Origin of the sequence: Ralstonia pickettii (assembly GCF_001699815.1) — a bacterium.
In the GTDB taxonomy this organism is placed as follows: Bacteria; Pseudomonadota; Gammaproteobacteria; order Burkholderiales; family Burkholderiaceae; genus Ralstonia; species Ralstonia thomasii.
Genome location: NZ_MCGB01000001.1, coordinates 1 through 43181, shown reverse-complemented (window position 1 = coordinate 43181; position 43181 = coordinate 1). Strand labels below are relative to the sequence as shown.

General features: G+C 64.2%; 46 protein-coding genes and 1 pseudogene. 21 read left to right on the top strand and 26 right to left on the bottom strand.

Going from position 1 to position 43181, the window contains the following annotated elements; genetic code table 11:
* Positions 1-284 precede the first annotated feature (284 nt).
* From flhC to BEK68_RS00190, 9 genes are all read right to left on the bottom strand, one after another.
* The gene (gene flhC / locus BEK68_RS00230; protein WP_004627781.1) at positions 285-845 is read right to left on the bottom strand and encodes a flagellar transcriptional regulator FlhC; all 561 of its coding nucleotides are present in this window, start codon (positions 843-845) and stop codon (positions 285-287) included.
* A 77-nt stretch (positions 846-922) separates the two neighbouring features.
* The gene (flhD, locus tag BEK68_RS00225; RefSeq protein WP_004627783.1) at positions 923-1240 is read right to left on the bottom strand and encodes a flagellar transcriptional regulator FlhD; all 318 of its coding nucleotides are present in this window, start codon (positions 1238-1240) and stop codon (positions 923-925) included.
* 860 nt (positions 1241-2100) lie between these two features.
* The gene (locus BEK68_RS00220; protein ID WP_012430144.1) at positions 2101-2997 is read right to left on the bottom strand and encodes an SMP-30/gluconolactonase/LRE family protein; all 897 of its coding nucleotides are present in this window, start codon (positions 2995-2997) and stop codon (positions 2101-2103) included.
* The gene (locus BEK68_RS00215) at positions 2994-3848 is read right to left on the bottom strand and encodes a citryl-CoA lyase (RefSeq protein ID WP_012430143.1); all 855 of its coding nucleotides are present in this window, start codon (positions 3846-3848) and stop codon (positions 2994-2996) included. The genes BEK68_RS00220 and BEK68_RS00215 overlap by 4 nt, the downstream gene beginning before the upstream one ends.
* A gap of 2 nt (positions 3849-3850) precedes the next feature.
* Positions 3851-5038, bottom strand: coding sequence for a CaiB/BaiF CoA transferase family protein (locus BEK68_RS00210; protein WP_004627789.1), 1188 nt, complete (start codon positions 5036-5038; stop codon positions 3851-3853).
* 71 nt (positions 5039-5109) lie between these two features.
* On the bottom strand, positions 5110-5904 hold the full coding sequence (locus BEK68_RS00205; protein WP_012430142.1) for an IclR family transcriptional regulator: 795 nt from the start codon (positions 5902-5904) through the stop codon (positions 5110-5112).
* Between the two features lie 20 nt (positions 5905-5924).
* Positions 5925-6929 carry an ABC transporter substrate-binding protein gene (locus BEK68_RS00200; protein ID WP_012430141.1) on the bottom strand — a complete coding sequence of 335 codons (1005 nt, stop codon included), beginning with the start codon at positions 6927-6929 and terminating at the stop codon, positions 5925-5927.
* Between the two features lie 33 nt (positions 6930-6962).
* A complete protein-coding gene (locus BEK68_RS00195; protein ID WP_012430140.1) occupies positions 6963-7793 on the bottom strand; it encodes an ABC transporter permease in 831 nt (276 codons plus the stop codon).
* Complete coding sequence (locus tag BEK68_RS00190) at positions 7777-8598, bottom strand: ABC transporter ATP-binding protein (RefSeq protein ID WP_004627795.1); 822 nt, start codon at positions 8596-8598, stop codon at positions 7777-7779. The genes BEK68_RS00195 and BEK68_RS00190 overlap by 17 nt, the downstream gene beginning before the upstream one ends.
* 258 nt (positions 8599-8856) lie before the next feature.
* Between BEK68_RS00190 and BEK68_RS00185 the strand changes: the two genes are divergently transcribed.
* The gene (locus tag BEK68_RS00185; RefSeq protein WP_009240450.1) at positions 8857-9369 is read left to right on the top strand and encodes a FlxA-like family protein; all 513 of its coding nucleotides are present in this window, start codon (positions 8857-8859) and stop codon (positions 9367-9369) included.
* A gap of 158 nt (positions 9370-9527) precedes the next feature.
* On the top strand, positions 9528-11141 hold the full coding sequence (locus tag BEK68_RS00180; RefSeq protein WP_004627797.1) for a membrane protein: 1614 nt from the start codon (positions 9528-9530) through the stop codon (positions 11139-11141).
* Between the two features lie 9 nt (positions 11142-11150).
* Here the strand turns inward: BEK68_RS00180 and BEK68_RS00175 are convergent, their stop codons facing one another.
* The gene (locus BEK68_RS00175) at positions 11151-11858 is read right to left on the bottom strand and encodes a GNAT family N-acetyltransferase (protein WP_004627798.1); all 708 of its coding nucleotides are present in this window, start codon (positions 11856-11858) and stop codon (positions 11151-11153) included.
* 376 nt (positions 11859-12234) lie between these two features.
* Between BEK68_RS00175 and BEK68_RS00170 the strand changes: the two genes are divergently transcribed.
* Positions 12235-12831 (top strand): hypothetical protein, encoded by a 597-nt coding sequence (locus tag BEK68_RS00170; RefSeq protein ID WP_235202090.1) that lies wholly within the window; start codon positions 12235-12237, stop codon positions 12829-12831.
* 411 nt (positions 12832-13242) lie between these two features.
* Here the strand turns inward: BEK68_RS00170 and BEK68_RS00165 are convergent, their stop codons facing one another.
* On the bottom strand, positions 13243-13797 hold the full coding sequence (locus BEK68_RS00165; RefSeq protein WP_012430138.1) for an NADPH-dependent FMN reductase: 555 nt from the start codon (positions 13795-13797) through the stop codon (positions 13243-13245).
* A gap of 43 nt (positions 13798-13840) precedes the next feature.
* Positions 13841-15058, bottom strand: coding sequence for a cation:proton antiporter (locus BEK68_RS00160; RefSeq protein WP_012430137.1), 1218 nt, complete (start codon positions 15056-15058; stop codon positions 13841-13843).
* Between the two features lie 238 nt (positions 15059-15296).
* Here BEK68_RS00160 and BEK68_RS00155 point away from each other — a divergent pair, with 238 nt between their 5' ends.
* From BEK68_RS00155 to BEK68_RS25650, 5 genes are all read left to right on the top strand, one after another.
* Positions 15297-16061: a CoA transferase subunit A gene (locus BEK68_RS00155; RefSeq protein WP_012430136.1), complete on the top strand. Its 765-nt coding sequence runs from the start codon at positions 15297-15299 to the stop codon at positions 16059-16061.
* A 28-nt stretch (positions 16062-16089) separates the two neighbouring features.
* Positions 16090-16764: a 3-oxoacid CoA-transferase subunit B gene (locus tag BEK68_RS26000; RefSeq protein WP_012430135.1), complete on the top strand. Its 675-nt coding sequence runs from the start codon at positions 16090-16092 to the stop codon at positions 16762-16764.
* A gap of 9 nt (positions 16765-16773) precedes the next feature.
* Positions 16774-17409 (top strand): 2-hydroxychromene-2-carboxylate isomerase, encoded by a 636-nt coding sequence (locus BEK68_RS25995; protein ID WP_012430134.1) that lies wholly within the window; start codon positions 16774-16776, stop codon positions 17407-17409.
* The gene (locus BEK68_RS00140; protein WP_012430133.1) at positions 17402-18106 is read left to right on the top strand and encodes a Crp/Fnr family transcriptional regulator; all 705 of its coding nucleotides are present in this window, start codon (positions 17402-17404) and stop codon (positions 18104-18106) included. Before BEK68_RS25995 ends, BEK68_RS00140 begins: the two co-directional genes overlap by 8 nt.
* A gap of 93 nt (positions 18107-18199) precedes the next feature.
* Positions 18200-18367 carry a hypothetical protein gene (locus BEK68_RS25650; protein ID WP_004627807.1) on the top strand — a complete coding sequence of 56 codons (168 nt, stop codon included), beginning with the start codon at positions 18200-18202 and terminating at the stop codon, positions 18365-18367.
* A gap of 414 nt (positions 18368-18781) precedes the next feature.
* Here BEK68_RS25650 and BEK68_RS00135 read toward each other — a convergent pair whose 3' ends face one another.
* The 4 genes from BEK68_RS00135 to BEK68_RS00120 form a co-directional block, all read right to left on the bottom strand.
* Positions 18782-19519, bottom strand: a complete 738-nt coding sequence (locus tag BEK68_RS00135; protein ID WP_012430132.1) for an aspartate/glutamate racemase family protein — start codon at positions 19517-19519, stop codon at positions 18782-18784.
* A 30-nt stretch (positions 19520-19549) separates the two neighbouring features.
* On the bottom strand, positions 19550-20965 hold the full coding sequence (hydA, locus tag BEK68_RS00130; protein WP_012430131.1) for a dihydropyrimidinase: 1416 nt from the start codon (positions 20963-20965) through the stop codon (positions 19550-19552).
* A 21-nt stretch (positions 20966-20986) separates the two neighbouring features.
* Positions 20987-21715, bottom strand: coding sequence for a maleate cis-trans isomerase family protein (locus tag BEK68_RS00125; RefSeq protein WP_004627812.1), 729 nt, complete (start codon positions 21713-21715; stop codon positions 20987-20989).
* Positions 21716-21877: 162 nt separating this feature from the next.
* Positions 21878-23185: an MFS transporter gene (locus BEK68_RS00120; RefSeq protein WP_004627814.1), complete on the bottom strand. Its 1308-nt coding sequence runs from the start codon at positions 23183-23185 to the stop codon at positions 21878-21880.
* A 230-nt stretch (positions 23186-23415) separates the two neighbouring features.
* Here BEK68_RS00120 and BEK68_RS00115 point away from each other — a divergent pair, with 230 nt between their 5' ends.
* Both BEK68_RS00115 and BEK68_RS00110 read left to right on the top strand, forming a co-directional pair.
* A complete protein-coding gene (locus tag BEK68_RS00115; RefSeq protein ID WP_012430130.1) occupies positions 23416-24183 on the top strand; it encodes a GntR family transcriptional regulator in 768 nt (255 codons plus the stop codon).
* Positions 24180-25028, top strand: coding sequence for a fumarylacetoacetate hydrolase family protein (locus tag BEK68_RS00110; RefSeq protein WP_004627818.1), 849 nt, complete (start codon positions 24180-24182; stop codon positions 25026-25028). The genes BEK68_RS00115 and BEK68_RS00110 overlap by 4 nt, the downstream gene beginning before the upstream one ends.
* Positions 25029-25046: 18 nt before the next feature.
* Here the strand turns inward: BEK68_RS00110 and BEK68_RS00105 are convergent, their stop codons facing one another.
* From BEK68_RS00105 to nirK, 3 genes are read right to left on the bottom strand one after another with little or no spacing between them, the layout of a single operon-like run.
* A complete protein-coding gene (locus tag BEK68_RS00105) occupies positions 25047-25631 on the bottom strand; it encodes an SCO family protein (protein ID WP_012430129.1) in 585 nt (194 codons plus the stop codon).
* Entirely contained in the window at positions 25628-26419 is a 792-nt protein-coding gene (locus tag BEK68_RS00100) for a formylglycine-generating enzyme family protein (protein WP_004627824.1), read from the bottom strand. The genes BEK68_RS00105 and BEK68_RS00100 overlap by 4 nt, the downstream gene beginning before the upstream one ends.
* Before the next feature lie 16 nt (positions 26420-26435).
* Positions 26436-27935 (bottom strand): copper-containing nitrite reductase, encoded by a 1500-nt coding sequence (gene nirK, locus BEK68_RS00095; RefSeq protein WP_012430128.1) that lies wholly within the window; start codon positions 27933-27935, stop codon positions 26436-26438.
* 273 nt (positions 27936-28208) lie between these two features.
* Here nirK and BEK68_RS00090 point away from each other — a divergent pair, with 273 nt between their 5' ends.
* From BEK68_RS00090 to BEK68_RS00050, 9 genes and pseudogenes are all read left to right on the top strand, one after another.
* Positions 28209-28499 carry a DUF2249 domain-containing protein gene (locus BEK68_RS00090; RefSeq protein ID WP_004627827.1) on the top strand — a complete coding sequence of 97 codons (291 nt, stop codon included), beginning with the start codon at positions 28209-28211 and terminating at the stop codon, positions 28497-28499.
* A 32-nt stretch (positions 28500-28531) separates the two neighbouring features.
* Positions 28532-30808: a nitric-oxide reductase large subunit gene (locus tag BEK68_RS00085; RefSeq protein ID WP_004627828.1), complete on the top strand. Its 2277-nt coding sequence runs from the start codon at positions 28532-28534 to the stop codon at positions 30806-30808.
* A gap of 146 nt (positions 30809-30954) precedes the next feature.
* On the top strand, positions 30955-31677 hold the full coding sequence (locus tag BEK68_RS00080; RefSeq protein ID WP_012430127.1) for a GntR family transcriptional regulator: 723 nt from the start codon (positions 30955-30957) through the stop codon (positions 31675-31677).
* A gap of 56 nt (positions 31678-31733) precedes the next feature.
* The gene (locus BEK68_RS00075) at positions 31734-32528 is read left to right on the top strand and encodes an ABC transporter ATP-binding protein (RefSeq protein ID WP_012430126.1); all 795 of its coding nucleotides are present in this window, start codon (positions 31734-31736) and stop codon (positions 32526-32528) included.
* Complete coding sequence (locus BEK68_RS00070; RefSeq protein WP_012430125.1) at positions 32518-33414, top strand: ABC transporter permease; 897 nt, start codon at positions 32518-32520, stop codon at positions 33412-33414. The genes BEK68_RS00075 and BEK68_RS00070 overlap by 11 nt, the downstream gene beginning before the upstream one ends.
* A gap of 303 nt (positions 33415-33717) precedes the next feature.
* Positions 33718-34746 (top strand): ABC transporter substrate-binding protein, encoded by a 1029-nt coding sequence (locus tag BEK68_RS00065; protein WP_012430124.1) that lies wholly within the window; start codon positions 33718-33720, stop codon positions 34744-34746.
* Between the two features lie 35 nt (positions 34747-34781).
* Positions 34782-35180 (top strand): DUF488 domain-containing protein, encoded by a 399-nt coding sequence (locus BEK68_RS00060; RefSeq protein ID WP_004627833.1) that lies wholly within the window; start codon positions 34782-34784, stop codon positions 35178-35180.
* A 29-nt stretch (positions 35181-35209) separates the two neighbouring features.
* A pseudogene (locus BEK68_RS00055) lies at positions 35210-35739 on the top strand (DUF3455 domain-containing protein).
* A gap of 135 nt (positions 35740-35874) precedes the next feature.
* Positions 35875-36093 carry a DUF1059 domain-containing protein gene (locus tag BEK68_RS00050; RefSeq protein WP_004627835.1) on the top strand — a complete coding sequence of 73 codons (219 nt, stop codon included), beginning with the start codon at positions 35875-35877 and terminating at the stop codon, positions 36091-36093.
* Positions 36094-36110: 17 nt separating this feature from the next.
* Here BEK68_RS00050 and BEK68_RS00045 read toward each other — a convergent pair whose 3' ends face one another.
* Positions 36111-36752: a helix-turn-helix transcriptional regulator gene (locus BEK68_RS00045; RefSeq protein ID WP_012430123.1), complete on the bottom strand. Its 642-nt coding sequence runs from the start codon at positions 36750-36752 to the stop codon at positions 36111-36113.
* 114 nt (positions 36753-36866) lie between these two features.
* Entirely contained in the window at positions 36867-37304 is a 438-nt protein-coding gene (locus BEK68_RS00040) for a multidrug/biocide efflux PACE transporter (protein WP_012430122.1), read from the bottom strand.
* A 115-nt stretch (positions 37305-37419) separates the two neighbouring features.
* Between BEK68_RS00040 and BEK68_RS00035 the strand changes: the two genes are divergently transcribed.
* Positions 37420-38304, top strand: coding sequence for a LysR family transcriptional regulator (locus BEK68_RS00035; protein WP_004627841.1), 885 nt, complete (start codon positions 37420-37422; stop codon positions 38302-38304).
* 4 nt (positions 38305-38308) lie between these two features.
* On the opposite strand, the gene BEK68_RS00030 is transcribed toward BEK68_RS00035, so the two are convergent.
* The 5 genes from BEK68_RS00030 to BEK68_RS00010 form a co-directional block, all read right to left on the bottom strand.
* A complete protein-coding gene (locus tag BEK68_RS00030; protein ID WP_004627843.1) occupies positions 38309-39190 on the bottom strand; it encodes a flagellar brake protein in 882 nt (293 codons plus the stop codon).
* A 151-nt stretch (positions 39191-39341) separates the two neighbouring features.
* A complete protein-coding gene (locus BEK68_RS00025; RefSeq protein WP_004627844.1) occupies positions 39342-39731 on the bottom strand; it encodes a RidA family protein in 390 nt (129 codons plus the stop codon).
* Positions 39728-40705: a threo-3-hydroxy-L-aspartate ammonia-lyase gene (locus tag BEK68_RS00020; protein ID WP_012430121.1), complete on the bottom strand. Its 978-nt coding sequence runs from the start codon at positions 40703-40705 to the stop codon at positions 39728-39730. Before BEK68_RS00020 ends, BEK68_RS00025 begins: the two co-directional genes overlap by 4 nt.
* Positions 40702-41343: a helix-turn-helix transcriptional regulator gene (locus tag BEK68_RS00015; protein ID WP_004627849.1), complete on the bottom strand. Its 642-nt coding sequence runs from the start codon at positions 41341-41343 to the stop codon at positions 40702-40704. Before BEK68_RS00015 ends, BEK68_RS00020 begins: the two co-directional genes overlap by 4 nt.
* Positions 41344-41639: 296 nt before the next feature.
* Positions 41640-42401, bottom strand: coding sequence for an SDR family oxidoreductase (locus tag BEK68_RS00010; RefSeq protein ID WP_004627865.1), 762 nt, complete (start codon positions 42399-42401; stop codon positions 41640-41642).
* 112 nt (positions 42402-42513) lie between these two features.
* Here BEK68_RS00010 and BEK68_RS00005 point away from each other — a divergent pair.
* The coding region (locus tag BEK68_RS00005) for a LysR substrate-binding domain-containing protein (RefSeq protein ID WP_065851511.1) at positions 42514-43181 on the top strand (668 nt) is incomplete at its 3' end.

Genomic DNA, 43181 nt, shown 5'->3' with positions numbered 1-43181 from the left:
TTCTTCCTTCTTCTCTCTACGCGCGGCGGCAAAAAAATGCCGGTCCGCAGTTTCCCGTGACCGGCCTACCCCCTTCCCCTTTTGTCCTGCCTGAGCCCCTGTGCTTTTCCTGCTCTGTGTTCCTTGCTCTTTTGTTCTTTGTATTGTTATTTGCCGGTCTGGCCGGCTATTCCCGCAATTCCCTTACTGCTACGCGTATTTCCCGTCCGCCCTTTTTTGTCCATCCCCCGGCGGTTTTGCACGTCCCGTGTTCCCGACTTCCCGTATTCCTGCAAATGCCGTTATCAGGCGTCGATCGTCTTTTCTGCGATCGCATCAACCGGAGCAGCGACGCGCTTTTTCTTTCCTGCGCGTGACGGCGGCTGGCACACACCGCACACGAAATCATGGTGCAGGTCGTCTGCGTGGGCCACGAAATGGCCGGTGCAGCGCTTGCACTTCACGGTGTGCAGCATCTTCCCCTCGAAGAATTTCAGCATCATCCACGCGCGGGTGATCGAGAGCACCTCTTCCTGTTCGTGGACGTGAATATGTTCCTGGTACAGCTTGTAGGCCGAGATCAGGCGGCGCACACCGGTGCTGCGGCTGTTCTCGCCCAGAAAACGGTAGATGTTCAGGAAGATCGACGAATGGATGTTCGGCGACCACGTCAGGAACCAGTCTGCCGAAAAGGGCAGCATGCCCTTGGGCGGCGATTCCCCACGGATTTCCTTGTACAGCTTGACCAGCCGCTCACGGCTGAGCGTGGTTTCCTGTTCCAGCAGTTGCAGGCGCGCACCGAGCGAAATCAATTCCGCTGCCAGGTGGATCTGCTCAACTTCGTTCATGACGCTGGTGTGACGCATGGCACTGCTCCCGCTTTCGCTTGCTGCTCATCCAAAGTGCAATCTCTGAACCCGGCGGAACACCCGCCGCAAACGGTTCAGCTGATCTGCTCAACCGCCTGACGTGCCAGCAGGATCGACATTTGCGATTGCTGCAGACCCTTGTCACGGTGCGGCTGGGTCACCAGACCCAGGATGGCGTGATCGTCAAAGCGGAAGCGGCACAGCATCATGTTCGTGCTGGCCAGCTTGACGATCTGCGCGGGCGACATCGTCAGCAGGATGTCAGCCAGTTCTTCAGAGATGCCAAGGCGAAAAAGTGCGGCATCGCGATCCTTGGCCAGCATCTGCTGAGCAAGCATCAAGTAGGTGAGATTCAGTTCGCTGATCTCGGAAACAATGTCTTGCGTGTCCATGTATGTCCCGTCGTGTGCAGTAAAAGTACAACCTGCATCCGATCTCGCATGGTGAAGTCCGGTTGGCGCTATTTTCTGCGCCTACCCTCGCCGGGCTGTTCACCAATCCCCACGGATCGGATGTTCCTGCAGTTGGCGCCGTTGCCGGCACTTCCTGCTCCTTCTTACTCACGTCGCTAAAGACATGGCGAAGTTGTTTTCTGTTGAACACATTGTGGGTTGACGTCCGGGGTAAGTAAAGAAGGGGGGACCCCTACGTCGGAGGGGTGATGTAGTCCATTTTCTTGTAGGCAATTTTCCTACAAATCTGTTAATAAACGTGGCAGATGAAGCCTTTGCCGACGCGACGGACCAGGGTGGACGATGCGCTAAAGCGGGCGTTTGACACGTATTTACCCCAATGAATGCCGAAAGAAAGCAATTAAATTGCCTAAAGTCTCCAAAAATCGACAGCGAAGGCGTCGCACTTCTGCGACTCTGAGCATCGGATGCTGGGTTAACCGCTTGTAGGACACTTCTGACCCACTCCTACACGCCGTGTAGGACAGTTCTGGTCGGTTTCTGGTCAGTTTTGTAGGAACGCTCCTACAGTCCAAGGAGGATTTTGTAGGAGATATCCTACCTTTCTGTTTACTTAAAGCAGACACGTCTATCTAAACGATACGAAAATCACCTAGGAAGAGAGCGCCCACGGATGGGGAAGGCCGGGCACATCACTTTTTCTGGTGCAGTGCGGCAAAAAGTGCCGCATAGGCCTCTGCGGAAAGGAAAAAGGCGGGAATTTTGACGATCCGACGGCCGACCCTCTTGTAGGACAGCTGTAGGACAACGTGAGCTGCAGCAACAGCCCACGTGTGCCGTCAGTCGTGGGGCGGCGGGGTCCAGCGGGCGCGCAATATGGTGCCCGTAGCGGATTCAGTGATGACGAGCGAGTGCCCGTCTGGCGTGAGTGCAACGTTGGTGGTAGTGCGCCCTCGGCACGACGCGATGCGGGCCAGCGGTTCGCCGTGCGGCGAGACGACGAACACCGCGCCTAGCGACGCATGCGCGACGAACAGGTGGCCGGCTGCGTCCATCGCCATGCCGTCGGGGCCGCTGGTGCCGTAGAACTGCGCGAAGCGGCCCACCTTGCTTGTGCTGCCATCGGCAAGCAGGGGCAAACGCCAGACGGCGTTGTCGCGCGTCATGGCAACGAACAGCGCGGATTCGTCAGGAGTGAGCACCAGACCGTTGGGGCTCGGGCCATTGGCGAGCAGGCAATCGAGCCGGCCATCCGTGCGCAGGCGATATACGCGGCCGGTGGGGTCGTGCAGGCCAGTCTGGCCTTGGTCGGTGAAATAGACATCGCCGTTACGAGCGACGATCAGATCGTTGGGGCCCTTGAAGCGTTCGCTGTTGCGGCGGGTCAGGAACGGCGTGACCGCGCCCGTCGCGGGATCCAGCGACAGCAACCCATTCTTATAGTCCGCGATCAGCAGCGTGCCGTCGTGGCGCAGCGCCAGGCCATTCGGTTCGCCGTCGTATTCCGCCACCACATCCCAATCGCCCTGCGAAGAGACGCGCAGGATGCGGCCATGCGGAATGTCGACCAGCCAGAGATTGCCGTGCGCGTCCCAGCACGGGCCTTCCAGAAAGCAATCGACCGGCGCGCCGCCTTTATTGGCGCGGGACCATTCGGTCGGCACCGGGCGACGCAACGCGACCGGCATCTCCGCAAAGACGGTGGTTTCGATGACGGGCCAGTTGAAATACGTCATGGCGCGGGGGCGGGCTCGGCTTGCGCCAGATGCCGCGTGGCATGCCCGGTATAGCGGTACGGTAGCTGGCGCGGCATCGGGCCTTTGTTGCGCTCGCCGCGGCCGCTTTGCTCCCAGGCGTGCGCCAGGATGCCAACGGCACGCGAGAGACAGAACACACCGCGCGCAAGCGGCGCCGCAAAACCCAGTTCCGCATAGATCACGGCCGTGGCGCCGTCGATGTTCATCGGAATCGGCTTGCCCTTGCGGCTGGAGAGCAGTGCTTCGATGGCGCGGCCGATGGCGGCATACCGCCCGCCGACCACACCGTCCTGCGCAGCCTCGTCCACCAGCGCAAGCAGGCGCCCCGCTCGCGGGTCGACCGGGTGGAAGCGATGTCCGAAGCCCGGCAAGTATTTGCCATGCGCAGCGATAAACGCGTCGACACCCGCCGCCGTTGCCGCCTCCAGCGAGGCGCCGTCGAACATGCGCGCCTCGATATCGTGGAACAGCTCGACCGCCTGCTGCCCCGCCCCGCCGTGTACGTCGTCCAGCGCGTTCAACGCAGACGCCATCGCGCCGTTGAGCGGCAGGCCACAGCTCGTCGCCATCTTGGCAATCGCAATGGATGGCGCATGCGGGCCGTGGTCGACGGATGCCACCAGCGCCGCTTCCAGCAAGACCGCCTGCCGCTTGGCCGGCAATTCGCCGCGCAGCATCAGCCAGATCATTTCGGCAAAGCCGATCTGGCCGATCAGCTCCTGGATCGGGTAGCCGCGTACGTGGATGCGGCCGGGTTCGATGTCGATGATGTCGGTGCGCCAGTAATCGGCAGCGAGGCCGGCGGCGTCCTGTGTCGGTGCGGTCGTCATGATCAGATGGCGCCTTCAGCGCGCAAGGCTTCGATTTGGTCGTGGCGGTAACCGAGCCTGGTGAGCCAGTCGTCGGTATGGGCGGAGAGCATTGGCGCGGGGGTCTGCGGGCACGGGTCTTCGCCCGAGAGGCGGAACCCCGCGCGCGTCACGTGCTGCCCCGCTTCCGGGAACGCGGTGACAAAGCCGCGGCCCGTCACTTGTTCGTGCGCCAGCACGCCAGGCACGTCGAGCACCAGCCCGGCAGGAACGCCGGCATCGATCAGCAGCGGTTCCCATTCGGTGGCCGGGCGCGCGGCCAACGCTGCTTCCAGCGCGTCGTTGAGCTGCTGGCGATGCTCCTTGCGTGCATGGCGCTCGGCAAAGCGCGCGTCGGTGGCCAGCTCCGGATGCCCCACCACGCGGCACAGCGCGGCAAACTGCTTGTCTTCGTTGGCGGCGATGTTGATCAGTCCATCGCCCGTGGTGAATGTGCCCGACGGCGCGGCGGTGAAATTCTGGTTGCCCATCGGCTGTGGCGTGACGCCGGCGTTCAGATAGTTGGAGACGACCCAGCCCATGGTGGCGAGCGTCGATTCCAGCATCGACACATCGACCATGCAGCCCTGCCCCGTGCGTTGCGCGCCGAGCAGGCAGGCGGTGACGGCCAGCGCCGCCGTGATGCCGCCCACCGTATCGCTGATCGGGTAACCCACGCGCAGCGGCGCCGATGCGTCGTCGCCGGTGACGCTCATCACGCCGGAAATGCCCTGGATGATCTGGTCGTATGCCGGTCTGCCGCTAAGCGGGCCATCCTTGCCGAAGCCCGAGATGGCGCAGTAGACAAGACGCGGATTCACCTCGCGCAGCACGTCGTAGCCGAGTTCCAGGCGGTCCATCACGCCGGGGCGATAGTTTTCGATCAGCGCATCGGCCTGCGCCACCAGCTTGAGCAGGATCGCGCGCCCTTCCGGGTGTTTCAGGTTGACGGTGACGGACTGCTTGCCCGCATTGACGGCGACGAACGAGGCGCCCATCTTGCGGCGCGCCTGCTCCGGATCCGCCCCGAGACGGCGGGCGAGGTCGCCATTGCCGGGCACTTCGACCTTGATGACTTCAGCGCCGAGCAAACCCAGCTGATAGCCGCAGAACGGCCCGGCCAGCACGTTCGACAAGTCGAGCACGCGCAAACCCGCGAGAGGCAAAGCCATGAAAACAACTCCTGCTACACAGTCGGCTCCGCCCCTCGCCCCGCTCAGGAGGTTGGGCGTCTTGGCGGAGCCTAGGTTTTAGAGATCAATTGGGCAGCGAGACGCAGCGGTGCGGGGTCGCCACCCAGCGTGGACGTGATTTGCGCGGCGTGCTCGAGCACCGGCACGCGCCACGATTGCAGCAACGCCCCGTCGATACGCGACGCCGGACCGGCCAGGCACAGCGCACCCCGCAGCGCCTGCTGCGCACCAAACACCGGCACCGACAGGCCAACCGTTTCCCGATCGCGCTCGCCGATCGATACGTAGTAGTGATCGCGCCGGATCGCGTCGTAAGTGGCGCCTTGCATGCCCGAAAACGCGCACAGCACGCGCCCGCCCGAACCGCGCTCCAGCGGCAGCACATCGCCCTCGCGCACGTGATCGCGGATCGAATGGTTCGAATCCACGCGGTGCAGGCAGACACGCACATCGCGCTCGCGGATGTAGAGCGACACTGCCTCGCCCGTGGCCTCGGCCAGCGCACGCATGTGCGGCAGCACCACGTCGCCCAGGCGCATGCTGCGCTGGTAGAGCGCGCCAAGCATCAACGGCGCGGCCCCGATCTGGTAGCGGCCGTCTTCCAGGCGAAACAGCATGCGATGCTGGATGAGCGAGCCGGCCAGCCGCAGGATCGTGCTCTTGTAGAGCCCAGTGCGGGCGGCCAGCTCAGCCAGCGTCAGCGCGTAATCGCCCGGGCGGAACGCAAACAGGATCGAGAACGCGCGGTCCAGCGCAGCCACGCCCGACTGCCCCGGCGTGGCGGCATCGCCCTCGTTGGCGGCGGGCGTGGTCTCGTTCTGGGTGGTTTGGCGCTCTGCGGTCATGGCGGGTTGGGCGAGACGGTTCACTTGACCGTCTTCAAGGCTTGGTCGACGAAGCGGTTAGTGTACGTTTTCGCCAGGTCGATCCTGGCGCTGCGGATCTTTTCGTCGTAGCTCGAGAGGACCGTGAGGGCCACCTTGGCATCGGCATCGGTCATCAGGCCGTCCTTGGAGAAGATCGGCTTGGAGTGGCGCAGCGCATCGACAAACACGTCGCGCCCACCCACCTGCTGCTCCTTGGGCATCTTGTCGGCAATGGCCTCGGGCGTGCTGGCGTCGATCCATTTGAGCGTGCGGATGAAGGCATTCACCAGGCGCTGGACGGTCTCGGGGTTCTTTGTCATAAAGTCGCGCGTGACATACAGCGTGGCGGTCGGGTAGCGGCCGCCGAATACCGCGTTGGAACCGGCATCGGTGCGCGTATCGACGAGGAATTTGGCGGCGCGGCGCTTCTCCAGCAGGCTCGCCACGGGGTCGAAATTGACGAGTGCATCGATCTCCTTGCGATCCAGCGCCACCATGCCCGGTGCGCCGGAACCCACCGCGACGTAGGACACGTCGTTCACCTGCAGCCCGTTCTTGATGGCGTAATAGCGGGCAAACAGATCGGTGGACGAACCCGGCGCGGTAATGCCGATCTTCTTGCCCTTCAGATCCTTGCCGCTCTTGATATCCAGGTCGGGCCGCACGGCCAGCACGATGCCGGGCGTAACGTTGAGCAGCGCGACCGACACAATGTCCTTGCCCTGCGCCTGAATGTGGATGGTGTGGTCATAGAAGCCCACCACCGCATCGGTCGAACCGGCAATCAGCGCCTGCAGCGCCTTGCTGCCGCCGGCCTGGAAATTCTCCACCTTGACGTTGAGCCCTTCCTTCTGGAAGTTGCCCAGCGACTGCGTGAGCGGCACCGGCATGTAGTTCAGGATCATCGAGCCGACCGACAGGCTCACGTCCTTCTTCTCCGGCTCGGCGGCGTTGGCTGCGGAACAGACGGCCGCACACAACAGGGCCGAAATCCATCGCTTCATGGTTGTCTCCATCATCATTATTGGTATCGGGGGTCAGGCACTGGTCTCGGGATCAACCTTCGGGCGCCACACCAGCAACTTGCCCTCGAGCGCATCGACGCTGCGGTCCAGCGCAATCACGAAGGCCGACAGCACGACGATTCCGGAGAACACGCCGGTGGCATCGAACACGCCTTCGGCCTGCGCAATCAGGTGGCCCAGGCCGGCTGACGAACCGAGGTACTCCGCCACGATTGCGCCCATCACAGCCATGCCGACGGAAGCGCGCAGGCTGGAGAGAATCCAGCTCGTAGCCGACGGCACATACACATGGCGCAGCAGGCTGATGCGGCTGGCCTTGAGCAGCCGCGCGTTGGCCAGGATGACGGGGTTCACCTCGCGCACACCCTGGTACGTATTGAAGAAGGTGATGAACAGCACCATCGTCGCGCCCAACGCCACCTTGGAGGTCAGCCCCAGCCCGAACCACATCACGAAGATGGGCGCGAGCAGGATGCGCGGGATCGCGTTGAAGACTTTGATGAACGGGTCCAGCACCTCGGCCGCGAGCCTGGACAAGCCGAGCCACAGCCCCAGGCTGATGCCGAGCAACGTGCCGATGCCGAACGAGAGAATCGTCTCGGCCAACGTGATGGCCAGATGCGTGTAGATGTCGCCGGCGGTAAACCACTCCCAGATGCGCGCGACGATCGACGACGGCATCGAGAAATAGAACGGATCGACCACGCCCGCACGGCCAAGGCCCTCCCACGAGCCGAACATCAACACCACTACGGCCAACTGGAACAGGCGGATCTTGGTCTTGTGCGCGAGACCCGTGCGCTGCGCGCCCACGGCAGGCATCGTGTTAGTGCTGGACGGCATGGCTCTTCTCCACTTCAGTGCCGAGGATCGACCAGATCTCGCGATACAGGCGGATGAACGCGTCGGACATGTTGATTTCAGACACGTTGCGCGGGCGCGGCAGCGTGATTCCCACATCGCCGACGGGGCGGCTGGCGGGCCCGGCGGACATGACGACCACGCGGTCGGCCAGGGCAATGGCCTCCTCCAGGTCGTGCGTGATGAACAGCAACGATTTGCGGTCTTCCTGCCAGAGGCGCAGCAACTCGCTCTGCATGAGGTGGCGCGTGTGCACATCCAGCGCCGAGAACGGCTCGTCCATCAGCACGATCTTGGGCGAGAGGATCAGCGTCTGCGCCATGCTGATGCGCTTCTTCTGACCGCCCGAGAGCTGATGCGGATAACGCGCTTCGAAGCCCGCCAAACCGACCTTCTTCATCCACGGACGGGCGCGCTCGCGGGCCTCATCCACCGGCATGCCCTGGAACACCAGGCCCAGCGCGACGTTGTCGAGCGCCGTCTTCCAGGGCAGCAGCGAGTCCTGCTGCATCATGAAACCGGCCTTGCCATTGAGCCCGGTCAACGGCTCACCAAACACGCTGACCGTGCCACCAGCGGGCTTGAGCAGCCCCGTCACGGCGTTCAGCAACGTGCTCTTGCCGCAACCCGTCGGGCCCACAACGGCCACGAATTCGCCTTCGCCAATCGACAGGTCAACGCCTTGCACCGCCGTGAAGCTGCCGAACCGCACCGAAACCTGATTGAGCTGAACCGCCGGCAACCCGGCGTGGAGTCGGCCGCTGGCGGCCGGAGGGGAAGAAAGCATGGGCGTCTCCTTGAACGCGCCTGATTCGATGCGTTCTGTCTGTTGAAATATAATTCTATTTTATACACCACAAACCACGCCGTTAACGAGCGTAAACCCGTAACCTCCCGAAAATCCACTGGAGCCCTGACAAAAGAACGCACAATTTCTCGCATTACGTTCTTTTAGAAGAAATGATGTTCTGTTAGTCAGAATTTAGACGGACACCACTTACGAGATTTATTGACCCGAACGCTAAAGTTTTCTGCCTGCCATCCGATGAAGGGCGTACTGATCAGCGAGATGGCCATGCAACTTTCTTCCCCTTCCGTTTCTACTGCGACCGCCGGCGCATCGGGCAGCGGGACCAGCTCGGCCCCTGACATCGAGCGCCTGCAGCGCCAGCTCAAGAACCTGCAGAAGTCGATGCAGGATCTTCCCGCGCAGAATCTGCCGCCCGATCAAGCACGCGAGCAGGCGCAGTTGCTCAGCCAGCAGATCCAGATCGTGCAGGCGCAGATCGCGCGCCTTCAGGCGCAGAACGGCCTGGAGCAAGCGGAAACCCGCTTGGAAAATCGCCACAACGCCTCCAAGAGTGCATCGGGCACCAGCACGACCGATGCGACGACCCAGGCGCGCACGACAGCCAAGGTCACTGGCTCCTCCACGCTGAGCGATGCCCGGCTGCAAGCCCGCCACGCAACACAGGCGCAAGCGGCACAGGCGGCCCACCCGGCCAGCGCTGAAGCCATCACACCGGCAGAGCCCCCGCTGGTTTCCGTCAAGGCCTGACCGGCGGCAGCGCGGCGCCGGCCTTGTCTTGCGGGCAACCAGTTGCCGATGCCCGACCCTCTCTTTCCTCACCCCCTCCCTTCGGGGGGACGCCAGCTTGCGGTGCCGACAGCGACAATCGCCGCGCCGCCATCCCATGTGCGGCATCGAGAACACGCATGACCTCCGCCGCCAGCGACGCCCTGCCCCCAACCGTCCCGACCGATCCGGATCGGGAGCGCGCGCCATCGCGCAATTTCTTTGCACGCCACTGGCGCGGTGATTACAGCCTGGCCCGCGCGTACTGGCTGCACACGGCGCTGATGCAGTTTGGCGTGGTGGCGCTCAGCGCCGGCGTCACGCATGCGCTCGCGCATAACGCGCCGGCACGCGCGGCATCATCGGCGCTGCTCGTGATTTATGTGATGGGATTGGCGCTGTGGATCTGGGCCGTGGTGGGCACCTGGCGCTCGGCCGATCGCGAGCAGGCGCGCAACCGGCTTGCCGGCCTGTCGAACCCGTGGCCCCTGATCGCCAAAGTGATGATCGTGCTTGGCGCCGTGGGCACCTGCTCGCGCCTGATCAACGATGGGCCGCGTCTGGTCGCGCATCTGCGCACCGCCCTGGGTGAGCAAGCGGCGTCGCCGTATGCGGTGATGCCACAACGCGATGGGCGCGCCATCCTCTTTAATGGCGGCATCAACGACGGCGCTGCAGATGCACTGGAAGCCGCGCTGCGCAAGGCACCGAACGCCACGGCCGTCGTGCTGCGCTCCGAAGGCGGCTGGCTGCGCGAAGGGACGCTGGTGGCAGACGTCATCCGCCGCCACCATCTGCGCACGTATGTTGAGCGGGCGTGCGCCTCCGCGTGCACGATCGCGTTTCTGGCAGGTGCTGACCGCGCCGCTGCACCGGGCGCACGCATCGGCTTTCACCGCCCGCGCGCGGTCGGCGCCGACCATGACCAAACCCCCGGCGCCACCGACAGCGAACTCTGGCGCGCGTATTCAGACGCCGGCCTGCCCGATGCCTTCGTGCGCCGCGTACAGGACACACCGTTCGATCAGATGTGGTTCCCCACCGCGCAGGAACTGCTGGCCAACCACGTCGTCACGCGCACGTCGCCCGGAGGCGAATACGCGACCATGGCCACGCAGTTGAATACCCGCGAGGCCCTGGCCGCAGAACTGCGCAGCGCCCCGCTGTATGCAACCCTGGAGCGCAAGTACCCCGCCCACTTCAGCCGCCTGATCGACACGCTGGGGCCAGAGCTGCAGCGCAACGTTACCGATGCGCAGGTGGTGACGCTGCTGCGCGAGCAGACGGGCAAGCTGTACCGCGCGCTGATCCCGACTGCCCCTGACGCGCTGCTCTTTGCCAACGCGCAACTCACGCTCGAACAGGCCCAGGCCTTGCAGCGCGTGAGCCCCGAAGCCTGCGTGGCTTATCTGGACGGCACGTCCGGTGCAAGCGCCGCTGCCGCCCGACTGCCGCGCGCGCTCGTGACCCGCGAGCAGGCCTTGTTTTCAGACCTGATGCAGGCTGCCGACCCCGACCACGCACCGGTTGTCACACGAGCGCAGACCCTGCCTGTGCTGCAACTGGCCATGGCCGCGCTTCCACTCAATGAACAACGCGTGCTGACCGTCCCCGCGCTACGCCGCACCGCACCGCCGGCCGAGCGCTGCCGGGCGCTGATCGGTTTCTCCCGCTCCATCCTGGCCCTGCCGGAAGCCGAACGCGCCCTGGCGCTGCGCGGCATGTATGCCGATACGTCCGCGCCCGATGCGTGACACCGCGCGTCAGGCCGAACGCAACGCAGCGAGCGACGCGCGCTGGCGCCCGTCTTCATCGAAGTTCTCAGGCGACAGCCATTGCTCGAATGCGGCCCGCGCTTGCGGCCAATCGGCATCGATGATGGAGAACCACGCGGTATCGCGGCTGCGCCCCTTGTAGACCACCGCTTGGCGGAAGATGCCCTCGAACAGAAACCCCAGCCGCTGCGCAGTCTGCCGCGACGGTGCGTTCAGGCTGTCGCACTTCCACTCGTAGCGCCGATAGCCGAGATCTTCAAAGACGTGCTTCATCAGCAGGAACTGCGCTTCTGTCGATGCCGGCGTCCGTTGCAGCAGCGGCGAGAACGTAACCGCGCCCACCTCAATCACGCCGTGTTCCGGCGTGACGCGCATCAGCGCCAGCGTGCCGACCGGCTGATCGTTGCGCGCGTCGATCACCGCGTACTGCAGTGGATCGCGCTTGGCCGCAATGCGCTCGATATAGGCGCGGTGTGCCGCCACATTGGCAAACGGGCCTTCCACCATGTACGTCCAGACACGGTCGTCCTGCGCCTGGCTGAACGCCTCGAATAGCGCGTCGGCGTGACGGGCGGCGTCAAGCGGCTCCAGCCGGCAGTAGCGGCCGGCGAGCGGCGTATGCGGCGGCAGCGGACGGGCCGTCCAGCTGGACAGCGGCGCACCGATGGGTTGCTGATAAGCGTTGAGCGTAGTCATGCGTGGAACCTGCACCGAAAGCAACAAGGACCTCTCACCCTACCTAACTTTCTGGCCCCATGAAAAGAGCCATGGATGGGCATGCCGATAGAGCCACATCAACACACCTACGGCCGGATTAAACCGTTCGATGCCCCGCCACACGCCGATAGCGCACCTGCATGCAAATCGATATGTTGGTGGCGGGGGAAGACAGCGCCACAAATGGGCGCGGGCATACGCATTGCTGTGCGGGGGTATGCACACGCCCACGGAATCGTCCGCCATCTTTTCTGCCAGGAGCCCGCGAGTGGCGCCGTTCATTACAGAGTGGTATCGCCGCTGGGGCCGCTGCGTCCGATACATATGCGCAGCCGTATGGATCACCTTTGCCGGCATGGCTCCGTGGAGCCCGACCGGCGCGGCGCCGAAATTCGCCTACCCGGTCACGCAGCGCATCGACGCCAGTGCGAGCCTCGCATTGCCGCGCACGTGGGGCCCACTGCGGCTGACCAGCGAAACGCCCATTCCGTCCATTGCGGCGACCATCAACTCGCCGTTCGGTCCGTCACGGCTCGTGTTTGCGCAGCAAACCGTGGCACCGGAGAGCTTCGCGCTGGTCACGGTGCGCAAATCCGATTTCGACAAAGGCACGCCCGGTTACCTCGAAACCCTGCGGCCACGCGATCTGGCCATCCTGCTCAACCACATGGAATCGCGCGTGCATGGCGATCGCCCGGCCTGGGCCGCCCGCCTCGTGCGCGGCAAGGCCCCGGCGTTGCAGGTGCTTGCCGGGCGCCGGGTCCTCTACTGGGAAGGCGAATGGAGTACGTCCGCCGCCCGGACGGTCGTCGTGCGCGGGTATGCCTTCTTTGGTAATGGTGCGGTTTATCTCCTGCGCATATTCGGCACCGCGAGCGGCAGCGAACCGGTGGAATTTGCCGAAGAAGCGCGCTTTGCCGACCTGGTCGCCGCTACCTTCCACACAAAATAACCGCCGAGCCTCTGCTGCAATTGTTGCAATGCAACAACAAGAGAAGCGCTGGCAACGGCGCCAGTTCCCAAGCGCAGGCCCGTCCACGCAAGGACTGAAATCTGTTGTTACTCTTGGAACAGTCTGTTCACCCAAGGCCGTATTGTTCTTCCGCATTGCAACACCTACACTTTGTGACAGTTGTTCAGACATCGATTGCCTGAACAAGCAATGCAAGTGTTGTAAGGAGAACAATGATGAAATGGTTGGATATTGGCGCCGTCATGGTCGCCTGGATTGCGAGCTGCGTGGCAGCAGGCTGGCTCATCAGCGCCGCCGCCTTCCTGGCTTAACGCCCTTGCCCTAAAGGCAAAACGGCCGAGCGGGAATCCCTTCCCCGCCCGGCCATGAACACCCCGGTCGATTGATTCGTCAGGCTGGCTTCTGACCTGCCCACTGAACGAATCGGTCGACAAACCCCTGCAAGAACTGGCGCGTACGCGCATCCGTCACCCCGCCCTGGGCATCAAAGGGCTCCCCCGCAAAGTGGAAAAACACCTCCGGCAACGGTAAGACCTTCACGCCGACCGCCGCGAGCACATTGCGCAATTGCGCCTGCGACAGTGCAGTGCCAATTGCGCCTGGCGATGCGCCCGCAATGCCTGCCGGCTTGCCGTCCCACACGCTCTGGCCGTACGGCCGCGAACCCCAGTCAATCGCGTTCTTCAGCACGCCCGGTATGCCCCGGTTGTATTCCGGCGTGACGAATAACAGGGCATCCACGCCCGCCACCGCCGCCTTGAAGCGCTGTACCGGCTCGGGCAGGCTCGCGTCCAGGTCCTGGTTGTACAGCGGCAGCTCGCCAATCTCGATGAACTGCGCGGTCGCGCCCGACGGCAACAAGCCCGACAGCGCCTGCGCCAGCTGGCGGTTGAACGACGCCTTGCGCAGGCTGCCGACGATCACTCCGATAGTCAGATTGCTCATAAACCCTCCTTGCGTGGAAAAACAGTTCAGGACTCCCTGATGCTCAATCCGCCGTCGCCGGCTCCGGGGCCACCTCGCGTTTGAGACGGTTGATCAGGGCAAACATCAGGGGGTTCAGCAGAATCGATAGAATCGCTGCCGACAACAATAGGCCCCGTGCACGGTCGGGCAGGATTTCCAGGCTGATCCCCAGCCCGATCAGGATGAACGAAAACTCGCCGATCTGCGCAAGGCTGGCCGAAATCGTGAGCGCCGTGCGGTTGCCGTGACCAAACGCGCGCACTACCGCAAACGCGGCCAGCGACTTGCCCACCACCACGATCAGCACCGTGCCGAGCACCGCCCAGGGGTCTTCGATCAGCACGCTCGGGTCGAACAGCATGCCCACCGATACGAAGAACAGCACCGCAAATGCATCGCGCAGCGGCAGCGACTCTTCCGCCGCGCGCTGACTGAATTCGGACTCGGCCAGCACCATGCCCGCAAAGAACGCGCCGAGTGCGAACGACACGCCAAACAGCACCGTCGCGCCATAAGCGACGCCCAGCGCCGTGGCCAGCACACCCAGGCGGAACAGCTCCCGGCTGCCCGTCATGACGATACGCTCCAGCATCCAGGGGATCACGCGGCGGCCCACCACCAGCATGAGCGCGGCAAACGCCACCACCTTCGAGAGCGTGACCGCCAGCACCTTGATGATGTCCCATGCGCCGACCGCTGTGCTGCCTGCGCCGCCCAGCGCACCGGCCAAGGCCGGCAGCAGCACCAGCGTCACCACCATCACGAGGTCTTCCACGATCAGCCAGCCCACGGCGATATGGCCTTCGTGCGAGTTGTCGATGCCGCGATCCTCCAGCGCCTTGAGCAGCACCACCGTGCTCGCCACCGACAGCGCCAGCCCGAACACCAGCCCCGGGCCCCAGTCCCACCCAAGCAGCCACGCCAGGCCCATACCCATGAGCGTGGCCAACGCAATCTGCCCGATGGCACCCGGAATGGCGATGGCCTTGACCGCCAGCAGCTCCTTCATCGAGAAATGCAACCCCACCCCGAACATCAGGAGGATCACGCCCAGCTCGGCCAGTTGCGGCGCGAGGCTTTGGTCGGCCACGAAACCGGGCGTGAACGGCCCCGCCACCACACCCGCCATCAGGTAGCCGACCAGTGGCGGCAGGCGCAGGCGCTGCGCAATGGTGCCGAAGATGAAGGCCAGCACGATGCCACCGATGATGGTGGAGATGAGCGGGGTGTCTACGTGCATGCGTTCGTGGAAAGGGGCGGGTTCAAAGACGGAAGAGCGGGAAAGCGAAAGGGGCCGGGCCGGCCCTGGTGCGACAACGGCGGCGCGGATTTTTATTCACGTTGCGTCACAACTATAAGGATTGCCCTTTGCGAAACCTTACGAAGCAAATGTCATGCAGAAGACATCGCGCCGCAAACCCCGCTCCTACACTGCGCCGCAGACCCGCTCGCCCAGGGCGGCACCAAGGAGACACCCCATGCGCTATGCCAACAAGGTCCTTTCCGTGGACGAGGCCATCGCACACGTCCGCAGCGGCAGCCGCCTGATGCTGGGCGAATTCGTCGGCGCCGGCGAGCCGGCCTGCTGCATCGAGGCGCTGCTCGCCAGCGGCATCGGGCAACTGACGCTCATCACCAACACGCCGGGGCTGCGCGGCGGCTTTCTCAAAGCCCGGTTGTTCAGCTCCGGCCAACTGGCCGAGTTCATCGGCACGCACGTCGGCACGACCGACGAATCGACGCAGGCTTACCTGACCGACTCCGTGCACGTGGCCGAGTTCTTCCCGATGGGCACCTGGGCCGAGAAAGTGCGTGCGGGTGCGCTGGGCCTGGGCGGCGCGCTCGTGCCGGTGGGCGTGAGCATCCTCGACCAGCCCGGGATGTTCCCCAAGCGCGGCGCCCCCAAGCAGACGCTCACCGTCGATGGCACGACCTGCTTCGTCGAGCCGCCCCTGCGCGCCGACGTGTCGATCATCAAAGGCTGGCGCGCCGATACCTTCGGCAACGTGGAGTTTCGCGGCACGGCGCTGCAGAACCAGCGCGACATCGCCATGGCGGGCGATTACACCATCGTCGAGGTGAACGAGATCGTCGAGGTGGGCACGATTCCGCCCGAGCGCGTCGGCTGCCCGGGCGTATTCGTCAATGCAGTGGTGCAAGGTCTGTCTTTGGACGACCAGCACGCGCTCTACCGGCACCACTGGACGAAGCTTGGCCGCCTGCCCGCTGCCGCAGAAGCCTGATCGCCGATCGCCACAACAGGAAACCGCCATGCAAGCTCTGCCCGAAACACCCAAGCAACGCATCGCAGCCCGCTGCGCGCAAGAACTGCACCCGGGCGAAGTCGTCAACCTTGGCCTGGGTATCCCAACGCTCACAGCCAACTACCTGGACGCCGAAGCGGGCGTCATCTTCCATACCGAAAACGGCGCCTTCGGCTTTGGCGGACGCCCCGCGCTGGACGCCATCGACAGCGACTTCACCAACGCCGGCTGCGAGCCCATCACCCTGATGCCCGGCGCGGCGCTCATGGACCTCGCCACGTCGCTGGGCGCGATGCGCAACGGCTACATCGACGTGACGATCCTCGGCGCGTTGCAGGTGGATGCGCTGGGCAACCTCGCCAACTGGGCCTGCGATCGCAACGGCAAATGGTGGCCCGGCATTGGCGGGGCGATGGACCTCTGCTACGGCACGCGCAAGGTGATTGCCGCGCTGGCGCACACCGACAAACACGGCAATTCCAAGATCCTGCCGCGCTGCACGCTGCCGCTCACGGGCCGGGCCTGCGTGAAGGTCATCGTCACCGAGCACGCCGTGTTTGACGTGACCGATGCGGGGCTCGTGCTGCGTGAAATCCTCTCGCATGCGACACTCGACGACATTCGCGCCATGACAGCAGCGCCCTTTACACTGGCGCCGCTGCTGCAGATGCGCGCCGCCTGAGGAGACTGCATGCCCGCCACCGTCGATTGGTTCTTCGATGTCATCTCGCCGTTTGCCTACCTGCAGCTCGAACAGTTCGACGCGCTGCAGAAGGCGAACGACATCGTCATCCGCCCGCGTCCGCTCGTGCTGGGCGCGATCCTGCATCACTGGGGGCAGAAAGGGCCGGCCGAGATCAGCACCAAGCGCGTGTTCACATACCGGCATGCGCTGTTTCGCGCGCAGCAGCTCGGCATTCCCTTTCGCATGCCGCCCGCGCATCCGTTCAACCCGATCAAGGCATTGCGGCTGACGATTGCGATGGGCGGCTCGCTCGATGTCGTGCGAGCGGTGTTCCGGCATATCTGGCGCGACGGCAACGATGTGGCGTCGCCCGAGGGCTTTGCCGCGCTGTGCGAGGCGGTGGGCTTTGCAGAGGGCGCGGCCGCTGTCGAACAACCCGCTGTGAAAGATGCGCTGCGTGCGCACACCGATGCAGCTATCGCGCTCGGCGTGTTCGGGGTGCCCACCCTGGTGCACGAAGGCGAGCTGTTCTGGGGTGAAGATGCGACCGCCATGTTCCTGCAGAGCCTGCGCGCCGGCTGGCTCTCCACGCCCGAAGCGCAGCGCGTGAGCACGTTGCCGGTGGGCATTCAACGTGGCTGAACACGATACAAACTCGCGCCCCGGCATCAGCCGCGCACGGCTGGCGCATATCGCGGCGTGGTCGATTGATCTGCCCGCGGAAGAAGCCGACCGCGCCTGCGCCGGCATCGTTGAAAAAACCTACGCACGCGGCGCGTGCATCTGCCCGAAAAACACGTTGCTGGAAAGCTGGACGGGCGTGGTCACGGGCCTCATCAAAATCGGCACGGTATCGCCCGAGGGGCGCAGCGTCACGTTTACGGGCGTGCCTGCCGGCGGCTGGTTTGGCGAAGGCACGGTGCTCAAGAACGAGCCGCGCCGCTACGACATCGTTGCGCTGCGCGACACACGCATGGCCTTCATGGAGCGCGCCACCTTCATGTGGCTGGTGGAAAACAGCGTGGCGTTCAACCGCTTCCTGGTCAAGCAGCTCAACGAGCGGCTCGGGCATTTCATGGCGCTGCTGGAATACGACCGGCTGCTTGATGTCACGCCGCGCCTGGCGCGTTGCATTGCGTCGCTGTTCAACCCGGTTCTCTACCCCGGCGCGGGCGACCACCTGGAGATCACGCAGGAAGAACTCGGCCTGCTTTCCGGCATGACGCGCCAAGTTGCCAACCAGTCGCTCAAGACCCTGGAGAAGGACGGCGTGGTGCGGCTGGAATACGGCGGCGTGACGGTCGTGGACCTCGATCGGCTGCGCAGCTACGGCGCCTGAAGACGCCACCTTTATTAACGAATCTTCATCCGGCGGAGCAGACCACACCCGCTGGAATCGCGGCACAACAAGACAGGGTCATTACGCTGCGGCATGCATCACCTCTTCCCGACGTATAGCCATTGGCACTATCCAGCGCTGGCAGCGCGTGTGGCGGAGGTGGCGCGTGCCCATGCGCTCGACTACCGCGCGCTCACCTACCGGGAGCTGCTGACTGCGCAGCAGACCTTCCCGCGCGCCATGGGTCAACGACCGAACTGACGCGCAAGCCACACGCACCGTCTCGGTTGCACGCCTCGACCGCGTGCACTGCATCGAGGATCATCTTCGCTAGATCCCGCGGCCGCGACTGCTATGGCACATGGCTTGTCGGCAGCGTCGTCACCTTGGCGCTAATCTTCCTGGCCATGGCGCGCTCCAGATCCGGCTGGGCACCGAAGGCGTTTGTGCAGGCGATGCTGGATGTGGTGCGCCTCTGAGCCATCGAGCCCACGACGCTTCTGGCTTACAGCGCCGAAGCAACCCTTGCGGTCATCCGCGCGTCAGGGCCAGCAGCGTCACCACGGCCGGCGTGGCCGCTGCGGTAAAGCCGGCCATGAGCGGGGCGTACCCCTCACCACAGCCCGGAGCGCCTCAGTTACAGCGCCCACCCTTCGCACCGGCCAGACACGCCGCCTACGCCAGCATGGCAGCCAGCGCAGGAGGCAACCCGCGGTTTGGCTTGTGCGGCGGACGCGTAAAGCTGCCTTCCGCTGCACCGTTGGGCGCAAGCGCAATCAGGCTCTCGCAGTGGCGGATGGCGCTGGAGACGCCGTCCACGACCGGCACCGGAATGCGGTCCTTGAGTGTACGGGCCAGACCGGCGAGCGGCGCGCCGGCCACGATGATCACGTCCGCGCCATCTTCACGCACCGCTTGCAGGCTGAGTTCCTCAAGACGTGCCGCGTGGTCTTCCTGCACGCTGCCGATGTCGCGTAGCGGCTGCTGCAAGGAGCGCACACTCGCCAGCCGCGACGACAGCCCATTGGCGGCCACGCACTCGCGGTACCACGCCTGGATGCGGTTCGAAATGGCGATGATGGAAAAGCGCTGACCCAGCAGGCAGGCGCTGGCCAGTGCCGCCTCGGTCATGCCCACCACCGGCACATTGCAGAGCTCCTTGATGCCGGCCAGGCCGGGGTCCCCAAACGCCGCCACCACCACGCCATCGAATTGGCCGGCGTGCTCAGCAACGACGCACGCGGTGGCATAGCCGCCCACCAGTGCTTCGAAGCGCGTTTCGATATAGGCCACGCCAAATGGCGCTGTCGCCATCGTGAGCGTGGTGCCGGGTGAAACGGAGCGACGCGCCTCCGCATGGATCAACTCCGTCACGCTCTCGGAGATGTTGGGATTGACGACCAGAATACGCATGATGAAACCCTGAGAATCAAACCAGAAACGTCAGACCAGCGACGGCGCGCCCGCCGGCAGGAACTGCCCCCGCCCGGGTGCCGGTTCGAGGTACTTGCCGTTTTCGACCAGCAGCTCGCCGCGCGAGAAGCAATGCACTGGCCAGCCCGTCACTTCAATGCCTTCATAGGGCGTGTAGTCGACCGCGTGATGCAACGCATCGTTGGTGATGCGCACGCGCCGCTCCGGATCCCACAGCGTGATGTCGGCATCGGCACCCACGGCAATCGTGCCCTTGCGCGGGTACAGACCGTACAGCCGTGCCGGGCGATACGACGTCAGTTCCACAAACTGATGCAGCGAAAGCTTGCCGCGCGCGATGCCATCGAACAGCAACGGCAACCGCGTCTCGATGCCCGGCACGCCGTTCGGAATATGGTCGAACGGTTGCGCTAGACCGCCGAGCTTCTTGCCCTGCGCATCGTCATAGTTGAACGGTGCATGGTCTGAAGAAAACACGCTGAATACGCCCCCTGCCAGCGCGCGCCATACAGCCGCCTGGTTTTCCGGATCGCGCGGTGGCGGGCTGCAGACGCACTTGGCACCTTCGTAGCCATCGTCACCGTGCAGGCCCATGTCTTCAGCGGTCAGGTAGAGGTACTGCGGGCACGTCTCGGCCAAAATCTGCAGGCCGCGGCTTTGCGCCCAGCGAATCTGCTCGATGGCTTCCTTGCCGGAGACATGCACGATCAGGATCGGCACGTCCACCAGCTCGGCAAAGGTGATGGCGCGGTGCGTGGCTTCACGCTCGACGGCAGCCGGGCGCGAGAGGCCGTGGAAGCGCGGCGAGATGCGGCCTTCGCCCACCAGCTTCTCGGTCAGCCACGAAATGCAGTCGGCGTTTTCTGCATGCACCATCACCAGCGCGTTGTTTTGCTTGGCCACGTCAAGCACGTCCAGCATTTCGCGGTCGGACAGCTTCAGGTCGTCATACGTCATGTAGACCTTGAACGAGGTGTAGCCCTGGTGGATCAGCTCCGGCAGTTCGTGCTTGAGCACCTCGGGCGTGGGGTCGGCCACGATCAGATGGAAGCCATAGTCGGCCACCGCCCGGCCCTCGGCACGGCGGTGGTAGTCGGCCACCGCCGCTTTCAGCGAGCCGCCCTTCTCCTGCGCCGCAAACGGGATCACCGTTGTCGTGCCGCCGCAGATGGCCGCGCGCGTGCCGGTGAAGAAGTCGTCGGCCATGCGCATGCCATCGGGCATGGGCTGATCGAGGTGGCAATGACCATCGACGCCGCCGGGCAGCGCCAGCAGGCCGCTTGCATCCAGCTCCCGCACGCCGCGCGGCAAGCCGTTGCCGAGCACGGCGATGCGGCCATCGCGCACCCCGATGTCGCAGGTAAAGCGGTCGGATGCGGTGACCACATCCGCGTTGCGAATCACCAGGTCGAGTTCCGTGGACATGCTTGGCGCTCCCTCATTCCGTTAAGCAACGTCCGCGAACAGGCGGCCCCAGCCGTGCAGCTCGCGCGTGTCGACACCCGCCAGCCGCAGCGATTTCCACACGACGGTCGAGATGGTGTCGTACACCGGGATGCCCGTTTCCGCTTCCAGTGCTTCCACCAGATGCGCGGCTCGCAGGTTCGTGCAGAACGTGGTGATGGCGGCCGGCTTTTGCTGGGCCACTTCGCGCACCAGGGTACGGATCGTGTCTTCTTCCACGTCGGCAAAGCTGTGGTTGACGTGCAAGTCCAGATGACGCTCGGCCACGCACTTGAAACCGTGGCGCGCGTAGTTCTGCACGATGCGCTGCTGCACGTCATCCAGGTACGGCGTCACGAGGGCGAAATCGCGTGCACCGGTCTTGGCCAGAATCTCGTTGAGCGCCAGCACCGAGGTGGTGGCCGGAATGCCGGTGGCTTCCGTGATCTGGCGGCACAGCGCCTCGTCCTTCTCAAAGCCGAGCCAGCCGGACGACGTGCCGTTCCAGGCGATCACGTCGACGTGCGCATCGGCCAGCAGCTTGGCGGCGTTCAGGATATTTTCCAGGTCGAACTGCCCCAGCGCCTGGTCGCGCAGCGAGATTTCCGTCACGGTAAAGCGCGAGAAATGCGCGCTGACGTTGGGCAGGCCGCTCACCATGGCGCTGGTAATGGGTTCCAGCGCCGTGTTGGATGATGGCGTGAGCATGCCGAGCTTGATGCGTTTTTTCATGGAAGTCTTCTTCGTGGTTTGTAGGCCCCGGCGCGCGCAGCAGCGGGCATCGGAGCTTGCTTGTTATGTTGACGTGTCGGGTCTCAGCTTGTCGCCGGAAGTCAGGAGCAAACGCCGCGCCGCAGGCGTAGATGGCATCGGCCTACGTGAGTGCATCGCACCTTAGACCGGCAGCTTCTTGCTGTAGTCGATCAGCAGCGTCGAACAGATGAACAGACCCGCACCGGCGGCTGCAAACAGCATCAGCGCCATGTCGTACGAACCGGTCGCCTGCACGATCAGGCCGACGATGATCGGCATGCCGACCCCTGCGAAGTTGCCGCCCAGGTTCATCGTGCCGCCCAGGAAACCGACACGCTTGCGCGTACCCAGGATCGACGGAATGCACCAGAACAGACCGCACCAGCGCAGGAAGAACAGCGTGGTCGACAACAGTGCCACCACCACAACCGGATCCTTGAAGCGCGCCACCGTGTAGATGGCGATCGTGGCCAATACCGAAGCGATGCCGAACAGGGTGCGCAGCACGCGGGCGCGCGATGCCCCGGTGGCCATCCACTTGTCGGCAATCCATCCACCGACCATCTCGCCCACAAAACCGGAGAAGAACATCGTGAAGACGGCACCGCCCATCTCCTTGATGTCGAGCCCGTGCACCTTCGACAGGTATGTCGGCATCCACGTCAACAACCCGTAGAACAGTGCGTTGAAGCACATCCAGCCGAAGAACATGCCCCACACCGAGCGGTACTTGAAGAAGTCCAGCACGTTGCCGCTCAAGGCGGCGGGCTCGGCAGCCTGGTCGGCTGCGTGTGCCTCTTCAATGTAGGCAGCTTCAGCATCATTGACGGACGGATGCTCGCGCGGGTGGTTGCGGATGTACCACCACGCGAAGAGGCCTGCCACCATCGTGCCGATACCAGCCACCACGAACGACGTGCGCCACGAATTGAACTCGGCGATCAGCCCGGCGATGATGAGCGCGCCCAGTGCCGCACCCAGCGGCGCACCGCCGTCGAGCAGCGTGGCACCGCGGCCGCGTTCGTTCTGTGTCATCCAGATGGCGTTGAGCTTGCCCCCGGCGGGGTAGATGGGTGCCTCAGCCGCACCCAGGCCAAGACGCGTGACAAGCAGCGGCACCCAACCGGTACACAGGGCCGCGATGGATTGGAAGAAGCCCCAGCCCAGCGTGGCACCGGCAATCACCACACGCGGGCCGAACCGGTCGGCCAGCATGCCGCCTGGGATCTGCATGAGCGCGTACGTCAGAAAGAACGAACTCAGCAGTAAGCCTTGCACCGCGGGGCCGATGTTGAATTCCTTCGCGATCAGCGGCATCGCGACTGACAACGATGCGCGGTCGACGTAGTTGATGGAAATCAGCATCAACATCATCAAGAAAATCTTCCAGCGCACAGAGCTCTTCGTCTCCGTTAGCGCCATGGCCGGGGCCTGGCTTGCGGTTTCCATTACGCGTGTCTCCTGGTAGCTCGGAAAGCCCTTTCGAGAAGCGGGCTGGGAGGCCGGTCTTGACGCCGATCCTCCCGCCTTCACCCACCGAAACGACCTCCTGAGTCGATTTGATTGGTTTGTGTTGCGCAACGTGGCTGAGTATAGGATACGTAATCTGTAATTACAACATCTGTAAGTCATTGATTTTATTGCATACCAAAAGCATAATATCGGTGTGTGATAGCCTTTTGTGGTGCATCTTCCCCATTCTGGTGACGTCTGTGACCCAACCGCTGCTCCAATCCCCTCGCCTGCGCACGCTCGGCATGTCGGCCGAAATCGCCTCGCGTCTGCGCACCCTCATCGAAGAAGGCGAATTGCCGCCCGGCGCCCGTATCGACGAGCGTGCGTTCTGTGAAATGTTCGATGTCTCCAAGACGCCGCTGCGCGAGGCGCTCAAGGTGTTGGTGGCCGAGGGTCTGGTGCTGCATCGTCAGTACATCGGCTACCGCGTTGCACCGCTCGATCTCGATGAACTGCGCGCGACCTTCGAAACGCTGCATGGGCTGGAATTCACGGCAGGAGAACTGGCGGCGGCCCGTCTGTCCGAGGTGGCTCTTGCGCGCCTGGAACGCAGGCACCAGGCGATGCTCGACGCGCACGCGGCAGGCCGGCGCACCGAGTACTTCCGCATCAACCAGGAAATTCACCAACTCATCATCGACGGCACGGCCAACCCCGTACTGGCCGGCATTTATGCGGCGTTGATGAGCAGGGTGCACCGCGCGCGCGGCGCAGCCAACGCGGACATGCTGCGCTGGCAGGAATCGCACGAAGAACACGAAGCCATCATGGCCGCCCTTCGCGAGCCAGGGCGCCCGCGCCTTGCACAAGTGCTGCGGCACCACTCCGAGAACACCGCCAAGGAAGTGCTGAGCGTCGTGGCAAACAGCCTCGCCGAGGCCAGCCGCCCAACCCGATCAACCAAGGAATCCCCCAAGAAAGGAGCGCAATGAAACTCGTACGCGTAGGTGCACCCGGCGCAGAACGTCCGGGCCTGATCGATACGCAAGGCCGCGTGCGCGACCTGTCAGGCGTGGTCAGCGAGCTGGGGCCGCAGCAGTTGTCTGATGCCGCCCTCGCGCGACTCGCAGGCGTCGACATGGCGAGCTTACCGGTGCTGCCGGATGCCCGTTTTGGTGTGCCATGGACGGGCATCGGCAAAATCATCGCGATCGGCCTGAACTATGCCGACCACGCAGCAGAAGCCGGCTTGCCGCCACCCGCAGAACCCATCATCTTTCTCAAGGCCAACAGCGCACTGAACGGCCCCAACGATGCCGTCATGCTGCCGCGCGGCTCGGAAAAGACCGACTGGGAGGTTGAACTCGGTGTGGTGATCGGCAAGACGGCGAGCGATGTTTCCCGCGAAGCAGCGCTCTCACATGTGGCCGGCTACTGCGTGGTGAACGATGTATCCGAGCGCGAGTTTCAGCTTGAGCGCGGCGGCACGTGGGACAAGGGCAAGGGCTGCGACACCTTCTGCCCCGTCGGCCCGTGGCTGGTCACGCGTGACGAAGTGCCCGACCCGCAAGCGCTTGGCCTGTGGCTCGACGTCAATGATGAACGTGCGCAGCGGGGCAACACAGCCACCATGGTGTTTGGCGTGGCGCATCTGGTGAGCTACGTCAGCCGTTTCATGACGCTGCACCCGGGCGACCTCATTTGCACCGGCACGCCGCCCGGTGTCGGCATGGGAGCCAAGCCCCCGCGCTATCTCAAGGCCGGCGATACCATGCGCCTGGGCATCGACGGCCTTGGCGAGCAGATGCAGACGGTCGTCGCCTACACCAAAGCCTAAGTATGCGGCGCGGCGCGCTTAGCGCTGCGCCGCCACCAGCTTGCGCATCGCATCCACCAGCTTCGGATCGACCGCGCCCAGCGTATTGGTGCGCGCGTTGATGCGCCCTTCTGCGTCCAGCAGCAGGATCGTGCTCGAATGGTTGAAATCGCCATCTGCCAAGCGTCGGTACTGCACGCCCAGCAGGGCCGCCACCTCGCGCGTGCCGCTGGCGTTTGCGCGGGCGACTTGCCAGCGGTCGTCGGCGCCATGCGCGCTGGCCGTCTTCTTGAGCGCCGCAACGGAATCACGTTCGGGGTCGACCGTCATCATCAGCACCCGCACACCATCGTGCGCGGGCTTGCCGCCCTTGGCTAGGGTCGCGCGAATGGTCTCGAAGATCATCGGGCAGACCATCTGGCACGACGCATAGAACATGCTCACCAGCACCGGCTCGCCGCGCAGATCCGCCAGGTGAAAGACGCGGCCGTTCTGGTCGGTCAGCGCCACATCGGATTGATACAGCGAGGCCGAGGGCGCTGGCCCCGCAGCATGGGCACCGGCTGTTGCGCCGGCCAGCAGGAGCACCACAAAGGCGCGTCGGATAAAAGTCGTGAACATCATGGATGATCTCCATTGAGGGATCGGGCGCAGCGAAAGCCGAGGCTGCCTGTGGCGTCTGCGCCTTCAAGGGAAGACAGCAACGCCACGCGCATCAGCACGGCATAGCTGTCGCGGCGGACGATGCTGATGGCACCGGCGCCGCAGAATTTCTGCTTGTCGGGGTCGCCCTGGGTGCGGCTGTCTCCGGCAATGAACAGTGCGTTGAAATCGTCGACCCATTCCCAGATCAGACCGTGCATATCGCGCACGCCATGGACATCCGCTGGGCCGCCCACTGGTGGCAACACACGCGTGGCGGGCCGCTCGTACCAGCCGAGAATGCGTTGTGCCCATTGCGGGTCGTCGCGGGCGTCTGTGCGTGTGGCGTCGGCCGCGGCGGCGGATTCCCATTCCAGCCATGTCGGCAGCCGAGCGCCTTCGTTTTCGCAATAGGCACGGGCGGCAAACCAGCTCACGCCGGTCACCGGCGCTTGCAGCGACGCCTGCGCATCGGCGTGCGTCGCATCGGCCCAGTCGGCAAGGTAGGCCTTACCGGCAAAGACTTGCGGCACACGGCCACGCTGCCAGGCCTCGTGGCGTTGCACGAAGGCCTGGAACTCGCCGATGGTGACGGGCGTGGAGCGCAGCTCAAACGGCTCGATGCGCACCCGCTGCGGCTGCCCCGGCGCGTTCTGGGGCAGCACGCTGTCGAAGTCGCCGCCGGGCAACCGCACATAGGTGGCCCCGTGTGCGGTTGCACTGGCCAGCGCCATCAACATGGCAGCAATGTGCGAGGTCAGGCGGGACATGGTCGTGCAGATCCGCTCAATGTTCGGCCACGGCCTTGGCGGGCGCCGGCTGGGCACGCACCTTCTTGACGTCTTCTGCGCTCACGCGGCCGCCGGGGTTGTCCCAGCTGTTGAGCACGTAGGTCAGGATGTTGGCGACCTCGTCGTCATTGAGTTGTGTCATCGGCGGCATGACGGAGTCGTATTCCTGGCCATTGACCTTGATCTTGCCGTTCAGGCCATGCAGCACGATGTTCATGGCGCGCTTCGGATCTGCCGCCAGGAAATCCGACTTGGCAAGCGGCGGGAACACGCCCGGCAAGCCGGCGCCATTGCCCTGGTGGCACACCGAGCAGGTACCCGCAAACAGCGCGCGGCCTGCCTGCACCTGATCCTGCACGGTCAGCGTGCCGCTCACCGACGCCTCGGTCGCCTTGGTGACGGCGCTCATGTTGGGCGCGGCACGATCGCCCAGGTACACCGAATCCAGTTCCTTGCCGGAATAGACCAGCTTGCTCTCCGGCCCATCGATCTTGAGGATGGCCAGCGCACCCTTGTTGAAGGCACGGAAGATCGAGTGGTCGACCAGCACATAGCTGCCAGGCACGCGCGCGGTGAACTTCACAACCGCCGCGCCACCCGCCGGGATCAACGTGGTCTGCACGTTCTTCTGCACGTTGGTGCCGCCCTCGTAGCGCACCTGATCGAAGATGGCGCCGATCACGTGGAAGCTGGAGACCAGATTGGGCCCGCCGTTGCCCACGAAGATGCGCACCGTTTCGCCCACCTTGGCGTGCAGCGCCTTGTCACCGGTGAGCGCGCCTTCCGCACCGTTGAACAGCACGTAGCTCGGGCGTTCGTCGATGGCCTTTTCCATGTCGAACGGCTGCAGGCCCTTCTCGCGGTACTTGCCGGCGGTGTAGAAATCGCCCTGCATGACGTAGTACTCGTGATCAACCTTGGGCAGGCCTTCGGGCGGTTCGACCAGGATCAGGCCGTACATGCCGTTGGCGATATGCATGCCCACGGGTGCGGTAGCGCAGTGGTAAACGTAAATGCCCTCGTTCAGCGCCTTGAAGGTGAACTGCGATTCATGGCCCGGGGCGGTAAAGCTCGATGCTGCGCCGCCGCCCGGCCCGGTCACGCCGTGCAGGTCGATGTTGTGCGGCATCTTGCTGCTTGGGTGGTTCTTGAGGTGGAACTCCACCGTGTCGCCCTGCCGCACGCGGATGAAACTTCCAGGAACGGTGCCGCCGAACGTCCAGAAGGTGTAGCTGACCCCTTCGGAGATCTGCATTTCCTTCTCGACCACTTCCAGCTCCACGATGACCTTGGCTGGATAGTTCCGGTGCACCGGCGGCGGCACAAGCGGTGGACTCGTCAGGACGGCGTGGATCGGCTCGCCGCGTGGCGGCCCGAAGTCACCCGGCAACTTGGCGCTGGCGGCGCGGGCCGCAGTGCCCGCAAGCAGTGCGCCCAGCACCACAGAAATCAAGCCCGCGCGCATCAGGCTGCGGACGGTGTGAAGACGGCTCATTTTTTCCCCCGTGTATCGGTCTGGTGTCGTCCGCTCCACGTTAGGCCCCGGCAGCCATTAGGGCTTTGATACAGCGCAAACGAAAACCCGCCCCGACCGGCCCATCCACCCCCACCGCGTGGCACGCAAGCCCAGCCGTGGCCTGATTTGCGACATCAAGGCACCCATAAAACAAGCATCTGATATACATCAATAACACCGGGGATTTCACTCACTAATATAGTTGCATCCTTAATGCATCTTTTTGATGCGACACCCACAGAGGGAATCCCCATGACACAGTCCGCCTCCACCATCCAGCTCGACCTCCGCGTGCTGGCGCCGCGCGAGCGCCATCCGCTGATCTTCTCCGCCTTTGGGGAACTCGGCATCGGGCAGAGCCTGGAGCTGATCAACGATCACGATCCGCGGCCGCTGCAGTCGCAGTTTCAAGTCGAACGCCCGGGGCAGTTTTCCTGGGACTACCTTGAGCGCGGCCCCGGCACGTGGCGCGTGGCCATCACCAAGGTGGCGTCTGCCGCCAGTGCCGGCCACTGCTGCGGTGGTTGCGGTGGTGGCGCCTGAATTTCCGATTGCATCCTGCAAGGAACCTTGTCATGAAAACCAATCAAAGGCTGTGGCGGTGGCTCGGCCTGATCTTCATCCTGTCGTTCGGAGCATTGGGCTATCTGGGCCGGCAGATCTATCTGGCAGCGCCGCCGATTCCGCATGCCGTCGTCACCTCTGTGGGCGAGGTGCTCTTTACCGGTGAGCAGATCCAGCGCGGCCAGGAAGCTTGGCTGGCAGCCGGCGGCCAGCAGCTTGGCACCGTCTGGGGCCACGGCAGCTACGTTGCACCTGACTGGTCTGCCGATTGGCTGCACCGTGAAGCCACAGCGCTGCAAGCCATCCGCGCGCATCAGCAGTTCGATACCGATGCGCCGTTGACGACCGTGCAGCAAGCCGCCGTCGACGCCAGCGTGAAGGAGGAAATGCGCCGCAATACGTACGACGCAAATCACGACATCCTGACCGTGTCGCGTGAGCGCGCAGAGGCCATCCACGGTGTGGCCCAGCACTTCGAGGCCCTGTTCGGCACCGATCCGTCGCTGGCAACGCTGCGCGATCAATACGCCATGGCCACCGGCGTGCTGCCGGAGGCGGCCGATCGTGAAGCCCTGGCGGCGTTCTTCTTCTGGACGTCGTGGGCCGCGGCCGCCGACCGCCCAGGCGAGACCGACATCTCGTATACGAGCAACTGGCCGCATGAACCGCTGGTAGGCAACACAATGACCGGCGGTGCGGCAGTGTGGTCGATGGTCAGCATCGTGCTGCTGCTGGGCGGTATTGCCGCCATGCTGTGGCTGCACGGCAGCAGCAAGCACGAAGAGGAGGCTGCGCCGCTGCCGGCCGATCCGTTCCTCAACGTGGTGGCCACGCCGTCGATGAAGGCCACGCGCAAGTACTTCTTTGCCGTGATCGGCCTGATGCTGGTGCAGATCGGCATGGGCGCCATCACCGCGCACTATGCGGTGGAAGGGGAATCGTTCTTCGGGATTCCGCTGGCGCAGGTGCTGCCGTACGTGATCAGCCGCACCGTGCACACGCAGCTTGGCGTGCTGTGGATTGCCACGGCATGGCTGGCCACGGGCCTGTACATTGCGCCGCTGCTGTCGGGGCGTGAACCGAAGTTCCAGAAGCTGGGCGTTGACCTGCTGTTCTGGGCGCTGATCTTTATCGTGGTGGGGTCCATCGCCACCGGCTGGCTCGGCACGCTGCAACATCGCGGTGCAGACTTCGGCTTCTGGGTCGGTAACCAGGGGCTGGAATACACCAGCATGGGCCGCGTGTGGCAAATCTTGCTGTTTGTCGGCCTGCTGTTCTGGGTCGTGCTGCTGGGCCGTGCCCTGTGGCCGGCACTGAAGACGCCGTCGGAATCGCGCGGTCTGATCGCCATGGTGTTCCTGTCGGCCACCTGCATCGGCGGGTTCTATTCGACTTCGCTGGTGTGGGGCCAACACACGCACTATTCGATGATCGAGTACTGGCGCTGGTGGCTCGTCCACCTGTGGGTCGAGGGCTTCTTTGAAGTGTTCGCCACCGCGGTCATCGCGCTCATCTTCACGCGCCTGGGCCTGATTCGCGCCAGCAGCGCCAACCGCGCCATCGTGGCCGAGACGATCGTGTTCCTGTTCGGCGGCATTCTGGGCACGCTGCATCACCTGTACTTCACAGGGACACCGACCTCGATCATCTCGGTGGGTGCAGTGTTCTCTGCGCTGGAAGTGGTGCCGCTTTCGCTGATCGGGCTCGAAGCGCTGCAGAACTATCGGCGCACGCAAGGCACGCCATGGCTCAACGCTTACAAGTGGCCCGTGCTGTGCTTCGTGGCCGTGGGCTTCTGGAACACCGTCGGCGCCGGCCTGCTCGGCTTTGCCATCAACCCGCCCGCTTCGCTGTACTACGTGCAAGGTCTGAACATGACGGCCGCCCACGGGCACGCTGCACTGTTCGGGGTGTACGGCATGCTCGGTATCGGCCTGATGCTGTTCTGCCTGCGCGGCCTGTATGCGCGCAGCCTGCATGCCGATCGCCTGCTCAAGCCCGCGTTCTGGGGCCTGAACATCGGCTTGGCGATGATGGTATTCATGTCGCTGCTGCCGGCCGGCATCTATCAGGCCTGGGCGAGTGTCACCAAGGGCATGTGGTACGCCCGCTCGCCGGAAGTGGTGCACTCGAAAGTGATGGAAACGCTGGTCTGGCTGCGTGTGCCGGGTGACATCGTGTTCGCCATCGGTGCGCTTGTGCTGGCCTGGTATGCGCTGCGGCTGCTGCGCCGTCCGAAGGCCCAACAGATGGAGCCATTGCCGGCTTCGGCTCGCGCGACGCGTTAATTCCTCATCCAGCAGTCCTCCCAAAAACCCGCAGGGCCCGTGTCGATCTGACCGGGCCCTGCGGGTTTTCCTGTAATGCCCTCCGCCCCCCAGCTCCCTACAATGTCAAGTCATATAGATGAATAGTTAACTACTTTCGATATCCCATGCCCGCCGATCTCCGCCTGCCCCGCTACCAGCAATTGCGCGACGATCTGGCCGCGCAGATCGCCCAACAGCACTGGCGCCCGGGCGACGCCATCCCGACCGAAGCCGAGCTTGCCAAGACGTACAACGTGGCGGTCGGCACCGTCCGCAAAGCCGTAGACGTACTGGTGGCCGAAGGGCTGCTCGAACGCTTCCAGGGCCGTGGCACCTTTGTGCGGCGTGCCAGCTTTGCCAGTTCCTTGTTCCGCTTCTTCCGCTTCCAGAGTGAAAGCGGCGAGCGGCGCATTCCTGAGAGCCGCATCCTCAAGCGGGACGTGCTGGATGCCCCGTCGGCACCGGCTGCAGGCCTGCAGATTGAAACCGGCGCACCGGTCATTCGCCTGACCCGGCTGCGCCTGCTGGATGGCGCACCCATGCTGGCCGAAGAAATCTGGTTGCCATATGACCGTTTTGCGTCGCTCGCCACGCTGGAACTCAACGCGTTTGGCGACCTGCTGTATCCGCTGTACGAATCGCACTGCGGCCAGATCATTGCGAGCGCCGAAGAAACGCTCACCGCCGAAGCCGTCAACGCAACGTATGCGCGCCTGTTGCGCATCCAGCCCGGCGATCCGGTGATGGTCATCGAACGCGTTGCGCGCGGCTACGACCGGGTGCCGCTCGAATGGCGGCGTTCGCGCGGCGCGGCGGCGCACTTCCGGTACCACGTGGATATCCGGTAACGCCCCCACACTTGCTGCCGCTCATACCGACAAAAACACACACAGGAGACAACATCATGCAGGCCAACTCACCAACGGCACCGCCGCTGCTGGACGTGCGCGGCGTCACGCTGCAGTACAAGACACGCCAGCATCTGGTGACGGCCACCTACCGCGTCGATTTCCAGGTCTACCCCGGCGAGCGCTATATCCTGCTTGGGCCGTCGGGCTGCGGTAAATCGACACTGCTCAAGGCCATCGGCGGCTACCTCACACCCACCGAGGGCGAGATCCGTCTCAAGGGCCAGCCCGTGACGAAGCCGGGGCCGGATCGCATGATGGTGTTCCAGGAGTTCGACCAGCTCCTGCCGTGGAAGACCGTGAAGGAAAACGTGCTGTTCCCGCTGCTCTCCACGGGCAAGCTGGGCGCGCGTGAAGCCGAAGAGCGCGCGCTGCACTACATCAACAAGGTCAACCTCACGAAGTTTGCCGACCACCACCCGCACATGCTGTCTGGGGGGATGAAGCAGCGTGTGGCGATTGCGCGCGGCATGGCCATGGAGCCCGACGTGCTGCTGATGGACGAGCCCTTCGCCGCGCTCGATGCGCTCACGCGCCGCAAGATGCAGGACGAGTTGCTGCAGCTGTGGGACGAAACGCGCTTCACCGTGCTGTTCGTCACGCACTCGATTCCGGAGGCGATCCGCTGCGGCAGCCGCATCCTGATCCTGTCGCCGCATCCCGGCCAGGTACGCGCCGAACTGCCGAGCCTTGCGCGCGGCGATGATGACCCGGAGCGCTTCAAAGCCCTCGAAGCCGAGATCCACGACATGCTGTTCGCCCGCGCGGTGGAGGAAACCCATGCAGACTGAAACCCTTTCCATGCCGGCCACCACCGACATCAGCAACCGCGCGCCCGTCTACAGCACGCCCGTGGCGTTCGAGCGCATCGGCGTGGTGGAAAAACCCCTCTCCGTTGCGGAGCGTTTGTACGAACAGGCATGGCTGCGCAAGGTCGTCATCCTCGTCGTGCTCGCACTGGTGTGGGAAGGCGGGGCGCGCTGGCTCGACAACCCGCTGTTGCTTCCGACTTTTTCCGACACCGTGCAGGCGCTGTGGGCAGGGTTGGCGAGCGGCACGCTGTTTGCTCGCATCGGCACGTCGATGCAAACGCTGCTTGCAGGCTACGCGCTCGGCTTGGCGTTGTCCTGCGCGCTGGTCGTGCTCGGCATCAGCAACCGGCTCGGGCAGGACTTCCTGGAAACGCTCACCGCCATGTTCAACCCGCTGCCGGCCATTGCGCTGCTGCCAATCGCCCTCGTGTGGTTCGGCCTGGGCAACGGCAGCCTGATCTTCGTGATCGTGCATTCGGTGGTGTGGGCGGTGTCGCTCAACACGCATGCCGGTTTCCTGTCGGTATCGAACACGCTGCGCATGGTGGGCCGCAACTACGGGCTATCCGGCATGGGATACCTGACGAAGATCCTGATCCCCGCCGCATTCCCGTCCATCCTCACTGGCCTGAAGATCGGCTGGGCCTTCGCATGGCGCACGTTGATCGCCTCGGAACTGGTGTTTGGCGTCAGCTCCGGCCAGGGCGGCCTCGGCTGGTACATCTACGAGAACAAGAACCAACTGCAAATTCCCGAAGTGTTCGCCGGCCTGCTGACGGTGATCATCATCGGCCTGCTGGTAGAGAACCTCGTGTTCCGTACGCTTGAAGCCCGTACCGTCAAGCGCTGGGGCATGCAGAACTAAGGGAGCGCGCGAGGCTACCGAAACCGTCCAGGCGCTTACAGTCGCCCCCAGACGGTTTGGCCGTACCCTGCCCTATGCGGCGCCTTGAATTTTTGTGAGTGGGCGGAAAAAAGAAGGAGGCCTGTTTGAGCGAAGCGAGTTTGCCTCCTTCTCCGCACGGTCACAGAAATTCAAGGGGTCTTTCGCCGCATCGGGCGCGCCTTTCTTTGCTTACTTTCTTTGGCAAGACAAAGAAAGTGAGTCGGCCCCGGCAGGGGACGAAACCCAGGATGCACCACCAAGAAACAACAAGGAGACAAACCCATGCAGCAACCCCGCCGCAACATCCTCCGTTTCACCATGGCCGCCACGCTGGCCGCATCGCTCCTGGCCGGCGCCGTCAGCACCGCGCATGCTGAAGCCAGCGAAGTCCGCATCTCCCACGGCTACGGCATCCTCTACCTGCCCATCATGGTGATGGCCAGTGAGCACCTGCTGGAGAAGCAAGCCAAAGCCGCCGGCCTGGGCGACGTGAAGGTCAGCTACCGCATCCTGGACGGCGGCAACGTCATCAACGACGCCATGCTCTCGGGCGCGCTGGACATCGCCTCGCTGGGCGTGCCGGGCTTCCTCACGCTGTGGGACAAGACGCGCGGCAGCGCGATAGAAGTGCGCGGGCTCTCGTCGCTCAGCTCCTCGTCGATGTACCTGATGACGCGCAACCCGAACGTGAAGACGCTGGCGGATTTCTCCGACAAGGACCGCATCGCCGTGCCGGGCATCAAGACCTCGCTGCCAGCCGTGGTGCTGCAAATGGCCGCCGCCAAGACCTTCGGCGACAAGCAGTTCAACAAGCTCGATCCGATCACCGTGCCGCTGCCGCACCCTGACGCCACCGCCGTCATGCTGGCCGGCGGCAGCCAGATCAACAGCCACATGGCCTCGCCACCGTTCTCGTACACCGAGGCTGCTGCACCCGGCCTGCACCGCGTGTTCAACACGGTCGACGTGCTCGGCAACATCACGCTGGACATGACCTACACCAGCAAGAAGTTCTACGAGGCCAACCCGAAGCTGTCGGCGGCGTTCGTGGCGGCGCTGGATGAGGCGAACGCGCTCATCGCCAAGGACAAGTCGAAGGCTGCGCAGATCTACATCACTCAATCGAAGGTGAAGAGTTCGCCGGAAGAGGTGAAGAAGATCCTGGACGATCCGGACTCGCGCTTCACGACCACGCCGGTGGGCGTCGCACACTATGCTGAGTTCATGCAGCGCGTGGGTACGCTCAAGAACAAGCCGGCGTCGTGGAAGGATCTGTTCTTTCCGACGGTGCAGAGCAGACAGGGTTCGTAAGCAGGCAGCGCGCAGCATCCACACGGAGACATTCCATGGCACTACGCATCGTCCGGCTCGGCGAGCCGCGTCACCCCGATGAAGGCTTGCGCATCGGCACCGTGCGGCGCCCACCGCGCGGCGTGCCCAAGGAAGAATTCGCCAGCCGCGATTTCTACGACGTCTGGATGCCGCTGCTTTCGCCAACGCCCGAGCTTGTCAAGCAAGCGCAGGCCGCGCAATCCCAGCACGACGAAAAAGCCTGGCAAACCTTCGTGCGCCACTTCCGCACCGAAATGCGCGACGGCGATGCCGCGCGCCTGCTCGACATGCTGGCCGCGCTATCGCACCAGACCCACCTGTCGGTCGGCTGCTATTGCGAGGATGAAGCGCATTGTCATCGGTCAGTGCTGCGCGCGTTGTTGGAGGAGCGTGGGGCGAAGCTGGCTCCATGAACGATCTTTCCACCTGCACAAGGAAAACCATGCCGAACCTGCCCCGCACGTCGCGCTGCGCAGTCTCATCTGCCCTCTTGCTCGCGCTGGCCATGACGGTCGCGCAGACGGTGACGGCGCAAACAGCCCCCGCCGCACTGCAACCGTCCGAGTCTCACCACACCGTCGCCACGCTATCCGCTACGGGGGTGCAGATCTACGTTTGCAAGCGCGACGGCGACAAGCCCCTGGCGTGGGTCTTCAAAGCTCCGCTGGCTGATCTTTACGATGGGAGCGGCAAGCTCATCGTCAAACACGGTGCGGGCCCAAGCTGGGAAGCCTCCGACGGCAGCAAGATCACAGGGAAAGTCTTGCAGCAGGCACCCAACACCGCGGAAGCCGGCGCCATTCCGCTACTGTTGCTGCATGCCACCAATGCTGGCAGCGCGGGGCTTTGAGCAGTGTGCGATACGTGCAACGGCTGCAGACCCATGGCGGCATCGCACCGGCACAGCCCTGCACGGAAGAAGGCCAGGAAGGCCGCAGCCCGTACCTGGCACAGTACGTTTTCCTCGACTGACGCAGCGTCGCACATACAGCGCCATACCCCATACAGGGGACGCCGCTCTCCCCTGGCACCCCTATAACGAAGACACACGCGACCGGTTGTTCACCGCGTCGCGCCGTCGTCATTCGTAATTCCAGGAGCACTGCCATGGGCCGCCGCTACATCGATTGCCGCGCCTTCCCCAGCGAGACCAACTGCTCGGTCGCCATCAGCGCCGACAGCGATGCCGAACTGCTGGAGGCGGCTGTGCAGCATGCCGTTTCCGTGCACAAGCACACCGATTCGCCCGAGTTGCGGGCGCAACTGCAAACGCTTTTCCAGGACGGCACCCCCGCCGTGGCGCCACCAAAGATGGCCACGGTCTGATCCAGATGCAACACCGCCTACCGGCGCGCAGACAGCGCCAGCATCAGCCGCACCACGTCGCACTGGCTGTGCGTGTTGGTCTTGCGGTAGACGTGTTTGAGGTGCGTGCGCACCGTGTCGAGTGAAATGCCTAGCGTGCGGGCAATGCAGGCTGGGTCGGAGCCGCTTGCGAGCAGATCGGCAACATCGGCTTCGCGGCGCGTCAGGTGGAATGCGTCGGTCAGCCAGAGGCTGGCCGGCTGCGCAGGCGAAATGCCCGCGCGCGCCGCAACGCGTCGCCAGCACAACGGCAGTGCTTGCGCAAAGTGCGGCAGCAACGCTTGTGGCGCCGCACCATGCTGCATGGGTTGCGGCACGCCCGCCTTGCGGTAATCGAGCCACACCGCCCCGCGCACTTCCGCATCGGCCATCGGCCACGCGTCGACGCCGTCACCGCGTACCGCATGCAGCAGCACGTCGGCCGAGCGTGCGCCGCGCGATGCCGCCCAGTGCCACCTCCCATCGACGCGCCACCGGATCATGGCCGCTGCATGGTCCGCGCCGCACGCATCGCGCAGCACGTTCATCACGCCCACGGCATCGCCCGCGCACGCCGCTACGTAGCATTGGCGCAGCACGGTTGCCGAGGCATGAGGTGACGTGACAGAAAGACGCGGCATGAAGGCAATACGGGCGCAGCGGCTTGCGACCGCTGCGCCCGTTTCGAAAGGGACTTCATTATAGGAAGAGTGTCACCGCCCGCACTGCCCCTTTTGCCCTAAGCCCATGGTGGATCAGGCCAGCGCGCGACGCGACATCCAACGTGCGCGCAGATGGTCGTATGCGAGGTTGAAGAAGAAGGTGTACGGCAGGAACAGCAGCATGATGCCGATGTCGAGCACGAACGCTTCCCACAGCCCCACGTCGAGCCACCAGGCGGCCAGCGGCACCAGCATCAAGACCAACCCGCCCTCGAACAGGCAGGCATGCACCACCCGCAGCACCAAGGTACGCGAGAGCCTGTAGCGACGCTCCACGCGCTCGAAGATGGCGTTGAACACCATGTTCCACACCATCGCCACCGCAGCAAACATGAGCGTCATCACACCCATCTCAGCCAACGGCAGTTCCATCAGCCAGCTGAACAACGGCGCACAAATCAGCATGGCAACCAACTCGAACGTCAGCGCATGCACAAGGCGCTCAGCTGGCGTTTTCTGTATGACTTGCATTGCAATTACCTCCAAAGAACGAGGTGCATTTTCATCGGTATGAACGGTATGATCCAGTTCATTAATATCGGTTTTTCCGATATATTGGACGATACATCGCCGTCCGGAGTGCCCAATGCGTCATTCACCCGAAGCCTTACTGGCCTTTGCCGAAGCCGCCACGCTAGGTTCCTTTTCCGCCGCTGCCCGAAAATTGGGCAAGCGGCAATCCACGATCAGCGAGGCGATCGCCAATCTTGAAATCGACCTCGGTCTGACACTGTTCGACCGCAGCACGCGCCAGCCCACCTTGACCGAAGCGGGCCACGCGATGCTCACTCAGGTGCGCCGCGTGCTCGACGCCAGCGCGCAGATGGACCGCATGGCCGCCCAGATGGCCGGCGGTCTGGAAGCGCGCCTGACGCTCGTCATGTCTGACACCTACCAATCCGATCGCTACGAGCAAACGCTGGCCACACTGGAGCAGCGTTATCCCGACCTTGAACTCGAATGCCTGATCGCCGAACACGAAGACGTGGTCGACATCATCCAGCTGGGCCGTGCCCAGATCGGTTTGGTGGCCGCGCAGGCGGCATATCCGGCCGATATCGGCTGGGCGACCATTGCAGAGCAATCGGAGATCGGGCTGTTCGTGGGGCTGCAGCACCCACTCGCCCGATACGGCGACGAGGAAGTGCCACACGCCATACTGCGCGAGGCGCGCGAGCTACGGCTGAACACCTTCGTCGACCCAACGGGGCCACGCACCGACGCGGTGCCCGTGCGCAGCCTGCGCCGCTGGTCTGCACCGAGCTACCTAATGCTGCTGGAAATGGCCGTGCTGGGCTTCGGGTGGACGGAGCTGCCGCGCTGGCTGGTGGATCACTTCGCGGCAGACCGGTTGCATGAGGTGCGTGCACGGGGCTGGCCCCGCCTCGTGCCGGTGGACGCCGTATGGTCACGCAATCGCACACTTGGGCAGGCCGGCGCCTGGCTCCTTGAAACGATGCTGGCGGGCTAGGCACTCACGCGTTTTCGTCCAGCCGTTCGATGATCAGATGCGAGAGTTGGGCTGTCTGCTCTTTCGACAGCGTGAATTCCACGCCAAACGAAGGAAACGCAGATGCGGTTGTGCCCAGCGCAGGCGACCCGCTTGCCACCCGGCCGGTCAGGGAAAACGTCTCCAACTGGCCGTCCACGTAGGCATTGAAATCCAGGGCGAGTCTGTCGCCGGGTTGGAACGCGGGGTTGGCGCTCTGCACCAGCGCACCGTTCAGGCAGATGTCGCGGATCACCGCCACGCGATCCGCAGCCGACGCGGCCTGCCCCTGCGCACGCACGCGCGCCCCGATCCGGACCTGCACGCGCTTGGCACGGCGCAGCGGCATCTTCTGCATCTTGATGGGCGCCGACAAGACCAGATACGGCGAGGGAAACTGTCCCACCGACACCACGCTGCACATCATGGTGAATACCGAGCGGCCGGAAAAACCGCGCAGTATCAGCACGTCTCGCGGCTCGGGCCGCAGCGTGCGCTTGGCGTCGGCTGGCTGCGTGACAAACAGCGCTTCGCCTTCGATATAACCGATCAGGCGGCACGGGAGCAGGCCACGTAGCGGTGCGGACTTCTCCTGCACCTGCAAGACCGTGCCGACACTCAGGCCGGCCGACCCAATGCGGGGCGGAGCTTCTGCGGGCGCGGTGGCAGGCACGGCGGCAATGTCATCACCTTCTGCCAGTGCCAGCACCGGGCCGTGATGGAACAGAAGGCGAACGTCTTCGGCATCCGGCACGACAGCACCGGCGGGCAGCAAAAGCCGGCCCACACTGTCAGCCAGGGGAAACGGCAGCGGTTGACCGACCGGAACGTCTTCCTGCGTGAGTTGCCGCGTTTTCTGAAGGATCATGGGTGGCAAAGGATCGCGTCTGTCATGGGCGGGCCAAGGCAAATGCCTTGGCAGGTACGCCCGCCATTTTGTAACAATGGCCGGCAAATCGCCTGAGAGCAACTCGCATCAACCCTCCCCGCCTGACCTGCATCAACGGCAAGCGTTTTCGTCACCCAGCAACTGCAGTGGCCTCAATCTCGACAGCCAGCCCGTAGTGCAGCGTCGGTACCGGCACGACGGCGCGCGCCGGACGCAACTCGCCGATCCACGCGCTATAGAGCGCATCGAACGCGGGCCAGTGCGATTCCATGTCTGTCACGTACACGCGCACCTGTACCAGGCGCGAGCGGTCCGTGCCTGCGGCGGCAAGCACAGCGTCCAGGTTGGACAGCACCTGCCGCACCTGCGTCTCGAACGGCGCGTCAACGAGCTTTTCGCCGGTGGGCGTCACGGGAATCTGTCCGGCGACGAACACGAAGCCATTGGCGCAGACCGCGTGCGAGTAATGCCCCGCAGGCGGGCGCAGTTGCGGCGCGTTCAGGTAGCGTGCATCGCTCATTTCGCTGCCTCCGCGCCCAGCACAAGCTTGGCGAAGAGTTGCAGATCCACATTGCCGCCCGACAGGATCACGCCGACGCGCTTGCCTCGCACATCGACCTTGCCGTTCAGCACCGCAGCTGCAGCCAGGCAGCCGGTGGGCTCGACCACCGCCTTCATACGCGAGGCGAAAAACTGCATGGCGCTGACGAGTTCTGCATCGCTCACGGTCACGATGTCGTCAACCAGTTCGCGAATCACGGCAAACGTGTAGTTGCCCAGGTGCTGCGTCTGCGCGCCGTCGGCCAGCGTCTTGGGTGTATCGATGTGGACGATCTCGCCCTTGCGCAAGCTCTGCTGACCGTCGTTGCCTGCCTCGGGCTCCACGCCGAAGATCTTGCACGCCGGGTTCAGCGCGCGCGCCGCCGTGGCGCAGCCGGAGAGCAGACCGCCACCGCCCAGCGGGGCCAGCAGCACATCCAGTGGGCCGACCTCTTCGATCAGTTCCTTGGCAGCCGTGCCCTGCCCGGCCATCACGTGCGGATGGTCGTACGGCGGGATCAGCGTAAGGCCGTGTTCTTCGGCCAGTTGGCGGCCGATGGCTTCGCGGTCTTCGGTGTAGCGGTCGAAGAACACCACCTCGCCGCCGTAGCCACGCGTGGCCTCCACCTTCACGACAGGCGCGTCCTTCGGCATGACGATGACGGCGCGCATGCCGAGCAGCTTGGCCGACAACGCAATCGCCTGCGCGTGGTTGCCCGACGAGAACGTGATCACGCCGGCCCTGCGCTGCTCCGGCGTGAATTGCGACAGCGCGTTGTACGCCCCACGAAACTTGAACGCGCCCATGCGCTGAAAGCTCTCGGCCTTGAAGAACAGTTCGGCGCCGGTCATGGCGTTGGCGGTGGCAGAGGTCAGCACCGGCGTCTTGTGGGCGACACCCTGCAGGCGGGCGTGGGCGGCAACGACGTCGTCGTAGGAAATGGGCAGGCTCATGCGAGATCCTCGGGAAGATAGGTGTAGACGGTGGAGCGCGCCACGCCGAGTGTCTGGGCGACTTCGGTCAGCGCGCGGCGCAAGTTCAGCAGGCCACTGACGGCCAGTTCGCGCATAGCCTCGCGGCGCTGGTCGAGGGTCATGGCCATGGGTGTGGTGTTGCGGGCGGCAGCAAACTGTTCGAGCGCGATGCGCACGTCTTCCACGCGACGGGAGCCAAGCGACTCGGGCACTGGCGGCGCAGCCGCATCAACGCGCATCAGTTGCGTGAGGCCGGTGGTCACGGCATGCAGCATGGAGACATCCATGTTCAGGCAGATGGCCGCCACGTAATCGCCGCGGCTGTTCTTCAGCCCGATCGATGTGCTCTTGGCCGGGCGCCCGTCGGGAAACCGGTTGGCGTAGTTCTCGATGACTTCCGGGAAGTCGGGGTCGGCCAGGCGCGCGAGTCCCAGTTCCGTCACGGCGTCGCCCACCTGGCGGCCGGACAGGTTGTTGGCGATGGCGACGACGGCATGATCGGGATCGGTCAGGTCGTGCAGGACGACTTCCACCAGCGGCGCCAGCGTCTTGCCCAGCGCCTCGACGATCTTTCGGCCTTCGCGCAGCAGAAGGCGGTTTTCTTCAGTGGGCTTCATAGCACTGACGATACGTCAGTTACTGACATTTTGTCAACGCCTTCCTCGATCTCTTCGCGCGCCACCTCTCAATATCCGGGCGTACGGCAACGCACAGTCCGGCAACTTCATCCCCATTCAGCCCGGCCGCACGCTGAGATTACGCGTGGCACACAGCTTCTGAACTTGGTTGGTCCAACAGAAGGCGCTTGTTTGGGCGCCCCGTTTGTCCGCCGAAAATGCAGTCCGCGACGGGACGGCGAGCGGGCTTGTGAAACCCGTCCGCTCATGCCGGTGACAGCGGCCAACGGATGGGCTTAAAGCTGGCTCATGCCGCCATCGGCAATGATTTCCGTGCCGACAATGAAGGCCGATTCGGGCGCCGACAGATGCAACACCGTCGACGCAATCTCTTCCGGCTGACCAAAGCGGCCCAGCGGCACCTGGCCCTGGATCTGTGCGGCGGTGGCGGCCAGCGTGTCGGCATCCAGCCCGAGCTTGCCGTACAGCGGCGTCGTCACCGGGCCTGGGCTGACCACATTCACGCGGATTCCCGAGCCAATCAGCTCACCCGACAGCGTCTTCGCCAGCGAGATCAGCGCAGCCTTGCTTGCCGCATAGACCGACGAATTCGGCATGCCGATGTGCGCGTTGATGGAGCCGTTCAGCACGATCGACGTGCCCTTGTTGAGGATGGGCAGCAGCGCCTGCATCTGGAAGAACGCGCCCTTCACGTTGGCGTTGAAGGTCGCATCCCACAGGGCTTCTTCCACGTCCGGGACGGCGGCAAACTTGGCCATGCCGGCGTTAATGAACACAGCGTCCAGACGCACGCCGGCCTCCTGCAGCTGGCGGGTCAGCTCGCGCGCGGCTGCCACGGTGCCGGTTTCGTTACGGATGGCGAGGGCCGCATTGCCGCCGGCCGTGCCCAGCGTGGCGCGCGCCGTTTCCAGCGCTGCCGCATCGCGGCCGGTGATGACCACACGGGCGCCTTCCCGCGCAAATGCCTGGGCGGCTGCCAGGCCAATACCGCTGTTGCCGCCAGTGACCAGAACGGTCTTGCCTTCGAAGCGATTCATGATGTCCTCCAGTAGGAAAGTTGAACTTGAACAATCGCGTGACTGCAGTGTGGACGCTGGCAAGCGGTTTGCCATACGATCCGGACGATGAACACGTTCGAAGGAGTTGCACATGTTGACGGACGAAGAATTGGCACTCCTGGAGGCTATCCGCCAGACGGGCAGCCTGTCGCGCGCGGCGGCGCAACTGGGCAAGGCGCCGTCGACCGTGTCATATGCCGCACGCCAACTGGAGCAGCGCTTCGACGCCCTGCTGTTTGATCGCCGTCGCTACCGGCTGCAGCTCACGCGCGCCGGGCAGTTGCTGACGGAAGAAGCCGCGCGGCTGGCGCAGGATGTGTCGCGTGTTACGCAGCGCGTGCGGCAGGTGGCCAACGGCTGGGAAGACCGCTTGTGGATCGTGACGGACGAGCTGCTGGAGTTCGAATCGCTCATGGCAGTGATGCACGCGTTCGATGCGCTGCAATCGGGCGTGGCGCTGCGCGTGACGCACGAAGTGCTGGCCGGCACCTGGGAGGCCCTGCGCGACGGCCGCGCCGATCTCGTGATCGGGGCGACCAACGAGCCGCCTTCCATCCCGAACCTCGGATGGTTCGAGCTGGGGGTGGTGGAATGGGTATTTGCCGTGTCGCCACGACACCCGCTTGCAGCCGTCGACGCGCCGCTCACGCGCGAGGAAATCGCCCGGCATCGCGCCGTGGTGGTGGCCGATTCGGCGCGCACCACCGCCGGCCGCGCCTATGGGATGCTGAGCGGGCAGCCTACGCTGGCCGTGCCCAG

What these genes read in the sequence shown, in the direction of transcription:
- BEK68_RS00075 (WP_012430126.1), top strand. Translation starts at nt 31,734, where the DNA reads ATGCAGGCCAACTCACCAACGGCACCGCCGCTGCTGGACGTGCGCGGC.
- BEK68_RS25995 (WP_012430134.1), top strand. Translation starts at nt 16,774, where the DNA reads ATGCCCGCCACCGTCGATTGGTTCTTCGATGTCATCTCGCCGTTTGCC.
- BEK68_RS00030 (WP_004627843.1), bottom strand. Translation starts at nt 39,190, where the DNA reads ATGATCCTTCAGAAAACGCGGCAACTCACGCAGGAAGACGTTCCGGTC.
- BEK68_RS00210 (WP_004627789.1), bottom strand. Translation starts at nt 5,038, where the DNA reads ATGGCTTTGCCTCTCGCGGGTTTGCGCGTGCTCGACTTGTCGAACGTG.
- BEK68_RS00085 (WP_004627828.1), top strand. Translation starts at nt 28,532, where the DNA reads ATGAAAACCAATCAAAGGCTGTGGCGGTGGCTCGGCCTGATCTTCATC.
- flhD (WP_004627783.1), bottom strand. Translation starts at nt 1,240, where the DNA reads ATGGACACGCAAGACATTGTTTCCGAGATCAGCGAACTGAATCTCACC.
- BEK68_RS00155 (WP_012430136.1), top strand. Translation starts at nt 15,297, where the DNA reads ATGCGCTATGCCAACAAGGTCCTTTCCGTGGACGAGGCCATCGCACAC.
- BEK68_RS00065 (WP_012430124.1), top strand. Translation starts at nt 33,718, where the DNA reads ATGCAGCAACCCCGCCGCAACATCCTCCGTTTCACCATGGCCGCCACG.
- BEK68_RS00020 (WP_012430121.1), bottom strand. Translation starts at nt 40,705, where the DNA reads ATGAGCCTGCCCATTTCCTACGACGACGTCGTTGCCGCCCACGCCCGC.
- flhC (WP_004627781.1), bottom strand. Translation starts at nt 845, where the DNA reads ATGCGTCACACCAGCGTCATGAACGAAGTTGAGCAGATCCACCTGGCA.
- BEK68_RS00200 (WP_012430141.1), bottom strand. Translation starts at nt 6,929, where the DNA reads ATGAAGCGATGGATTTCGGCCCTGTTGTGTGCGGCCGTCTGTTCCGCA.
- BEK68_RS00170 (WP_235202090.1), top strand. Translation starts at nt 12,235, where the DNA reads ATGGCTCCGTGGAGCCCGACCGGCGCGGCGCCGAAATTCGCCTACCCG.
- BEK68_RS00125 (WP_004627812.1), bottom strand. Translation starts at nt 21,715, where the DNA reads ATGAAAAAACGCATCAAGCTCGGCATGCTCACGCCATCATCCAACACG.
- BEK68_RS00080 (WP_012430127.1), top strand. Translation starts at nt 30,955, where the DNA reads ATGCCCGCCGATCTCCGCCTGCCCCGCTACCAGCAATTGCGCGACGAT.
- BEK68_RS00165 (WP_012430138.1), bottom strand. Translation starts at nt 13,797, where the DNA reads ATGAGCAATCTGACTATCGGAGTGATCGTCGGCAGCCTGCGCAAGGCG.
- BEK68_RS00185 (WP_009240450.1), top strand. Translation starts at nt 8,857, where the DNA reads ATGAAGGGCGTACTGATCAGCGAGATGGCCATGCAACTTTCTTCCCCT.
- BEK68_RS00025 (WP_004627844.1), bottom strand. Translation starts at nt 39,731, where the DNA reads ATGAGCGATGCACGCTACCTGAACGCGCCGCAACTGCGCCCGCCTGCG.
- BEK68_RS00220 (WP_012430144.1), bottom strand. Translation starts at nt 2,997, where the DNA reads ATGACGTATTTCAACTGGCCCGTCATCGAAACCACCGTCTTTGCGGAG.
- BEK68_RS00070 (WP_012430125.1), top strand. Translation starts at nt 32,518, where the DNA reads ATGCAGACTGAAACCCTTTCCATGCCGGCCACCACCGACATCAGCAAC.
- BEK68_RS00190 (WP_004627795.1), bottom strand. Translation starts at nt 8,598, where the DNA reads ATGCTTTCTTCCCCTCCGGCCGCCAGCGGCCGACTCCACGCCGGGTTG.
- BEK68_RS00195 (WP_012430140.1), bottom strand. Translation starts at nt 7,793, where the DNA reads ATGCCGTCCAGCACTAACACGATGCCTGCCGTGGGCGCGCAGCGCACG.
- BEK68_RS00120 (WP_004627814.1), bottom strand. Translation starts at nt 23,185, where the DNA reads ATGGAAACCGCAAGCCAGGCCCCGGCCATGGCGCTAACGGAGACGAAG.
- BEK68_RS00045 (WP_012430123.1), bottom strand. Translation starts at nt 36,752, where the DNA reads ATGCCGCGTCTTTCTGTCACGTCACCTCATGCCTCGGCAACCGTGCTG.
- BEK68_RS00015 (WP_004627849.1), bottom strand. Translation starts at nt 41,343, where the DNA reads ATGAAGCCCACTGAAGAAAACCGCCTTCTGCTGCGCGAAGGCCGAAAG.
- BEK68_RS00100 (WP_004627824.1), bottom strand. Translation starts at nt 26,419, where the DNA reads ATGTCCCGCCTGACCTCGCACATTGCTGCCATGTTGATGGCGCTGGCC.
- BEK68_RS26000 (WP_012430135.1), top strand. Translation starts at nt 16,090, where the DNA reads ATGCAAGCTCTGCCCGAAACACCCAAGCAACGCATCGCAGCCCGCTGC.
- BEK68_RS00035 (WP_004627841.1), top strand. Translation starts at nt 37,420, where the DNA reads ATGCGTCATTCACCCGAAGCCTTACTGGCCTTTGCCGAAGCCGCCACG.
- BEK68_RS00205 (WP_012430142.1), bottom strand. Translation starts at nt 5,904, where the DNA reads ATGACCGCAGAGCGCCAAACCACCCAGAACGAGACCACGCCCGCCGCC.
- hydA (WP_012430131.1), bottom strand. Translation starts at nt 20,965, where the DNA reads ATGTCCACGGAACTCGACCTGGTGATTCGCAACGCGGATGTGGTCACC.
- nirK (WP_012430128.1), bottom strand. Translation starts at nt 27,935, where the DNA reads ATGAGCCGTCTTCACACCGTCCGCAGCCTGATGCGCGCGGGCTTGATT.
- BEK68_RS00180 (WP_004627797.1), top strand. Translation starts at nt 9,528, where the DNA reads ATGACCTCCGCCGCCAGCGACGCCCTGCCCCCAACCGTCCCGACCGAT.
- BEK68_RS00160 (WP_012430137.1), bottom strand. Translation starts at nt 15,058, where the DNA reads ATGCACGTAGACACCCCGCTCATCTCCACCATCATCGGTGGCATCGTG.
- BEK68_RS00110 (WP_004627818.1), top strand. Translation starts at nt 24,180, where the DNA reads ATGAAACTCGTACGCGTAGGTGCACCCGGCGCAGAACGTCCGGGCCTG.
- BEK68_RS00010 (WP_004627865.1), bottom strand. Translation starts at nt 42,401, where the DNA reads ATGAATCGCTTCGAAGGCAAGACCGTTCTGGTCACTGGCGGCAACAGC.
- BEK68_RS00050 (WP_004627835.1), top strand. Translation starts at nt 35,875, where the DNA reads ATGGGCCGCCGCTACATCGATTGCCGCGCCTTCCCCAGCGAGACCAAC.
- BEK68_RS00135 (WP_012430132.1), bottom strand. Translation starts at nt 19,519, where the DNA reads ATGCGTATTCTGGTCGTCAATCCCAACATCTCCGAGAGCGTGACGGAG.
- BEK68_RS00215 (WP_012430143.1), bottom strand. Translation starts at nt 3,848, where the DNA reads ATGACGACCGCACCGACACAGGACGCCGCCGGCCTCGCTGCCGATTAC.
- BEK68_RS00090 (WP_004627827.1), top strand. Translation starts at nt 28,209, where the DNA reads ATGACACAGTCCGCCTCCACCATCCAGCTCGACCTCCGCGTGCTGGCG.
- BEK68_RS25650 (WP_004627807.1), top strand. Translation starts at nt 18,200, where the DNA reads ATGCATCACCTCTTCCCGACGTATAGCCATTGGCACTATCCAGCGCTG.
- BEK68_RS00175 (WP_004627798.1), bottom strand. Translation starts at nt 11,858, where the DNA reads ATGACTACGCTCAACGCTTATCAGCAACCCATCGGTGCGCCGCTGTCC.
- BEK68_RS00060 (WP_004627833.1), top strand. Translation starts at nt 34,782, where the DNA reads ATGGCACTACGCATCGTCCGGCTCGGCGAGCCGCGTCACCCCGATGAA.
- BEK68_RS00105 (WP_012430129.1), bottom strand. Translation starts at nt 25,631, where the DNA reads ATGATGTTCACGACTTTTATCCGACGCGCCTTTGTGGTGCTCCTGCTG.
- BEK68_RS00040 (WP_012430122.1), bottom strand. Translation starts at nt 37,304, where the DNA reads ATGCAAGTCATACAGAAAACGCCAGCTGAGCGCCTTGTGCATGCGCTG.